The sequence below is a fragment of the Streptomyces sp. NRRL F-5630 genome, assembly GCF_000719475.1.
GTDB lineage: Bacteria > Actinomycetota > Actinomycetes > Streptomycetales > Streptomycetaceae > Streptomyces.
Window position 1 is genome coordinate 57672 of sequence record NZ_JOGO01000010.1, and the last position, 57671, is coordinate 115342.

Annotated in this window: 45 protein-coding genes and 5 tRNA genes (2 of these 50 cut by a window edge); 10 read left to right on the forward strand and 40 right to left on the reverse strand. The window is 72.8% G+C overall.

What is annotated here, in order from left to right; translation table 11 throughout:
* From rimM to IF99_RS0107315, 4 genes are all read right to left on the reverse strand, one after another.
* A protein-coding gene (gene rimM, locus IF99_RS0107300; protein WP_030995530.1) for a ribosome maturation factor RimM crosses the window boundary here: on the reverse strand, window positions 1-530 show its 5' portion. 193 nt of this gene lie to the left of the window's left edge; only the first 530 of its 723 coding nucleotides appear in the window; it begins with the start codon at window positions 528-530; its stop codon lies off the left edge, out of view.
* 142 nt (window positions 531-672) lie between these two features.
* The gene (locus tag IF99_RS0107305; protein WP_009068901.1) at window positions 673-912 is read right to left on the reverse strand and encodes an RNA-binding protein; all 240 of its coding nucleotides are present in this window, start codon (window positions 910-912) and stop codon (window positions 673-675) included.
* Window position 913: 1 nt separating this feature from the next.
* Window positions 914-1342 carry a 30S ribosomal protein S16 gene (gene rpsP, locus IF99_RS0107310; RefSeq protein ID WP_030995531.1) on the reverse strand — a complete coding sequence of 143 codons (429 nt, stop codon included), beginning with the start codon at window positions 1340-1342 and terminating at the stop codon, window positions 914-916.
* A gap of 542 nt (window positions 1343-1884) precedes the next feature.
* A complete protein-coding gene (locus IF99_RS0107315) occupies window positions 1885-2529 on the reverse strand; it encodes a hypothetical protein (protein WP_078655015.1) in 645 nt (214 codons plus the stop codon).
* Between the two features lie 683 nt (window positions 2530-3212).
* Between IF99_RS0107315 and IF99_RS0107320 the strand changes: the two genes are divergently transcribed.
* Window positions 3213-4178 carry a hypothetical protein gene (locus IF99_RS0107320; RefSeq protein ID WP_030995533.1) on the forward strand — a complete coding sequence of 322 codons (966 nt, stop codon included), beginning with the start codon at window positions 3213-3215 and terminating at the stop codon, window positions 4176-4178.
* 407 nt (window positions 4179-4585) lie between these two features.
* Here IF99_RS0107320 and ftsH read toward each other — a convergent pair whose 3' ends face one another.
* The 6 genes from ftsH to IF99_RS0107350 form a co-directional block, all read right to left on the reverse strand.
* Window positions 4586-6508 (reverse strand): ATP-dependent zinc metalloprotease FtsH, encoded by a 1923-nt coding sequence (gene ftsH, locus IF99_RS0107325; RefSeq protein ID WP_030995534.1) that lies wholly within the window; start codon window positions 6506-6508, stop codon window positions 4586-4588.
* A 530-nt stretch (window positions 6509-7038) separates the two neighbouring features.
* Entirely contained in the window at window positions 7039-8580 is a 1542-nt protein-coding gene (gene ffh / locus IF99_RS0107330) for a signal recognition particle protein (protein ID WP_030995535.1), read from the reverse strand.
* Window positions 8581-8950: 370 nt separating this feature from the next.
* Window positions 8951-11452, reverse strand: coding sequence for a [protein-PII] uridylyltransferase (locus IF99_RS0107335; protein WP_030995536.1), 2502 nt, complete (start codon window positions 11450-11452; stop codon window positions 8951-8953).
* A gap of 402 nt (window positions 11453-11854) precedes the next feature.
* Window positions 11855-12193 carry a P-II family nitrogen regulator gene (locus tag IF99_RS0107340; protein ID WP_030995537.1) on the reverse strand — a complete coding sequence of 113 codons (339 nt, stop codon included), beginning with the start codon at window positions 12191-12193 and terminating at the stop codon, window positions 11855-11857.
* Window positions 12190-13548, reverse strand: a complete 1359-nt coding sequence (locus tag IF99_RS0107345) for an ammonium transporter (protein ID WP_030995538.1) — start codon at window positions 13546-13548, stop codon at window positions 12190-12192. The genes IF99_RS0107340 and IF99_RS0107345 overlap by 4 nt, the downstream gene beginning before the upstream one ends.
* A 783-nt stretch (window positions 13549-14331) precedes the next feature.
* Window positions 14332-15846, reverse strand: coding sequence for a hypothetical protein (locus tag IF99_RS0107350; protein WP_030995539.1), 1515 nt, complete (start codon window positions 15844-15846; stop codon window positions 14332-14334).
* A gap of 501 nt (window positions 15847-16347) precedes the next feature.
* On the opposite strand from IF99_RS0107350, the gene IF99_RS0107355 reads away from it, so the two are divergent.
* Window positions 16348-17001, forward strand: a complete 654-nt coding sequence (locus IF99_RS0107355; RefSeq protein WP_030995540.1) for a bifunctional DNA primase/polymerase — start codon at window positions 16348-16350, stop codon at window positions 16999-17001.
* Between the two features lie 278 nt (window positions 17002-17279).
* Here IF99_RS0107355 and ftsY read toward each other — a convergent pair whose 3' ends face one another.
* The 4 genes from ftsY to IF99_RS0107375 form a co-directional block, all read right to left on the reverse strand.
* Entirely contained in the window at window positions 17280-18503 is a 1224-nt protein-coding gene (gene ftsY / locus IF99_RS0107360; protein WP_030995541.1) for a signal recognition particle-docking protein FtsY, read from the reverse strand.
* Window positions 18504-18805: 302 nt separating this feature from the next.
* Complete coding sequence (locus IF99_RS0107365) at window positions 18806-22732, reverse strand: AAA family ATPase (protein ID WP_234340616.1); 3927 nt, start codon at window positions 22730-22732, stop codon at window positions 18806-18808.
* Between the two features lie 700 nt (window positions 22733-23432).
* Window positions 23433-23642 (reverse strand): hypothetical protein, encoded by a 210-nt coding sequence (locus IF99_RS0107370; RefSeq protein WP_030995543.1) that lies wholly within the window; start codon window positions 23640-23642, stop codon window positions 23433-23435.
* Between the two features lie 381 nt (window positions 23643-24023).
* Window positions 24024-24305 (reverse strand): acylphosphatase, encoded by a 282-nt coding sequence (locus tag IF99_RS0107375; protein ID WP_030995544.1) that lies wholly within the window; start codon window positions 24303-24305, stop codon window positions 24024-24026.
* Window positions 24306-24448: 143 nt separating this feature from the next.
* On the opposite strand from IF99_RS0107375, the gene IF99_RS0107380 reads away from it, so the two are divergent.
* Window positions 24449-25819, forward strand: a complete 1371-nt coding sequence (locus IF99_RS0107380) for a CAP domain-containing protein (RefSeq protein ID WP_030995545.1) — start codon at window positions 24449-24451, stop codon at window positions 25817-25819.
* Between the two features lie 265 nt (window positions 25820-26084).
* Here IF99_RS0107380 and mutM read toward each other — a convergent pair whose 3' ends face one another.
* The 9 genes from mutM to IF99_RS0107425 form a co-directional block, all read right to left on the reverse strand.
* Window positions 26085-26939: a bifunctional DNA-formamidopyrimidine glycosylase/DNA-(apurinic or apyrimidinic site) lyase gene (mutM, locus tag IF99_RS0107385; RefSeq protein WP_030995546.1), complete on the reverse strand. Its 855-nt coding sequence runs from the start codon at window positions 26937-26939 to the stop codon at window positions 26085-26087.
* Between the two features lie 250 nt (window positions 26940-27189).
* Window positions 27190-28017 carry a ribonuclease III gene (gene rnc, locus IF99_RS0107390; protein WP_051703402.1) on the reverse strand — a complete coding sequence of 276 codons (828 nt, stop codon included), beginning with the start codon at window positions 28015-28017 and terminating at the stop codon, window positions 27190-27192.
* A gap of 29 nt (window positions 28018-28046) precedes the next feature.
* Window positions 28047-28220 (reverse strand): 50S ribosomal protein L32, encoded by a 174-nt coding sequence (gene rpmF / locus IF99_RS0107395; protein ID WP_007493396.1) that lies wholly within the window; start codon window positions 28218-28220, stop codon window positions 28047-28049.
* A gap of 2 nt (window positions 28221-28222) precedes the next feature.
* Window positions 28223-28870 (reverse strand): YceD family protein, encoded by a 648-nt coding sequence (locus tag IF99_RS0107400; protein ID WP_030995548.1) that lies wholly within the window; start codon window positions 28868-28870, stop codon window positions 28223-28225.
* A gap of 209 nt (window positions 28871-29079) precedes the next feature.
* Entirely contained in the window at window positions 29080-30306 is a 1227-nt protein-coding gene (locus IF99_RS0107405; protein ID WP_030995549.1) for a hypothetical protein, read from the reverse strand.
* Window positions 30307-30705: 399 nt separating this feature from the next.
* On the reverse strand, window positions 30706-31185 hold the full coding sequence (gene coaD, locus IF99_RS0107410) for a pantetheine-phosphate adenylyltransferase (protein ID WP_199806467.1): 480 nt from the start codon (window positions 31183-31185) through the stop codon (window positions 30706-30708).
* 26 nt (window positions 31186-31211) lie between these two features.
* Window positions 31212-31799 carry a 16S rRNA (guanine(966)-N(2))-methyltransferase RsmD gene (gene rsmD, locus IF99_RS0107415; protein WP_030995551.1) on the reverse strand — a complete coding sequence of 196 codons (588 nt, stop codon included), beginning with the start codon at window positions 31797-31799 and terminating at the stop codon, window positions 31212-31214.
* Between the two features lie 199 nt (window positions 31800-31998).
* A complete protein-coding gene (gene recG / locus IF99_RS0107420; protein WP_234340618.1) occupies window positions 31999-34239 on the reverse strand; it encodes an ATP-dependent DNA helicase RecG in 2241 nt (746 codons plus the stop codon).
* Window positions 34240-34680: 441 nt separating this feature from the next.
* Window positions 34681-36468 (reverse strand): DAK2 domain-containing protein, encoded by a 1788-nt coding sequence (locus tag IF99_RS0107425; RefSeq protein ID WP_030995553.1) that lies wholly within the window; start codon window positions 36466-36468, stop codon window positions 34681-34683.
* A 268-nt stretch (window positions 36469-36736) separates the two neighbouring features.
* Here IF99_RS0107425 and rpmB point away from each other — a divergent pair, with 268 nt between their 5' ends.
* Window positions 36737-36922, forward strand: a complete 186-nt coding sequence (gene rpmB / locus IF99_RS0107430) for a 50S ribosomal protein L28 (RefSeq protein ID WP_008745436.1) — start codon at window positions 36737-36739, stop codon at window positions 36920-36922.
* A 676-nt stretch (window positions 36923-37598) separates the two neighbouring features.
* Here the strand turns inward: rpmB and thiD are convergent.
* Together thiD and IF99_RS0107440 are read right to left on the reverse strand one after the other, a co-directional pair.
* Window positions 37599-38444, reverse strand: a complete 846-nt coding sequence (thiD, locus tag IF99_RS0107435) for a bifunctional hydroxymethylpyrimidine kinase/phosphomethylpyrimidine kinase (RefSeq protein ID WP_107048944.1) — start codon at window positions 38442-38444, stop codon at window positions 37599-37601.
* 141 nt (window positions 38445-38585) lie between these two features.
* Window positions 38586-39581: a thiamine-phosphate kinase gene (locus IF99_RS0107440; protein WP_030995555.1), complete on the reverse strand. Its 996-nt coding sequence runs from the start codon at window positions 39579-39581 to the stop codon at window positions 38586-38588.
* Between the two features lie 221 nt (window positions 39582-39802).
* Here IF99_RS0107440 and IF99_RS0107445 point away from each other — a divergent pair, with 221 nt between their 5' ends.
* Complete coding sequence (locus IF99_RS0107445; protein WP_009068869.1) at window positions 39803-40036, forward strand: Lrp/AsnC family transcriptional regulator; 234 nt, start codon at window positions 39803-39805, stop codon at window positions 40034-40036.
* A 21-nt stretch (window positions 40037-40057) separates the two neighbouring features.
* Window positions 40058-40558, forward strand: coding sequence for a DUF3515 domain-containing protein (locus tag IF99_RS0107450; protein ID WP_030995556.1), 501 nt, complete (start codon window positions 40058-40060; stop codon window positions 40556-40558).
* Window positions 40559-40896: 338 nt separating this feature from the next.
* On the opposite strand, the gene IF99_RS0107455 is transcribed toward IF99_RS0107450, so the two are convergent.
* From IF99_RS0107455 to IF99_RS0107465, 3 genes are all read right to left on the reverse strand, one after another.
* On the reverse strand, window positions 40897-42066 hold the full coding sequence (locus IF99_RS0107455; RefSeq protein WP_030995557.1) for a D-alanine--D-alanine ligase family protein: 1170 nt from the start codon (window positions 42064-42066) through the stop codon (window positions 40897-40899).
* 325 nt (window positions 42067-42391) lie between these two features.
* A complete protein-coding gene (locus IF99_RS0107460) occupies window positions 42392-43423 on the reverse strand; it encodes an NAD(P)H-dependent glycerol-3-phosphate dehydrogenase (RefSeq protein WP_030995558.1) in 1032 nt (343 codons plus the stop codon).
* Window positions 43420-44310 carry a lysophospholipid acyltransferase family protein gene (locus IF99_RS0107465; RefSeq protein WP_030995559.1) on the reverse strand — a complete coding sequence of 297 codons (891 nt, stop codon included), beginning with the start codon at window positions 44308-44310 and terminating at the stop codon, window positions 43420-43422. The genes IF99_RS0107460 and IF99_RS0107465 overlap by 4 nt, the downstream gene beginning before the upstream one ends.
* Before the next feature lie 202 nt (window positions 44311-44512).
* On the opposite strand from IF99_RS0107465, the gene cofC reads away from it, so the two are divergent.
* Window positions 44513-45211, forward strand: a complete 699-nt coding sequence (cofC, locus tag IF99_RS0107470) for a 2-phospho-L-lactate guanylyltransferase (protein WP_420705647.1) — start codon at window positions 44513-44515, stop codon at window positions 45209-45211.
* 67 nt (window positions 45212-45278) lie between these two features.
* A complete protein-coding gene (locus IF99_RS0107475; RefSeq protein WP_030995561.1) occupies window positions 45279-45482 on the forward strand; it encodes a hypothetical protein in 204 nt (67 codons plus the stop codon).
* A 312-nt stretch (window positions 45483-45794) separates the two neighbouring features.
* On the opposite strand, the gene IF99_RS0107480 is transcribed toward IF99_RS0107475, so the two are convergent.
* The 4 genes from IF99_RS0107480 to leuC form a co-directional block, all read right to left on the reverse strand.
* A complete protein-coding gene (locus tag IF99_RS0107480) occupies window positions 45795-46424 on the reverse strand; it encodes an HU family DNA-binding protein (protein ID WP_030995562.1) in 630 nt (209 codons plus the stop codon).
* A 153-nt stretch (window positions 46425-46577) separates the two neighbouring features.
* Window positions 46578-46805, reverse strand: a complete 228-nt coding sequence (locus tag IF99_RS0107485; RefSeq protein WP_030995563.1) for a hypothetical protein — start codon at window positions 46803-46805, stop codon at window positions 46578-46580.
* A gap of 484 nt (window positions 46806-47289) precedes the next feature.
* A complete protein-coding gene (gene leuD, locus IF99_RS0107490) occupies window positions 47290-47883 on the reverse strand; it encodes a 3-isopropylmalate dehydratase small subunit (RefSeq protein WP_030995564.1) in 594 nt (197 codons plus the stop codon).
* Window positions 47884-47889: 6 nt separating this feature from the next.
* Window positions 47890-49311, reverse strand: coding sequence for a 3-isopropylmalate dehydratase large subunit (gene leuC, locus IF99_RS0107495; RefSeq protein ID WP_030995565.1), 1422 nt, complete (start codon window positions 49309-49311; stop codon window positions 47890-47892).
* A 177-nt stretch (window positions 49312-49488) separates the two neighbouring features.
* On the opposite strand from leuC, the gene ndgR reads away from it, so the two are divergent.
* Window positions 49489-50208, forward strand: coding sequence for an IclR family transcriptional regulator NdgR (gene ndgR / locus IF99_RS0107500; protein ID WP_007821702.1), 720 nt, complete (start codon window positions 49489-49491; stop codon window positions 50206-50208).
* Between the two features lie 172 nt (window positions 50209-50380).
* On the opposite strand, the gene IF99_RS0107505 is transcribed toward ndgR, so the two are convergent.
* The 8 genes from IF99_RS0107505 to IF99_RS0107540 all read right to left on the reverse strand — a co-directional run bounded on the left by IF99_RS0107505 (window position 50381) and on the right by IF99_RS0107540 (window position 54040).
* Window positions 50381-50453, reverse strand: a tRNA-Glu gene (locus tag IF99_RS0107505).
* Between the two features lie 21 nt (window positions 50454-50474).
* Window positions 50475-50546, reverse strand: a tRNA-Gln gene (locus tag IF99_RS0107510).
* 11 nt (window positions 50547-50557) lie between these two features.
* Window positions 50558-50630, reverse strand: a tRNA-Glu gene (locus IF99_RS0107515).
* A 64-nt stretch (window positions 50631-50694) separates the two neighbouring features.
* A tRNA-Glu gene (locus IF99_RS0107520) sits at window positions 50695-50767 on the reverse strand.
* Between the two features lie 20 nt (window positions 50768-50787).
* Window positions 50788-50859: transfer RNA gene (locus IF99_RS0107525), tRNA-Gln, on the reverse strand.
* 82 nt (window positions 50860-50941) lie between these two features.
* Entirely contained in the window at window positions 50942-51682 is a 741-nt protein-coding gene (locus tag IF99_RS0107530; protein WP_030995566.1) for an HAD family hydrolase, read from the reverse strand.
* A 113-nt stretch (window positions 51683-51795) separates the two neighbouring features.
* Entirely contained in the window at window positions 51796-53271 is a 1476-nt protein-coding gene (gltX, locus tag IF99_RS0107535) for a glutamate--tRNA ligase (protein WP_030995567.1), read from the reverse strand.
* Window positions 53264-54040: a fumarylacetoacetate hydrolase family protein gene (locus IF99_RS0107540; protein ID WP_030995568.1), complete on the reverse strand. Its 777-nt coding sequence runs from the start codon at window positions 54038-54040 to the stop codon at window positions 53264-53266. Before IF99_RS0107540 ends, gltX begins: the two co-directional genes overlap by 8 nt.
* A 618-nt stretch (window positions 54041-54658) precedes the next feature.
* On the opposite strand from IF99_RS0107540, the gene IF99_RS0107545 reads away from it, so the two are divergent.
* Window positions 54659-57671: the 5' portion of a nitrate- and nitrite sensing domain-containing protein gene (locus IF99_RS0107545; RefSeq protein WP_030995569.1), read on the forward strand. 1277 nt of this gene lie beyond the right edge of the window; the window shows 3013 of its 4290 coding nt (coding positions 1-3013); its start codon is at window positions 54659-54661; its stop codon lies beyond the right edge, outside the window.

The window sequence follows — 57671 nt, forward strand, 5'->3', positions numbered from 1 at the left end:
TCCGACGCGACGTCGGCCTCGTCCGGATCGAGCAGCCCTCGCGGCGGATTGATCACGGCGCGCTGTTCGTGCAGGTCGATCTCGGTGACGATCTCCTCGACGAAGGGGATCATCACCTCGCTGCCGTCGGGACGCTCGACGATGAAGAGATCCTGCGAGGGGAGGTGCGAGATCTCCGTGATCCGCCCGATCTCCTCGCCGTCCTCGGTGACCACGTCGAGGTCCATGAGCTGATAGTCATAGAACTCTTCGGGGTCCTCGGGTACCTCCTCCGGATCGACCTCGGCGATCAGCAGCGTGTTGCGCAGCGCCTCTGCGGCGGTGCGGTCCTTCACCCCAGCGAAGCGCAGCAGCAGCCGGCCGCTGTGCACCCGCCCCTGCTCGATCGTCAGCGGCCCGGCACCGGGCGGATCGGTCGCGAGTACGGCGCCGGGCGGGAGCCGCAGCTCCGGCTCGTCCGTACGCACCTCGACGGTGACCTCGCCCTTGATGCCGTGGGCACGGCCGATCCGTGCGACTACCAGCTGCACTCTGGGGATCTCCTGTCCTGCTACGACGCCTGCTGCGACGTGGGTCCTGGTAACGACGACGGGCCGGGGCCGGCCCGAGGGCCCGCCCCGGCCCGCGCCGGTGCTGTGCTGTGTCCGGTGGGACCTCAGCGCGTGTACGAGTTCAGCGCACGTGGTCCACGTCGACGAGATCGACGCGGACACCACGGCCACCGATGGCACCCACGACGGTGCGCAGGGCGCGCGCGGTGCGGCCACTGCGGCCGATCACCTTGCCGAGGTCGTCGGGATGCACCCGTACCTCGAGAACGCGCCCGCGGCGCAGGGTGCGCTCGGCAACCTGCACGTCGTCGGGGTTGTCGACAATGCCCTTCACGAGGTGTTCGAGAGCCTCGTCGAGCATGTCAGCCCTCGGTCGACTCGGACGAGTCGGACTCGTCCTTCTTGTCGGCCTTCTTAGCCTTCTGGGTGATGGCCTCACCCTTGGGCTCGTCGCCGGCCTTCGCCGAGACGGCCTCGAAGAGACCGCTGTGGTCGGGCTTCGGCTCCGGCTGGAGCAGCGGCGCCGGGGCGGGCTCGCCCTTGAACTTCTGCCAATCGCCGGTCTTCTTCAGGATGGCGAGGACAGGCTCGGTCGGCTGCGCGCCGACACCCAGCCAGTACGCCACGCGGTCGGCGTCGACCTCGATGCGCGAGGGGTTCTGCACCGGGTGGTACAGGCCGATCTCCTCGATCGCACGGCCGTCACGGCGCGTGCGGGAGTCGGCGATGATGATGCGGTAGTGAGGCGCGCGGATCTTGCCCAGACGCTTCAGCTTGATCTTGACTGCCACGGAAGTGGTGTCTCCTGGTCTTGACGGGGTGGGGCACCGGATGATGCCGCGTGGGGTTGCGGAATCCGACCGGGCCCGCAGGACACGTCAGCCGGAGGAGAGAGGGGTCCTGTGCGGCTGTCGAGTACAGCTGTCCATTCTGCCACAGCCGACGACGCGCCCGAACCCGTGGGTGGAGAGCCCGGGATCGACCTCGTCACGGGGACGGCGCGACGGTGTGAGTACGACGCGACGCGATGTCGCGGGGGGCACGCGACGTCGCGTGGCATACGCCTCTGAGAGGGTGCGACGTCGCGTCGAGGGCGGCGCGCGGCGTACGAGCCACCGTGCGGCGACGTACGGGACGCGGCGCGGGACGCACGCTCGGCGGCACGAGAGGCGACGTACGAGGCGCTGCGACGCGGCGGGGGCCGACGACGCGACGCCGCGTCGCGCGCGACGGAGTACCGGTACGCGTCAGTGCACCCGGCGGTGTGGCACGTCCGGGGCGGGAGCCGGACGTGCCACGCCGTCGGCTCGCGAGGCGGCGCGCGGCCCGGCGCTCAGGACAGGGCGGGCACGGCGGGCTCGGGAATGCGGAAGGGCTTTCCGCAGCCGCCGCACATGATCGGCGCCTGGGCCAGGACAGAGGGCACGACGCGTACGTTGCGGCCGCAGTCGCACACCGCCTTGACGCGTACGCCGCCGCCGGACGAACCGTGCCGGGCCGCGGGGCCGCGGAAGCTGCTCGACGAGTCGGTGGAGGTCGCGGCGGTGTGCGCCTTCAACGCGTGGTGCAGCCGGTCGATGGTGGCCCGGTAGCGCTTCCTCGCCTCGGTGTTGAGGGTGACGAGGGAGAAGCCGCTGCTCGGATGCGGCTCCTCGGGGTGGTCCAGGCCCAGTTCCTCGGCGATCGCGAGGAATCTGCGGTTGTGGTAGCGGCCGGCGCGGGAGGTGTCGCGAACACCCCGGGCGGCGGCGAGACCGTGAACCGCCTCGTGCAGCAGTCGTTCGAAGGAGAGTTCATGTCCGCAGGCGGACGAGGACTCCCCGATCAGGGACTCGGGCGCGGCAAGATCCGGCAGGTCGGGGTGGTACCGCTGAATATCGGCCCACGCCTGCGCCAGCTCTGCGGCGAGAACAGGTGGTGTCGTGCTCACGTCGTGACCAACGAGCCGCGCCTGCGGCGTGTTCCTATTCCGGGCCATCCCAAATAATTTGCTCGTACCCGCCAGTTGGCCGTGATGCGTCCCGAGGAGGGCGGGTGCGTCGATGTGCGGAGAAGCCGTCACAGCTCCCCGCAAGACGGTACGTAGCGCGCCGCCGCTCCGCCGCACGCAGTGCCCTGCGACGCGGCGCCTCGGGGGCGACGCCGGGGACCGCGCGGCAGGGAGAGGCGGCGGCCCTGCCGGGTCGCGCGCCGGGGCCGGTGGTGTCCGGCGTCGCGCGACGGGGGCGACGTTACCGCGCGGCGCGGGGCGTGTTCGCGTCGGGGTACGAGGCCCCTACGGCGCGAGTCACATGCGCCACCGGCGCGACGCTGGCGCGAGGCTCCCCGCGACGTCGGCGCGCGCGGGCGACGTCGCGCAGCCCGCGTGACGTCACGCGGCGGGCCCCGTCCGAGGGCGCGCAGAGGGGGCGCTGCCCGGGGCGAATCGGAACGCGGACGGCGCAGGGGAGCGCGAAAGGTGGCACACAAGCATTGGCCGACAAACCCCGGGTCTGCCCTGGACGGCACGACCCGGGCGCAGTTTCCTGGCATACGGGAGAGGGAGCACGCGCGGACGGGTACGACTCACGCCGCGCACGAGAGCGGCACGGGCCGCACGGGGGGCGGATTGCACAGGCATCACACATCTCTGAGCCGATGGGGGCGCCATCCATGACATCCATGCTCGTGCGGGAATCACGCCGCGAGGCCACGGGCTCCCGGCGTACACGCGACGGGGAACGGTCGGCCCTGGACTGGGCGGAGATCCAGGAACCCATGCTCGTCCCGCTCTACACGGCGGTGTACGAGCGTCTTCAGGTCGGACCGGGTGCGCGCCTGCTCGGGCTGGGCTGCGGGGCGGGGCTCGCGTTGGTGCTCGCGCGGGCGCGCGGCGCGGCGGTGACCGGCGTTGACGAGGGGTCGCGGGCGCGGCTGGCGCTCGCCGCGGAGCGGCTCGGCTGCTCCGTGGCCGAGGCGGGGCGACCGCGGGGCCCTGTTCCTCCGCCCGGCGCGGCAGTGCCGCGCCGCGACGTCGCCGCGGGTAACGCGGCTGCTGCCCCGGAAGACGTCGCGACGCCGCGTCTCCTGCACGGGGCACCGACGGTCCTGCGCGACATGGACGCGCCGTCCTTCACGGTCGTCACCGCCTTTCAGCCCGCCGGCGCGACTGCGGGAGACTACGCCACCCTCACGGCGCGACTGCGCGCGGCTTTGCCCTTCGCGGCACGCGGCGCGACGGTCGTGGTGGCCAGCTGGGGGCCGCCCGAGCGGTGCGCCGCGTCAACGGTGCTGCGTGTCGCGACACGGCTCGCGGACACCGACGCCTCGTTGTCCTTCGGCCCCGGCGAGCTGGGCGCGGGCGGGGGCTGGCGGCCGGAACGCAGGGACGACTTGGAGGCGGTCGCCGCGCGGGCGGGACTGCGACTGCTGGGCTCCGGGCGCGTGGCCTGCCCCTTCGGGTACAGCGGAACGGCGGGCGCGGTGCGTGGTCTGCTGTCGACGGGGCTCTTCGACGCGGCGGTCGAGGCGACGGACGCCGCGCAGGTGGACAAGGAGGTGCGCGAGGCCCTGCATCCGTTCACGCGGCAGGACGGCACCGTCTGGATGCCGAACGTCTTCCGCTACGTCGTCGCGCGGCGGGACTGAGGGGGAGGCACCGGGACGGGGCGCGCCAGGGCGGCTTGCGGGGACGGGGGACGGGCGAGGCGTCGCGACACGTCGCGCAGGCCCATACCGCGCCCGCGCCTCGCGACGTGGCGACTGCGCATCATCGGCCCCGCGCCACGCCCTCGCGCACGCCGCCCTACCGCGCACATCGCCTCCGCGTCGCACCGCGTCGTCACCGCCACTGCACGCGTCATCGCATATGCGACGTCGCGTCATCCGTCAGTCTTGACGCCGCGCTGTCCCGGACAGGGACGGCGCAGCGTCGTCGCGACGTGTCGTACCGCCGTCGGCCGCGGCGTCTGCGCGCCGCGTCCCCCACGCGGCGTATCCCTGCATCGCGGCAGGGCCGGTTTCGGCCATACGAGAGACCTCGCCCGCCTCCCGGTTCAGCCGTTCTTGGAGAGACGGGGGATGCCCGCGGCGTGGTAGGCGTCGGCCTCGTCGAGGGTCTCGCTCTCCAGGAGGGCGCCGGCAAGGGCGTCGAGCTGGGGGCGGTGCTCCTGGAGGGTGCGCAGGGCGTGGGCGTAGCACTCGTCGACGATGCGGCGCATCTCCTCGTCGATGGTGTCGAGTGTCGCGGGCGCGGCGGCGAGACCGTAGGGCTGCTGGCCGTCGTTGGGGAGGGCGGAGAGTCTTCCGACGCGTTCGCTCATGCCCCAGCGTCCGACCATCGCGCGCGCGAGGTTGGTGACCTGTTCGAGGTCGCTCTCGGCGCCGGTCGTGATGACGCCGAAGACGAGTCGTTCGGCCGCCATGCCGCCGAGCGCGCCGATGATGCGGCCGCGCAGGTACTCCTCCGTGTAGGCGTACTTGTCGGCGTCCGGGGTCGAGAGGGTGACGCCGAGGGCACGGCCCCGCGGCACGATCGTGATCTTGCGGACCGGGTCGGCGCCGGGTTGCAGCATGCCGAGGAGGGCGTGGCCGCTCTCGTGGTACGCGGTCCTGCGCCGCTCCTCGCCGGGCATGACGAGGCTCCGTTCAGCACCGAGCTGGACCTTCTCCAGGGCGCCGGTGAAGTCGGGCATGGTGACGTCCTGCTTGCGGCGTTTGACGGCGAGGAGAGCGGCCTCGTTGGCGAGGTTGGCGAGGTCGGCGCCGGTCATGCCGGGGGTGATGCGGGCGACCTGGGCGAGGTCGACGTCGGGGGCGAGCGGGATCCCGCGGGTGTGGATGCGCAGGATCGCCTCGCGGCCCTCGCGGTCCGGGGGGCTGACGACGACGGTGCGGTCGAAGCGGCCCGGGCGGGTGAGGGCGGGGTCGAGGACATCGGCGCGGTTCGTCGCGGCGATGACGACGACGCCTTCGGAGCCGGAGAAGCCGTCCATCTCGGTGAGGATCTGGTTGAGGGTCTGCTCGCGCTCGTCGTGGCCGCCGAGCCCGGAGCCGCCGCCTCGTGCGCGGCCGATCGTGTCGATCTCGTCGATGAAGATGATCGACGGCGCGACCTTGCGCGCCTCGGCGAACAGCTCCCGCACGCGGCTCGCGCCGACGCCGACGATCATCTCGATGAACTCGGAGGCCGACGCGGAGAAGAAGGGCACGTTCGCCTCGCCGGCCACGGCGCGTGCGAGCAGCGTCTTTCCCGTACCGGGCGGGCCGGTGAGCAGGACGCCGCGCGGCATCTTCGCGCCCATGGCGCGGTAGGCGTCGGGATGCTTGAGGAAGTCGACGACATCGTTCAGCTCCCCCTCGACCTCGTCGATGCCCGCGACGTCGGCGAAGGTGGTGCGTTTGCCACCCTCCATCTCGATCGGTTTGGGCGGCTGCTTGCGGCCGAGCATCCCGCCGGCGCCACCGAGGCCGGAGCTGATCCGGCGCGCGATGAACAGCCACAGCACGATGATCAGGATCATCGGTGCCAGTGAGATGAGCAGATTGGTCAGCAGGCTGCGTTCCTGCACGACGGGTCGCGCGGTGACGGTGACGTGGTGGCGTTCGAGGTCGGCCCAGAGCTTGTCGTCGGCGAAGGATGGACGCTGCGTCGTGAACTTCTTGTAGTCCCCGTCGCCGTCGGCGTCCTTCGGTGTCGGCTTGGCCTTGCGCAGTTCGCCCTGGATCGAGTCGCCCTTGGAGTAAATCTTCTCGACGTTGTTGTCGGCGACCTGCTTGCTGAACTCGGTGTACGAGATCGTGGTGTTGTCGCCACGGTTGACCAGCGTGAGGATCAGGTTGGTCAGGAGGTAGACGACGAGCGCGGCGATGATGATCCGCCCCCACGGCGGCTTCCGCTTCGGCGGCGGCGGGGGCGGTGCCCCCTCCGAGCGCCATGGCTGGTCCGTCCGGTCGCGCGGGGGTACGGGATTGCTCACGCGTGCTCCTTCGCCGCCGGAACGGGTCCTCCCCCGCATACCTTGATCCGGACATTAACGGAGGTATGCCACGGCAGCCCCCCGGCTTCGGCCGGACAGGGGGCGGGCGGGGAGAGCGGCCCCGGGGCCGGGGGAAGGCAGGGGGCGTCGCGTACGTGCGGAGCGAGGGGAACGTCGCGTGGGTGCCGCGTACGTCGCATGGACGTCGCGCCCGTAGCGAATGACGCGACGTCGCGCACGCAGGGGGGCGCCGAGACGTCGCGTACGGGCCGGGCGCCGCGCCGCCGTGTGAGGTCGCGGCGGGACGCGTGGTCCGTGCGGTCCGCGACGTCGCGCAGTCACCCGCTGACGTACGGCACGCGTACGCGCCGTACGTCGCGGTTCTGCCGCGTACTGCCGCGACGTCACACAGCACCCGTGGTACCGGGAGCGGCGGCAGGCCGCGCCGCCGAGACGAGACGTACGTGAGGGCGCGACGCCCCTTCTCCAGGAACGCCCCGCCCTCACCTACGCGACGGTCCGAGGACAGGTCAGCCCATGAACTTCTTGAACTCGTCCGGCAGCTCGAAGGCGCCGCCACCCTGCTGCGCGCCGTCCTGGCCGCCGGCCACGGCCTGGGCGCGGCGTTCGGCGGCGGCCTGCTCCTCGGCCTTGCGCTTCATCGGGTTGCCGCTGCGGCGCTTGCCCTTGGCCTGCTTCTGCTGCTTCTTCTGGCGTCCTGGGCCACCGCCCATACCCGGCATCCCGGGAAGGCCGGGCATACCGCCGCCCTGCGCCATGCGCGACATCATCTTGCGCGCCTCGAAGAAGCGCTCCACGAGGTTCTTCACCGCGCTGACCTCGACACCGGAGCCCTTGGCGATACGGGCACGGCGCGAGCCATTGATGATGGTCGCGTCGGCGCGTTCGGCCGGCGTCATCGACTTGATGATGGCGGCGGTGCGGTCGACGTCGCGCTCGTCGAGGTTGTTGATCTGGTCCTTGATCTGGCCCATGCCGGGCAGCATGCCGAGCAGCTTGGAGATGGAGCCCATCTTGCGGACCTGCTCCATCTGGGCGAGGAAGTCGTCGAGCGTGAACTCCTTCGGCCCCTTCTGCAGCTTGCGGGCCATCTCTTCGGCCTCTTGCTGGCTGAAGGTCCGCTCGGCCTGCTCGATGAGCGTGAGCACGTCACCCATGTCGAGGATGCGCGACGCCATGCGGTCCGGGTGGAACGCGTCGAAGTCCTCGAGCTTCTCGCCGTTGGAGGCGAACATGACCTGCTTGCCGGTGACGTGCGCGATGGAGAGCGCCGCACCGCCTCGCGCGTCGCCGTCGAGCTTCGACAGCACGACGCCGTCGAATCCGACTCCGTCGCGGAACGCCTCCGCGGTGTTCACCGCGTCCTGGCCGATCATCGCATCGACGACGAAGAGAATCTCGTCCGGGCTGACGGCGTCGCGGATGTCCGCGGCCTGCTGCATCAGCTCCTGGTCGATGCCGAGTCGCCCGGCGGTGTCCACGATCACGACGTCGTACTGCTTGGTGCGCGCGTACTCGACGGAGTCCTTCGCCACCTGGACGGGGTCGCCGACGCCGTTGCCGGGCTGCGGCGCGTAGATGCCGACCCCGGCGCGCTCGGCGACGACGCTCAGCTGGTTGACCGCGTTCGGGCGCTGGAGGTCGCAGGCGACGAGCAGCGGCGAGTGGCCCTGCCCCTGGAGCCAGCGGCCGAGCTTGCCCGCGAGGGTCGTCTTACCGGCACCCTGGAGACCCGCGAGCATGATCACGGTCGGGGGCTGCTTCGCGAAGCGGAGGCGACGCGTCTCGCCGCCGAGGATGCCGACAAGCTCCTCGTTGACGATCTTGATGACCTGCTGCGCGGGGTTGAGTGCCTTGGAGACCTCTTCGCCGAGGGCGCGCTCCTTGACCTTCTTGATGAAGGCGCGCACGACGGGAAGCGCGACATCGGCTTCGAGGAGCGCGATGCGGATTTCCCGCGCGGTGGCATCGATGTCCGCCTCGGACAGCCGCCCCTTGCCACGGAGGCTCTTGAAAGTCGCTGAGAGGCGATCGGAGAGGGTATCGAACACGGCGCTCGTCGGTCCTCGGGGTCGGGGGCAGGGGTAATCGCTGTCTAGGGTATCCGCCCTGCCGCGAACGAAAGCCGTCGCGGGTGAACGGGGGCTCTGTTCCGGTACGGGCGCGGGATCGTCTGGGCGGGGCGCGCGACGCCGGGTGCGGCGCGGGACGCGACGTCGGGCGCGAGACATCGCGACGTCACAAGGAGCGATATCGCGGGCGCGGGGCGCGGCGACGTCGCGTGCACCCGATGTCCCGCGCACCGCGGGGACGTGGCGGCGTCGCCACGTACGCGTGGTCCGGTGCTCCGCGACGTCGCGGGGCATTCGCGCGCGGCGTCGCGGCGCCATGGCATCGATGCGCCACGGCGCCGTCCGCGCCTCAGCCCAGTGTGCGTTCCAGTTCGGCCGCGAGGGCGGAGGCGGCGTCGGGGGCGAGGGGGCCGCCGTCGGGGCCTGTGACGTAGAAGGCGTCGACGGCGTTGGCACCGAGGGTGCTGGCGTGGGCGCTGCGCACCCGGACCCCGGCGCTCTCGAGCGCCAGGCCGAGACGGTGCAGCAGACCGGGGGCGTCCTGGGCGCGGACCTCGATGACCGTCGCACTGCGGGACGCGGCGGGCGCGACGCGCACCCGGGGTGGCGGTACGGAGAGCCCCTTGCGTCGCGGGTACGCCGCGTCGCGTTCGGCGAGGCGGCCACGGATGTCCAGGCTGCCGTCCAGCGCGCGGACGAGGTCGGCGCGCAGCCGGGCCGCCTGGGGCAGTGAGCCGTACGCGGCGGACACGCGCCAGTCCAGGACGAGTACGGCCGTGACGTCGCCCGCGCGTGCTCCGCCGGACGCGGCGTCGCGCGGAGCGTCGGGCGCCGTGCGCAGCTCCCCGGGGATCTCCGTGCTGCGGAATTCGGCGGTGCGGACCGTCAGCCGGTGCATCGCGAGGACACCGGCGAGGGCGGGCAGGACGCCGGGCTGGTCCGGCACCGCGACGAGCAACTCGACGCCCACGGGAGCCTGCGCGTCGGCCTCCGCGTCCCCCGGCTGCCCCTCGTGACGGGTGCGGAGGGTCAGGACGGGGCCGGCTGTGCGGTACGCCTCGACGGCGAGGCGTTCCTGCTCGGCGGTGAGCGCCGCGGGTTCTGGCTCGGGCGGCTCGGCGCCGGAGAGCGCGGCGGCGACGCGGCGGGCGAGGTCGTCGACGAGCGAGGCCCGCCATGTGGACCACGCGGCGGGACCCGTGGCGAGGGCGTCGGCCTCCGTGAGGGCGTGCAGCAGTTCCAGCGTCGCTACGTCGCGCACGGCGTCGGCGACGCCGCGCACCGTCGCGGGATCGTCCAGGTCACGTCGCGTCGCCGTCTCGACGAGCAGCAGGTGATGACGCACGACCGTCGCGAGCGTCGCGACGTCCGCCGCGTCGAAGCCGATACGCGCCGCGACGTCGCGCACGATGATCTCGCCCGCAACCGAGTGGTCGCCCGGCCACCCCTTGCCGAGGTCGTGGAGCAGAGCCGCGACGAGCAGCAGGTCGGGGCGGGAGACACGCCGGGTGAGCGCGGCGGCGCGCACCGCCGTCTCGACGAGGTGGCGGTCGACGGTCCAGGTGTGGACGGCGTTGCGCTGCGGGCGGCACCGTACGCGTTCCCAATCCGGCAGCAGGGCGGTGACGAGCCCGCCCGCCTCCAGTGCTTCCCAGACCTCGACGGTGGGGCGTCCGGCACCGAGCAGGGTGACCAGTTCCTCGCGGGCTTCGGCCGGCCAGGGCGTCGGGAGCGGGGGGCAGGCGGTGGCGAGGCGGCGTACGGCGTGGGGGGACAGCGGAAGCCCGCCCTGCGCGGCGGCCGCGGCGGCGCGCAGGGGGAGGACGGCGTCGCGTTCGGGGCGCACAGTCCGGGCGAGCACTGCCTCACCCTCCTGCTCGACGACACCGTCGGCGAGCGGAGTGCGCTCCGGGGCGCCGCGCCCGGCGCCGAAGACGGCGCGCAACCGGGGCCGCAGCGAGCGGGCGCGCAGGACGCGCTGCACCTCGCGCCAGGTGACGTCGCCCGCGTACGCGAGGGTGCGCGCCGCTTCGTAGACCTGACGGAGCAGCGCGTCGGCGTCGAGGAGGCCGAGGTGGGCGGCGACCTGGTCCTGCTCCTGGAGGGCGAGTCGGTCGGTGGCGCGCCCCGTCGCGAGGTGGAGGGCGTCGCGTACGTCGAGGAGGGTGCGGCGCGCTTCGTCGAGCCCCGCGCGTGGCGCGTCGGCGAGCCATGACGCGGCGACGGCGCGCAGGGCTGTCGCGTCGCGCAGGCCGCCGCGTGCCTCCTTGAGGTCGGGTTCGAGGAGGAATTGGAGCTCCCCGTGGCGCTCCGCGCGCTCGGCGCACAGTTCGTGGAGGGCGGGCAGGCGTTTGGGGGCCTGGTTGCGCCAATCGGCGAAGACGGTGGAGCGCAGCGCGGTCGTCAGCCCGAGGTCGCCCGCGACGTGGCGGGCGTCGAGGAGGCCGAGGTGGACCTTCAGGTCCTCGCCTGCGGTCTTGCGCGCCTCGTCGGGGGTGCGCACGGAGTGGTCGAGATCGAGGCCGAGATCCCACACCGGGTACCAGAGGCGGTCGGCGACGGCGGCTACGGCGCGTGGTTCGGCGCGGCCGTCGTGGAGGAGCAGGAGGTCGAGGTCGCTGCGTGGGGAGAGTTCGCCTCGTCCGTAGCCGCCGACCGCCACGAGGGCGACGCCGCGTGGCGCCGAGGCGGCGTCGAAGAGTTCGGCGAGCCAGGTGTCGGTGAGGGTGGCGAGGGCCTGCCTGCGGGCGCGGCCGTCCTCCGCGTTCTCGTGCAGCAGACGCAGTCGCGCCGCCGCGTAGCCCCCCGGCTCGGTGTCTTCGGTTTCCTGGCGTTGGTCGAGGCTCGTCACCCGGCAGCTCCTGGCCCCCGCCGGAGCGGGGTTCGTGGTCGGTCAGCGGTGTCAACGGCGAAGGTGCGTGGCTCCCTGCGGAGTCTTTCGTGCTTCCTGCGGTTCTCTACGGTCTACGGGAGACGACGCGACGTCGCGGCAAAAGCCCAGGTCGCACGCGACGTCGCATATGCCACGTCGCGCGGCCCACGCGTCGCGCGCCCCGTCCCGCGTCGCCCCCATCCCCGCCGCGTCAACTCCGTCCCCTACCCCTCCCCCACAGCCGACGCCCCCGCCAGCTCCCCTCCCGTCGCGCCCCACCCACTCCCTTCCCCCGATACGCCCGTCCCCCGCCCCGTACGTCGCGTGGGCGGCGTGCGGGGCGGGGGACGACGGGGCGGCGCCACGCATGGGCGGAGGAGGTCAGAGGGCGTCGGGGCCGCGCTCGCCGGTGCGGACGCGGACCGCGGTCTCGACGGGGAGGCTCCAGACCTTGCCGTCACCGATCTTGCCGGTGCGGGCGGCCTTGACCACGACCTCGATCAGCTGCTCCGCGTCCTCGTCCTCGACGAGGACCTCGACGCGGATCTTGGGCACGAGGTCGACGGTGTACTCCGCGCCCCGGTAGACCTCCGTGTGGCCGCGCTGCCGACCGTAGCCGCTCGCCTCGCTCACCGTCAGGCCGTGGACGCCGAAGGCCTGGAGGGCTTCCTTGATCTCGTCGAGCCGGTGCGGCTTGACGACCGCGGTGATGAGCTTCATGCGTCCACCTTCTTGTTCGTCGCCGGGGCCGCCGTGGTCTCGGTCGGGAGCGGGGCCGACGTGCTGCGGGGCAGGGAGCCGCCGCCGGCTCCGCTGTAGTCGTACGCGGTCTCGGCGTGCTCGACCTGGTCGATGCCGGAGACCTCGTCGTCCTCACTGACCCGCATGCCCATGGTCTTGTCGATGAGGAAGGCGAGGAGCGCGGAGACGACGAGAGAGTACGCGAGGACGCCGAAGACGCCCGCGGCCTGCTTGCCGAGCTGGTCGAGCCCGCCGCCGTAGAAGAGACCCTTGGCGTCGGACTGGACGCCGCCGGTGGCGAAGAAGCCGACGAGCAAGGAGCCGACGATGCCGCCGACGAGGTGGACGCCGACGACGTCGAGGGAGTCGTCGTACCCGAACTTGAACTTGAGCCCGACGGCCATGGCGCACAGCAGGCCGGCGATCGCGCCGACGGCGATGGCACCGAGGGGGCTGACCGCGCCGCCGGAGGGCGTGATCGCGACGAGGCCCGCGACGGCGCCGGACGCCGCGCCGAGGGTCGTGAAGGCGCCGTGGCGGATCTTCTCGTAGATGAGCCAGGCGAGCATGGCGGCGCCGGTGGCGACCTGGGTGTTGAGGAACATCACGGCGCCCACGCCGTCGTCGTTGCCGAGCCACGAGCCGGCGTTGAAGCCGAACCAGCCGAACCACAGCAGCCCGGCACCGAGCATCACGAGCGGCAGGTTGTGCGGCCGCATAGGGTCCTTCTTGAAGCCGACGCGCTTGCCGATGACGAGGATGACGCCGAGCGCCGCGGCACCCGCGTTGATGTGGACGGCCGTACCACCGGCGAAGTCGATGACGCCGAGGTCGTAGGCCCAGCCGCCGGCGCCCCAGACCCAGTGCGCGACGGGGAAGTACACGATCGTGGCCCAGAGCGCGATGAAGAGCGCCCAGGCGGTGAACTTGACGCGGTCGGCGAGCGCCCCGCTGATGAGCGCGGGCGTCAGGATCGCGAACATCAGCTGGAAGACGGCGAAGACGTAGATCGGGATAGTGTACCCGTCCCAGAGTTCCACGACGCCGATTCCGCTGAGCCCGACGAAGTCGCCGTTCCAGCCGATCAGGCTCCCCTTGTCCGTCCCGAAGGCGAGACTGAAGCCGTAGAGCACCCACAGGATCGTGACGATCCCGAGGCTGATGAAACTCATCATCAGCATGTTGAGGGTGCTCTTGACGCGGACCATGCCTCCGTAGAAGAAGGCCAGCGCCGGGGTCATCAACATGACCAGGGCGGAACAGATGAGCATGAATCCCGTGTTCGCGGCAGACAGCTGGGGAGCGTCTGCGGCGAGCGCAATGCCTGGGGGCATCTGCGTCTCCTCGTCGTCGGTGCGGCCCGTGCGGGCTCAACCAGTGCGGTCGTGAGGGGTGGGCCGTTATGCGCCATGAGGTTGTCGCAGCGCGGTTTCGGCCGATGCCCCTCGGTGTTTCACCGCCGTGACGAAGGCGCGGTGCGTGTTACGCGTTCATGAACCGCGACGCGGCCTCACGCCGCGTCGTTATCGTCGCGCAACCTGCGGGACGGCCCGCGGCGCCCCGCGCGCTCCCGCCGTCCGTATACCTGCGCGGGCCACCCGCTTGCCACGACGGAAACTCGACACGGCGCCGGGGGAGGGCGACATACGGGCGGATGTGGCCGGAATCAGGCGGTTGAGGCGCGGCGGAGGCGGAGGCACGTCGCGTGGCGACGGGAATACGTCGCGTACTCGGCGCGGTACGCCGCGCGGCCACGGGGATACATCGCGTACGCAGCGCGGTACGTCGCGTACGCGGTGGGGGCGGCGTGGCGGCGACACGTCGCCTAGCAGGAGGCGTGACAGTGACGTCGCGGAGGGGGCTACGTCGCGTCGCTCACCGCCTACGTCGCGTCGCACGCGGCCCGTCGCCCCGTGTGGGCCCACGTCGCGTCGCAGACTGCCTACGCCGCGCCGTACGGGTCCACGTCGCGTCGCTAGGCGCCGCATCACGCACCGCGCCGCGCCGTACGCCCCGACGCCCCACCCACGCCGCGCGGACCGACGCGACACACCCCGCCCGCGACGCGATGTACCCGCCCCCGACGCGACGTACCCCGCCCGTCGCCCACCCGCCGCCTACACCTCCGCGTCCCCGTCCTCCGGAAGCTGGCGCGCCATCTCGTCGCGCAGGTGGAGAACCTCGGGGACGGCGCCGTAGGCGCGGATGACCTGGTCGACCGTCGTGCGCAAGCGGTTGTTGAGGCGTTCGGAACGGACCTTGCGGGCGATACCGATGGCCGCGCCGGCCCGTTCCGCGCTCAGTTCGGGTTCCTTCTTGATCAGGTGGACGGTCGAGAGGCCGATGAGATTGAGCGCGTACGAACGATGGTGCTGGAGGTCGCTGCCGAAGAGTTCGACGGCGCGCTCGATGCGCGGCTCCGCGAGAGCGGCGTACTCCTTGGGGCGACCGGCCGTGTAGACGAGGTCGCGGAAGGAGTGGCCGTTCTCGGCGTGGAGTTCGGCCTCGGTGAAGAAGCCGATCCAGTCGGGGTCGCGCTCCTCGCCCGCGGACTCGATCGCTTCGGCGTACGTGTCCTCGGCGATGCGCACGGCGCGCTTGCATTTGCCGGGCTGGGCGAGGTTGGCGTAGGCGCGCGCCTCCATCGCGTAGAGCATCGCCTGCGTGCGCCCCGTCGCCTCGTGGCGGCTGCCGTACTGCGCGAGGTGGATGAGTTCGAGCGCGTCGTCGGGGCGGCCGAGGTGGATCATCTGGCGCGCCATGTTGGAGAGGATGTACGAGCCGAGGGGCTGGTCCTCGGCCTCCTTCGCGGCGTGCAGGGCGAGGACGAAGTATTTCTGCGCCGCGGGCTGGAGGCCGATGTCGTAGCTCATCCAGCCGGCGAGTTCGCCGAGTTCGGCCGCGACCCGGAAGAGGCGGCGCCCGGTCTCGGCGGTCTGCGGCTCCTGGAGCAGGTCGGTGACCTCGTGGAGTTGCCCGACGACCGCTTTGCGGCGCAGTCCGCCCCCACTCTGCGCGTCCCACTTGCGGAACATGATCGTCGTTGATTCGAGGAGGGCGAGTTCGGGTTCGGAGAGGCGGCGCGCGGTGCGGTTGGGGGTGGCGATGTCGGCGAGGGTCGGGAGACGTTCGCCGTGCGCGGGCTGGAGCCAGCGTTGCATCGGTTCGATGAGCGCGGCGCCCGCCGTCAGCGCGAGCGAGCCGCCGAGGAAGCCCCGGCGGGCGAGCATGAGGTCGCTGCGCGAGAACTCGCTTATCAGGGCGACAGTCTGGGGCGCCGTCCAGGGCAGGTCGATGCCCGCTGTCGACGGCGTCTGGTGGACGGGGCGCAGGCCGAGGTCCTCGACGCTGACGGCGCAGCCGAAGCGTTCCGAGAAGAGCGCCGAGAGCAGCCGCGGGATCGGGTCGCGCGGCTGCTCCCCGTCGAGCCAGCGCCGCACCCGCGAGGTGTCGGTCGAGACGTGTACGGCGCCGAGCTGGCGTGCCCTGCGGTTGACCTGCCGGGCGAGTTCGCCCTTGGACCAGCCGCTGCGGACGAACCAGGATTCGAGGAGCGCGTTGGGCTTCTTGTCGGCACCTTCGCCGGCGCCGTAGTCGGCCTCGTGGTTCGCCCCACCGAATCCCCGGCTCATGTCCATGAGCACGCCCCCATCCGTCACCCATCGCACCGCGCCTCTGCCGTACGCGGCCCCGACCCCTTCAGCATGCGCGACGTCGCGTGCGCCGAGCGCCACGGGGGGCGACGGCGCGCACGAGCGCGCCGTCACCGTCACCCGGCGGCGTCGTCGCCGCTGCCGCACGCGGCGTACGGCGCCTCCGCCGCACCGCACGACGCGAGCCACCTTGCCGGAGTCTGTCCCGTGAAGGTAGGGCGTCCCTCGCGCGCGCACGAGCCCGCCCCGGGAAACGCCACCTTTCGCCACCCCCGCGCCAATAACTCGCCCTGGACTTCACACGATTGACTGATGAAAGACGAGCGGGGACCAGCGCACAGAAGCGTGCCGGGGCGCACGTACGGTCGCACACGCCCCCTCCGTACGCCACACGCTACACACGGAGTGTCACTCCGACGGTTCACCGCGTAACCGGTGGACCGTCAACGCGTTGGACGCTCCAGACACGTTGGAGGGGGCATGGGCTTCACGATCGGCGGCATCCGGGAGAAGCGCGAGGGCGTGCGGCGCCGCGGACGCTCCCCCGAGTGCACCACGGTGGCCGAGTTCACGGGGCTGTGGGGCTGGGACGTCGCGCCGGGGGCGCGGATCGAGGCGGGCGGCTGCTCCTGCGGCGACGCGGCGTGCGGGGCGCCCGGCGCGCACCCGCTGCGCCGGGCACGTCCGGTACGCGCCGGCGCCACGCTCGCCGACGCGACCGCGGCGTGGTCCCGCTGGCCGGGCGCCGCGCTCATGCTGCCCGTCGGTACGGCCTTCGACGTGCTCGACGTCGCGGAGCGCGCCGGCCGCCACGCTGTCGCACGCCTGGAGCGCATGGGCCTGCCCCTCGGCCCCGTCGCCCTCACCCCCCAGGGCCGCGCGCAGTTCTACGTCGCGCCGGGCTCCGCCGCCGCCCTCCCCCGCCTCCTCGCCCGCACGGGCTGGGACGACGCCCGCCTCGATCTGCGCGCCCTCGGCACCGGCGCGTACGTCACCGCGCCGCCTTCCGACCGCGGCGGGCGCGGCCCGGTGCGCTGGCTCCGCGCGCCCTCGCTCGACACGGCGCTGCGCCCGCCTGAACTCCGCCTGCTGCTCGGCACGCTCGCGTACGTGGCGCGCCGGGTGGAGGGATAGCGGGCCCGATACGGGGGGCCGGGGGGCCAGCCAGGTCGTAACGGAGGGCGTCGCAGCTCCTGCGCGCGGAAGATGCGCAACGTCGCCAGGTCCCTCGCCCCCCGACCAGCCCGGCCCACGACCGCGCGCGGGAAGAACGCCTTCCGCAACCGGAAGGGGCCGGCACTCCGACGACTGAGGTGGACGCTCTCCGCGGCCGGACAGCGGAAAGACCCCGTGGAGATGCCACGGGGCCTTTCGTCGCGGGTCCGCGGCGCGCGTCGCGGCGGCGCGGGCGATCAGTCGCCGATGAGGGCGTCCACGAAGGCGCCGGGCTCGAACGGGGCCAGGTCGTCCGCGCCCTCTCCGAGTCCGATGAGCTTGACCGGGACGCCGAGTTCGCGCTGCACCGCGATGACGATGCCGCCCTTGGCCGTCCCGTCCAGCTTCGTGAGCACGATGCCCGTGATCGCCACGACCTCGGCGAAGACGCGGGCCTGGACGAGGCCGTTCTGGCCCGTCGTCGCGTCGAGTACGAGGAGCACCTCGTCGACCGGCGCCTGCTTCTCCACGACGCGCTTGACCTTGCCGAGCTCGTCCATGAGGCCGGTCTTGGTGTGCAGGCGGCCGGCGGTGTCGATGAGGACCGCGTCGGCCTTCTCGGCGATGCCCTCCTTGACCGCGTCGAAGGCGATCGACGCCGGGTCGCCGCCCTCGGGGCCGCGCACGGTGCGCGCGCCGACGCGCTGGCCCCAGGTCTGGAGCTGATCCGCCGCGGCGGCGCGGAAGGTGTCGGCGGCACCGAGCACGACGCTCTTGCCGTCCGCGACGAGGACGCGCGCGAGCTTGCCCGTGGTCGTGGTCTTGCCGGTGCCGTTGACGCCGACGACCATCACGATGCCCGGCTTGTCGGGCGCCGCCTCGGTGTGCACGGTGCGGTCCGTGTCGGCGCCGACGAGCGTGAGCAGTTCCTCACGAAGCAAGGCGCGCAGCTCGTCGGGGGTACGGGTGCCGAGCACGCGGACGCGCTCGCGCAGCCGCTCGACCAGTTCCTGCGTCGGCGCGACGCCGACGTCGGCGGTGAGGAGTGTGTCCTCGATCTCCTCCCACGTGTCCTCGTCGAGGTGCTCGCGCGAGAGCAGGGTCAGCAGACCCTTGCCGAGCGCGTTCTGGGAGCGCGAGAGACGGGCCCGCAGGCGCACCAGGCGCCCGGCAGTGGGCTCGGGCACCTCGATCTCGGGCTGCGGGGGCAGCGCGACGACCGGGTCCTCGACGGCCTCGGGCGCCGACGTCGCGGCCTCCGCGTCGGGAAGCGGTACCTCCTCGATCGTGCGGCGCTGCTCGTCGCGCGGTTTCTCGGCCTCGTCCCCGACGTGCGGTTCGGCCTCCGGGGCGGTGACGCTCGGCGTGCGCTCCGGCGGCGTGGGGGGGAGCCGCTTCTTGCGGCGTCCGCTCACCACCAGACCGCTGATCGCACCGATCACGACGACCGCGATGATGATTGCAAGGATGACGATGTCCATAACGCCCCCCAGTATCGGCCATGGCCGGGAGGTGGTCGGGGATTGCGTCTGGCGGCAGCCGAGGGGACGGGGTGGCACGACGCGGGCGGGCAACGTGTGGCGGGGCGGGGCCGCGACGTCGCGGGCGGCGGTGCGCAGCGGCGCGACGTCGGGTGCGTGGATGCGCGATGTCGCGCCGCGGGGATGCGTACGACGGCGCGACGTCGCGTTCTCGCGCCGCCGTACGACGGCACGACGCCGCGCAGCTCACGGTGCGGCGACGTCGCGCACGCGACGTCGCGACGCCCCTTGCGTCGCGTGCCTCACTTCAGCCGCTGGCTGATCACCTTCGAGACGCCGTCGCCCTGCATCGAGACCCCGTAGAGCGCGTCGGCGACCTCCATCGTGCGCTTCTGGTGCGTGATCACGATGAGCTGCGAGCTCTCCTGCAACTCCTGCATGATGCGGATGAGGCGCTGGAGGTTGGTGTCGTCGAGCGCCGCCTCGACCTCGTCCATCACGTAGAACGGGCTCGGTCGCGCCTTGAAGATCGCGACGAGCAGCGCGACGGCCGTCAGGGAGCGCTCACCGCCCGAGAGCAGTGAGAGCCGCTTCACCTTCTTGCCGGGCGGGCGGGCCTCGACCTCGACGCCGGTGCTGAGCATGTTCTCGGGATCGGTGAGCAGGAGCCTGCCCTCGCCACCGGGGAAGAGCCGCGAGAAGACGCCCTCGAACTCCCGCGCCGTGTCGTGGTACGCCTCCGTGAAGACCTGCTCGACGCGCTCGTCGACCTCCTTGATCACCTGGAGCAGGTCGGCACGGGTCTTCTTGAGGTCTTCGAGCTGCTCGGAGAGGAACTGGTGGCGTTCCTCGAGTGCCGCGAACTCCTCCAGGGCGAGCGGGTTGATCTTGCCGAGCCGCTGGTAGGCGCGTTCGGCCTCTTTGAGGCGCTTCTCCTGCTCGGCGCGGACGAAGGGGCGTGGCTGGTTGCGGGGGTGCTCGGGGTCCTCGGGCAGCTCCTCGCCCTCGGCCGGCGGCGAGGGCGGTACGAGCGTGCCAGGGCCGTACTCGGCGAGCAGGACGCTCGGCTCGACGCCGAGTTCCTCCAGCGCCCTGCCCTCCAGCTGCTCGATGCGCAGGCGTTTCTCCGCGCCGAGCACCTCGCCGCGATGGACGGAGTCGGTGAGCTTGTCGAGTTCGGCCTTCAGCCTGCGACCGCTCTCGCGCTCGGCGGTGAGCTCGCGTTCGGCCTCCTCGCGGTACCGCTCCGCCTCGGCGCGCTCGGTCTCGGCGCGGCCGAGCGAGACCTCGACGTGCGCGAGGAGCTGTCGCGCCCCCGAGGCGACGGCGCGCGCGACGGCCGCCTCGTGGCGCAGCCGCGCGCGACGTCGCTCCGCGCGCTCCCGCGCCTCGCGCTCGGCGCGCGCGGCGCGGTCGAGTCCGTCGGCGCGGCCCGCGAGTGCCTTGACGCGTTCCTCGTGCGTGCGGAGCTGGAGCCGGGCCTCCATCTCGGTCTGGCGGGCGTTGGCACCGTCAGCGGCGAGCCGGTCGCGCACCGAGGTGTCGGGTTCCTCGTCGCCGTCCCACTCCCCCGCGTCGCCGAAGGGCGAGGTCTCCTCGGCGACGGCGAGGCGCTCCTCCAGTTCGGCTGCCTCCGCCTCGGCGCGGTCGAGCGCCTCCTGCGCGCGCGCCGCCGCGGCGGCGGAGCGCTCCGCCTCGCCCGCGGCGCCCTTCGCCTGCCCGGCGAGCGCGCCGAGACGTTGCGCGACGGCGGACTTCTCGCGCTCCGCGGTGCGTCGCTCGCGCTCCAGCTCCTCCAGGACCGCCGCTGCGTCAGCGCGACGTGTCACGGCCTCCTCCTGCGCTTCGGCGAGCGCGGCGCACGGTACGGACAGCTCCTCCAGCTCGGCGGACGCCTCGTCCACGGACGCCTGCACCTCGATCAGACTCGGCGCACCGGCGGAACCGCCCTGTGCCAGGTGCGCGCCGAGGACGTCGCCCTCGGCAGTGACCGCGATGAGCGCGGGGTGCGTACGGACGAGGGCGAGCGCCTCGTCGAGCGTGCCGACGGCGACCATGCCGCGCAACAGGCGGCGTACGGCGCGAAGGAGGTCCTCCGGGCCGCGCACGAGATCGGCGAGGGGACGGCCGGGCGCCGCGGCGACCTCGTTCGTCGCGACGTCGAGGGGGGACGCGTGGGCGGCGGTCTCGTTCGTCGCGACGTCGTGGGGCGCGGCGTGGAGGGCATCGTCGTGGGGCGCCGCGTGGGGCGCGGCCTCGCGGGACGTGTCACGAGGCGTGGAGGACGGCGTGGCGTGATGGGCGGAGCCGGACGCCGGGGCGTCGCGGGGCGCGGCGGGCGGCGCCACGTCGCGTGCGGCCGACGTCTCGACGGCGGCGTGTGCGTCCGGGACGTCGCGTGGCGTCGGCACGTCGCCCACGTCGGCGCGCGACGTCGCATCGTTTCCCGCACCCGACGTCGCGTCGTGGCCGGTGCCTGGAGGCGACGTCGCGTTGTCGTCCTGCCGCGCGGCGTCCTTCCCCGCCGCGTCCGCGAGGAGCAGCACGGCGCGGCCCGCTTCTTGCTCGCGCAGGAGGCGGAGCGCCTGGGCGGCGGCTTCGGGGCCGCTGACGGCGAGGGCGTCGGCGGCGGTGCCGAGCCCGGCCGCGACGTGGGCCTCGTGGCCGGGAACGACGGCGAGGAGTTCGGCCGCGGGCCCGAGCAGTCCGGTGAGCCGGTCGCCCGCCGCGAGGAGCGCCCCGGTGCCGTCCTTCCGGCGCAGGCCGAGCGCGAGGGCGTCGCGGCGGGCCTCGGTCGCGGCGCGGGAACGCTCCGCCGCCGCGGCGGCGTCGCGGGCGTCGTGGTGCGCGGCGTCGGCCTCGGCGCGGGCCCGGCGCGCCGCCTCGTACCGCTCCTCGCGCGCGACGTCGCCCGCGTCGAGCCCTTCAACCTCGGCGCGCAGTCGCTCGTATTCCTCGTGCGCGACGTCGGCGCGTTCCCGCGCCTCGTCGCGCGACGTCGCGAGGCGTTCGATCTCCGCGCGCGCCGACGCGGCCCGGCCGCGCGCCGCGGTCACCTGGCCGTGGAGGCGGGCGAGGCCCTCGCGGCGGTCGGCCAGGGCGCGACCGACATCGCGCAGGCGACGCTCCTCGACGGCGAGCTGACGCTCCAGTTCGCCCCGGTGCGCGACGGTGTCCTCCAGGGCGCGTGCGGCGGCTTCCAGCGCAGCGGAGAGTTCCGCCTCCTGCTCGCGGATACGCGCCGCCTCGCGCTCCAGGTCCTCCGGGTCACGTCCGCGCCGTTCCTCGGCCGGTGCGGACGTCGCGCTCGTGACCCGTGCCTCGGCGAGGCTGACGGTGCCGCGTACACGCTCGGCGAGGCGCGACAGCTCGTACCACGTGTGCTGCGCGCTCTGGAGGCGCGGCGCGAGGGCCCGTACCGCCTCCTCCAGGCGGGCCTCGCGGGCGAGCGCGGTCTTGAGGGCGCTTTCCGCCGCTTCCTTGCGCTCCTTGAGCGCGGCCTCGTCGGCGATTTCGGCGTCGAGCGCGCGACGCAGCGTGACGAGATCATCGGCGAGCAGTCGCAGGCGCGCGTCGCGCAGATCGGCCTGGATGACGGCGGCGCGGCGCGCGACGGCGGCCTGGCGGCCGAGGGGTTTGAGCTGGCGACGCAGTTCGTCGGTGAGGTCCTGGACGCGGGCGAGGTTGGCGCGCATCGCGTCGAGTTTCCGCAGCGCTTTCTCCTTGCGCTTGCGGTGCTTGAGGACGCCGGAGGCTTCCTCGATGAAGGCGCGGCGCCCCATGGGGTCGGCGTGCAGGACGGAGTCGAGCTGGCCCTGGCCGACGATGACGTGCATCTCGCGGCCGATGCCGGAGTCGGAGAGGAGTTCCTGGATGTCGAGGAGGCGGCAAGTGTCGCCGTTGATCTGGTACTCGCTGCCGCCGTTGCGGAACATCGTCCGCGCGATCGTGACCTCGGCGTACTCGATGGGCAGGGCACCGTCACTGTTGTCGATCGTGAGCGAGACCTCGGCGCGGCCCAGCGGCGGCCGGCCGGTCGTGCCGGCGAAGATGACGTCCTCCATCTTGCCGCCGCGCAGCGATTTGGCGCCCTGCTCGCCCATCACCCACGTCAGCGCGTCCACGACGTTGGACTTGCCGGAGCCGTTCGGCCCGACGACGCACGTGATCCCCGGCTCGAACCGCAGCGTCGTCGCGGAGGCGAAGGATTTGAACCCACGCAGAGTCATGGCCTTGAGGTGCACGCCGTCGGACTCTACCGCCCCGGCTCCGCACGGCAGCGGCCCACGACGCGCGCGGCGCGACGGGAGGTGCGAGGACGCGAGCCGGGGGAGGTCACGGTGCGGGACCGGGCAACGTCGCGTGCGGCGCGACATGGCGCGACATGACGCCGCTACGTCGCGCCGCCTGGAGCTACGCCCCGCCGCCCCGCGTCGCGCACGACGCCGCGCACCACGCGGCGTCACCACGCACCGTCAGCCTCACGCCGAAGCGTGCACACGACGTAGTCGCCCCCGCGGGTGACGCGACGTCCCGCGCACCGTCACGGTTTCACCACGGAGCGCACAGGGCAGATCTGACGTAGACACGGCCGGGAGGGGCGGGAAACAGCGGGGAACGGGGGGATGCGGGCGGCACGAAGCCGCGGGGGTGGGCGTACGGGCCCGGGCCCCGCGTCCCGCAGCGACCGCGCAAGGCGACGACACCGCGCGGAACGGCCGCGCAAGGTGAGCCGACGCCGCGAACAGGTGGCAGAGGAGCGGCGCAGAGGACCACCAGCGCCCGCGAAACGGACGAGGGGGACGACGGAAAAAGAAAGGGACGCCGAAGCGTCCCTGGGGTACCGGCGTTACCGCACGGCCCACATGTCGCGCATCCCTGCCCCTGCCCGCCGCGAGGAACGCGGCGGTGTGCAGTAGCAGGCGTGCGTCAGGTGAGCGCGGGCTCCGCCTGCGGTACGTCGATGCTCTTCAGGAGAGCGTCGCCATGCTGAGAAGCGGCAGCCGCGAGCGCGTCGTTCTCCCTCTGAATCCGAACCAGCTCGGATTCGAGGTCCTGCACGCGCTGCTGGAGCCGTCGCATCTCGGCGAGGAGTCGCGGGTCGGAACCGCCGACGTAACCGAGAAGCGCCTTTGCCATGATGAGTGGTCCTCCACACTGAGTGACCGACCAGTACGGTGGTGGGTCGAGAGGGATTCGGTCCGCACCCGCGGTGTCCGGCAGCACTCCGTCTGTGACGTCGCCTGTCAAACCGTTGAGGTGCGCGGGGATTCCAGAGTCTCACCAAAAAGTTTGACGGTCAACACGATCAAGCCCCGGTGGGGCACGGCTGCGGGGCGCGCGGCGCTTCGAACGACGGCGCGTGCACTCCCGCGAGCCATGGGGGCGTGCGGGTCATCCTGTCGAGCGCCCCGGGGGCGGCGCAAGAGGCTCACGGCAGTCACCAGCGGCTTTTCCCGGCGCCGCCGAAGCACGCGGGGGGAGCATCGGCGGCGCACGACAAGGGCGCGTGCGGTGTGATCAACGGATCGCGAACCCTTCGTAGCCCCCACGAGGCGTGTCCCAGATCTCAGTCACGCCCTGGACGCTGCCGGGTGTGTCGCTCCCCCGCAGCCACTCCAGCAACTCCTCGCACGCCGCGCGCGGCCCTTCCGCGACGACCTGGACACGCCCGTCACGCACATTGAGAGCAAAGCCACTCAGTCCGCCGATCTCCAGCGCCCTCGCCCGCGTGAACCAGCGGAAACCCACACCCTGAACCGTTCCTCTGACCCACGCGGTCAGCCGTGCCTCCTCTTCCATTTCTTCCATGAGGGCACGCTAACCGGCCAATCCCCTCAGGCACACGTCGTCCCCCGGGGCCATGGCGTAGGGTCCGCACCGCACAGGGCTCACTCGAACGGGTGAACCGACCGGGACTCTGGTGACGACGGAAGGCCAGGACCATGGGACGCCACCGACGCTCAGCCGCCGACCGCGCCGAACCAGCGGCGAGCGCTCAGGCCGGAGCCCCAGCGGGCACCGCGCACACCGCGGGCCCCGGGCACACCGCGCACGACCACGACACCGACGCGTACGACGCGTACGACGCGTACGACGCGTACGACGCGTACGACGCGTACGAGCGTGCCGCGAACGACCGGGACGCCGCGTACGAGCGCGCCGTCTACGGCCGCGACGCCGCGTACGGCGACCACGCGACGTACGGGGGCCAGGCGGCGTACCGCGCCCACGCGACGTACGGATCGCGCCCCGGCCCGGGCTCCCACGCGTCGGCGCCCTACGCAACGTCCGCTCCGTACGCCGCGACCGCTCCGCCAGCGCCGCCCGCCCCGTACGCGACGTCCGCGTCCTACGGCCCCTACGCGACATCCGAAGCCGCTGCCGTCCCCTCCGCCGTTCCCCGCCCCGCTGACCACGCCGTCGGTGCCGACGGTGACGATCACGGCGGCGGGAACGGTCATCGCCGGAAGCGGCGCGGCGTTCCCATGCGCACCGGTCTGCTCGGGGTGTCGGCGGCGGTGGCGCTGGGCGCCGTAGCGGTCGGTACGGGGCTGGTGCCCGGGGAGGACTCCTTCTTCGGCGGGGGCCACGACACGAAGGTCCGCGCGGCCGACGCGCCGTCGGACGAGCGGCAGGGAGACGAGTCGTCCGCGGCTGACCGTACGACGCCTGCCGCGAGCCGGGGCGCCACCCGCTCCGACGCGCCCTCCCACGCGACGTCGTCCTCGCCCCGTACCAAGGCGAAGAGCAAGGGCGGCGCCGCGCCGAGCCCTTCCCGCTCCGCCACGGCGCAGCGCGGTACGGGCGCCGCGACGTCGCCCGGCGCGGGGACCACCCGGACGGCAACGCCTCCAAAGAGCGCGACGCCCGCCAGGACGAAGCCCGCCTCGCAGGCACCCGCCCAGCCGCCCGTCGTGGCGGCGCCCAGCGGCGAAGAGAGCGCGGCGGCGGCTGCCGTCCTCGTGCTCGTCAACCAGGAGCGCGCCAAGGTGGGGTGCAGCGCGGTCCGCGCGGACGACGCGCTCGCGTCGCTCGCCACCGCCTTCAGCGACGACATGGCGGCACGCGGCTTCTTCGACCACACCGACCCCGACGGCGACACACCCTGGGATCGCGCGAAGCAGGCCGGGATCAGCAACCTCGGCGGCGAGAACATAGCGCGCGGCCAGGCCGACGCCGCCGCCGTCATGGAGTCCTGGATGAACAGCCCGGGCCACCGCGCGAACATACTCAACTGCGACTACAAGACCCTGGGCGTCGGCGTGCACTTCGGCTCCGGCGGCCCGTGGTGGACGCAGGACTTCGGCTTCTGAGCCACGGCACCCGGCGCGGCGGGCATCTCGCGAGGCCCTGCGACGAGGCGCGGCCCCGGCCCGCGTCGCATACGTGGCGGCCACATCGCGGCGTCACGCGTGCCACCACACCGGAACGTCGCGACGCCGGCCCACGTCGCGTACGGTGCCTCGTCCCGTCCCCCGACGTCGCGCGCCCCGCAACGTCGCGCAGCCCGACACGTCGCGCACGTCGCCTCGTCCCGCACCCCCGACATCACGCACCGCGCAACGCCCCGCGCCCCCGTCACCCCCGCGCCCTGCGCTGACACTTCGGGCAGTAGTAGCTGGACCGGTTCATCCACGCGTCGCGCCGGATCGGCGTCCCGCAGCGCCGGCACGGCTCGCCCTCGCGCCCGTACGCGTCGAGGGAGCGGTCGAAGTAGCCCGACTCGCCGTTGACGTTCACGTACAGGCTGTCGAAACTCGTGCCGCCGACGGCGAGCGCGGCGTTCATGACGTCGCGCACGTGGCCGAGGAGTTCGTCGGTGCGGCGGCGGGTCAGGCCCGCCGTGGGGCGGTCGTAGTGGAGGCGTGCGCGCCACAGCGCCTCGTCGGCGTAGATGTTGCCGACGCCGCTGATGAGCGACTGGTCGAGCAGCGCGCGCTTGATCGTGGTGCGCTTGCGGCGCAGCGCCTCGTGGAAGGCCGCGTCGTCGAACAGCGGGTCGAGCGGGTCGCGGGCGATGTGGGCGATGACGTCGGGGACGCCGCCCTCGCCGGTCTCGTGGAGCGAGAGGCCGCCGAAGGTGCGCTGGTCGACGAAGCGGAGTTCGGTGCCGAGCGCGTCGTCGAAGCCGATACGGACGCGCAGGTGCTTCTCGGCGGGCGCGGCGTGCGGCTGGACGAGGAGCTGGCCACTCATGCCGAGGTGCGCGAGGACCGCCTCGGAGCCGCCGTCGAGCGGCAACCACAGGTACTTGCCGCGGCGGCGCGGCGTCGCGAACGTCCGCCCCTTCAGCCGCGCGGCGAAGTCCTCGCCGCCCGCGACGTGCCGCCGCACGGAGCGCGGGTGCAGCACCTCCGTCGCGGCGACGGTGCGCCCGTCGATCCAGCGGGCGAGCCCTCTGCGGACGACCTCGACCTCGGGCAGTTCGGGCACGGTGCGGCTCTCCTGGGGCTGGGAACGAAGTGGAAGGGAGGCGCGGCGCCGCCCGTACGCACAAGCGCGTGGCCGCCGGTGCGGACGGGCGCGGCACCGCCCCCCAACGACACCCACCCGGCACCCGCCACCCCGGTCCGTCATGCGTGATGGACCGGAGCACAGCGGGTACCGGGTGGAGCGACGAGCGGTGTCGCCGCGGGTCACGACGGTGGTGCCGTCATGGCGCGACGACAAACGCCGTTCTGTGTCAGGCAGTGGAAGCGGAGCCGCCCTCGGGGACGACGTCCCCGGGCGGGAGGAGTTCGCCCGCGGCGGCCTGCTCGGCCGCGCGCGTGTCGGCGGCGGCGCGGATGGCGCGCCACGCCGACTCGGCGGCCTGCTGCTCCGCCTCCTTCTTGCTGCGGCCGGTGCCGGTGCCGTACGAGACGCCTCCGACGCGGGCGGCAGCAGTGAAGGTCTTCTCGTGATCGGGGCCTTCCTCGGTGACGAGGTACTCGGGAACCCCGAGCCCCTCCATCGCGGTCAGCTCCTGGAGGCTGGTCTTCCAGTCCAGGCCCGCGCCGAGTTCCGCGGACTTCGCGATCAGCGGGTCGAAGAGGCGGTGCACGAGCTCCGCCGCCTTGTCGAGTCCCTGATCGAGATAGACCGCGCCGATCACGGCTTCCAGTGTGTCGGCGAGGATCGATGCCTTGTCCCTGCCGCCCGTGCCCTCCTCGCCTCTACCGAGCCTGATGAAGGCTCCCAGGTCGAGGCCCCGGCTCACCTCGGCGAGCGCACGGGAGTTGACGACCGCCGCGCGCAGCTTCGCGAGCTGCCCCTCGGGGAGGTCGGGGTGGGTGCGGTACAGCGTGTCGGTGACCACCAGGCCGAGCACGGAGTCCCCGAGGAACTCCAGGCGCTCGTTGGTGGGCAGACCGCCGTTCTCGTACGCGTACGAGCGGTGCGTGAGCGCACGCACCAGAAGGGCGGACTCCAGGTGATACCCGAGCCGCCCTTCCAGGAGCGTGTGGGACGAGGCCGCGGTGTCCGCCGAGGCGCCCGAGCGGGGCGCCTTCTTCTTGGGGGCGTTAACCAATTCCCTCTCGGCCTTTCTCGCCTGTCTCGTCAGACCTCGAGGACCTGACGCTTGTTGTACGTGCCGCAGCTCGGGCACGCGATGTGCTGGAGCTTGGGCTCGTGGCAGCGCTCGCACGCCACCAGGGTGGGGACCGCAGCCTTCCACTGCGACCGGCGGTGGCGCGTGTTGCTGCGCGACATCTTCCGCTTCGGAACAGCCACGGCTACTTCTCCTGCTTCTCGTCGACGCCTGCTTCGGCGCCGTCCAGCTCGTCCTTCTCGCCGGCCGGCATGGTCCCGGCGAGTCCCTGCAAAGCCGCCCAACGTGCGTCGACGGCGTCATGGTGGTGCTCCGGGTCGTCCGCGAGCCGCGCACCGCAAACGGCGCACAGCCCGGGGCAGTCCTCCCGGCACACCGGCTGCATGGGCAGTGACAGCACCACCGCGTCACGCAGCACGGGCTCGAGGTCGAACATTCCGTCCTCAAGGGGGGTGATGCTCTCGTCCTCGTCCGAGTCCGCCTCGACGCCCGCCATGCGGCGGTGGCGCTCCTCGGCCTCGGGGTACGAGAACATCTCCTGGAAATCCGCGGTGAGCTCGCGCTCCAGCGGTTCCAGACACCTTACGCACTCCCCCTCGGCGTGCGCACGGGCGGTGCCCGTGACGAGCACTCCGTCCATCACCGATTCGAGGCGGAGATCGATCTCCACCGGGGAGTCTGCCGGGATGGCGATGACGTCGGCGATGCCGAAGACGTTGTCGCCGCCCGGGGCCTGGACCGTCCGGGAGAGCTTCTGCATCGCACCAGGACGGCGCCCCAGCTCGTGCGTGTCGAACACGAGGGGGTTGCGGTGGTCGAGGCGGGCGTTCAGAGCTGCTCCTGTGTTCGGGTCCTGAGGTCTGGGGTCGGTCGTGGCCCGCCCTCGGGGCGGATCCGCGTGCCTGTTGCCGTTCGCTGCGACATGGTCCCGTCCGTGGACGGGCAGGGCAGACGTCTGCGCAGAGACAAACCGAAACCCCAGGGTACTGGAGAGAGCGCCCCCGGCCCAATTCGGCCCCAGTCGCCTGACTGGGGCCCGTCTCAGCGCCCCTGTTCGTACGCCCGCAGCTGCTCAGCGCTGATCATCGTGGTGTCGAAGAAGCTCGTCTCGTCGAGCGCGCCGCCCTGCGCGTGCTGCTGCGCGTGCTGCTCTTGCTGCGACGGCCAGGTCTGCGCGGCCTGCTGCCCGTAGTCCTGCTGCGGGTCCTGCGGGTATCCGTACGCGGCCTGCGCGGCGTACGGGTCCTGCGGCTGCGGGTAGCCGTAGGGGTCGGCGGACGCGGCGTAGGGGTCGGCCTGCTGCGGGTAGCCGTACGCGTCGGTCTGCGGCCCGTAGCCGTACGGGTCGGCCTGCGCGGCGTAGGGCTGCTGCGCGGGCGGCGGCGGGGCCTGTTCGGGGAGCGCGGCGACGGCGGGCTCGGGGAGCGGCGGGAGGACGAGGCCGCCCGACGTGCCGCCACCGAGAGTGCCGCCGCCCGAGCCGCCGCCGAAGGTGCCGCCCGAGGAGGTGTCGCCCGGCGACGCGGCGTCCGGCGCGGGGTCGCGCGTCGCGGCGAGGTCGGCGAGGTAGTCGGCGTCGTTGCTGTACTGGCGCTCGCCGCCGTCCTCGGCGAGGGCGGCGAGGTCGTCGGTCGCGACGCGCCCGTGCAGCTTGTCCCGGCCGCGCCCCACCGCCTCCAGCGTCTTGGCGAGCACGGCCTCGAAGGCGCCGAGCTTGATGTCCACGTACTCGTCGGCGCGCCGGCGCAGCGTCTCGGGGTCGCCGCTGCGCTCGGGGGCCTCGGCGTAGTCGGGGTCCTCGTAGCCCTGCGCGTCGAGGCCGTCGCCGGTGCCGAGGAGCTTCTCGCGGCCTCGCCCGACGGAGCCGAGCGTCTTGGTGAGGACGACCTCGAAGTTGGCGAGCTTGCTGTCGACGTAATCGTCGGCGTCGGCCTTGACCTCGGCCGCCTCGCGCCGCGCCTCGTTGAGGATGCGGTCCGCCTCGCCCTGCGACTGGCGCGCGACGGCGGTGTCCGCGACGAGGCTGCCGCGCTCGTCGTGGGCGCTGCGGATGATCCGCTCGGCCTCGGCGCGCGCCTCGCCGACCATGCGCTCGCGCTCCCCGATCAGCTCCTGCGCCTGGGCGAGCGAACCCGGCAGGGCCTCCCGCACCTCCTCCAGCATCGCGAGCAGGTCGGCGCGGTTGATCACGCAAGAGGCCGACATGGGCATGGACCGGGCCGCGTTGACGACCTCGACGATCTCATCGAGCTTCTTCTGCACGTCCACCGTGTGCTCGCCACTCTCTCGACTGATGGGGAGACGGACCGCTCGGCTGCTGCGAGCCGGACGGGACGACTGTACGGCCACGACGCGGGCCGGCGACACCGGGTGACGCGACGTCATGGAGAGGTCGCACGGGGCGACGTGAGGCGACGTACCGCGCGGCGTGGGGCGGCGTACGGAGCGCTGCGTGGCGCCGCACGAGGCGCTGCGTCGCGACGTACGGTGCGCTGCGTCGCCGCGTACCAGGCCGCTACGTCGCGGCCCACGACGCGCTACGCGGCGTACCGCGCGACATCACCACGCCGCGTACCGCGCGACGTCACCTCCCGGGCGTCTCCCCCGCGTCGCCGCGCTCACCGTTCCGCGCCACCGCCCGCCGCGTCACTGCTCCGCGTCCCCGCGTCACTGCTCCGCGAGGCGTCGCGTGAGCGCGGTGTGGACGGTCGGCGGCAGGAGGTGGGAGACGTCGCCGCCCCACTGCGCGACCTCCTTGACGAGCGAAGAGGAGAGGAAGCTGTAGGTGGGGTTCGTGGGGACGAAGAGGGTCTCGACGCCGGAGAGCCCGTTGTTCATCTGGGCCATCTGCAACTCGTAATCGAAGTCGCTGACAGCGCGCAGGCCCTTGACGATGGCGGGGATGTCGCGCTCCTTGCAGAAGTCGACAAGGAGACCGTGGAACGCCTCGACCTGGACGTTGCCGAACTCGGCGGTCACCTCGCGGATCAGGTCCATGCGCTCGTCGATCGTGAAGAGCCCGCGCTTGGACTTGTTGATCATCACGGCGACGTGCACGACGTCGTAGAGCTTGGAGGCCCGGGCGATGATGTCGAGATGACCGTTGGTGATCGGGTCGAAGGACCCTGGACAGACGGCGCGGCGCAACGTGATCCCCTCGCTCTGCGGTCGATTCATGGTGCGTTTTCGCACGTGGAGGCGGCGCGACCGTACCAAAAGGTCCCTTCGCCGTAGCGCCGGGACCGCAGTGCGCCGAAGCCGTCCGGCCAGGCGAACGCCCCGCCCCTGGTGCTGCGCTCCACGGTGACCAGTGCTTCCCCCGCGAGCCAGCCACGAGTACGGAGTGTGATCAGGATCTCCCCGAGTTCGGCGTCGGAGACCGCGTAGGGAGGGTCGAGGAAGACGAGGTCGTACGGGGCCGACGGCGGCGCCCCCGCGACGACCTGCGCCGCTTTGCCGGGCCTGACCTCGGCGCCCGCGAGGCCGAGGTCGCGGACGTTGGCGCGGATGGTGCGCACGGCACGGGCGTCGCTCTCGACGAGCAGCGCGTGCGCCGCCCCGCGCGAGAGCGCCTCCAGGCCCACGGCGCCCGAGCCCCCGTACAGGTCGAGGACGCGTTCGCCGTCGAGCGGGCCGCCGAGGAGCGACTCCCAAGTGGAGAAGAGGCCCTCGCGTGCCCGTTCGGAGGTGGGGCGGGTGCCGGTGCCTGGCGGTACGGCGAGGCGGCGGCCCCCGGCCGTCCCGGCGATCACGCGGGTCATGGTGCTGGTCGGTCCTCGTCGCTCGGCCCTCGCCGGCACCCGCCCGGTGACCACGGCACGCGCACACGCCGCCGGGCCTCCCGGCCGGACCCGGTCGGTACGCCTCCAGCGTAGGCGGCGGGAGCGGACACGCGCGCGGGGGTCTGCGCGGCCGGGGACGGACAAGGAGAAGGCGGGGCGGTGCGGGACGTCGCCGGCCTCACCCCTTGTCCAGATAGCTCTCCCTCTCCTCGTCGAGCAGCGCGTCCAGCGCCGTGCGCAGTGCCGGGTGGGCTTCCAGGGCCGGGTCGGCGGCGACGACCGCCGTGGCCTCCTCTCGGGCCTCGGCGATGATCTGCTCGTCCTCGATGACGGCGAGCATCCGCAGCGAGGAGCGGACGCCGGACTGCGCCTGCCCGAGCACGTCGCCCTCGCGGCGTTGCTCCAGGTCGACGCGCGACAGCTCGAAACCGTCCAACGTCGCGGCGACGGCGCCGAGGCGGGCGCGCGCCGGGCTGGCCTCCGGCATGTCCGTGACGAGAAGGCAGAGTCCGGGCGCGGAGCCGCGCCCCACACGGCCGCGCAACTGGTGAAGCTGCGACACCCCGAAGCGGTCGGCGTCCATGATCACCATGGCGGTCGCGTTGGGCACGTTGACGCCGACCTCGATGACCGTCGTCGCGACGAGCACGTCCAGCTCGCCCGCGGCGAAGCGGCGCATCACGGCGTCCTTGCCCTCCGGTCCGTCCGGCGCCATCCGCCCGTGGAGGATGCCGACGCGCAGCCCGGCGAGCGGGCCCTCGGCGAGGCCGCGGGCCACGTCGAGCACGGCGAGGGGCGGACGCTTGTCCCCGGCGGCGTCGGCACCCGGGTCCTCGTCCGCACCGAACCCCGCACCGGTTCTCCGCTCGTCAGCATCCTCCGCGGTCTTCGTGCGCGCGGACGCGCCCTTGCCCGCCTTGGTCCCCTTCTTGGATCCCTTGGCCCCGGCGGCCTCCTCCTCGTCGCCGATGCGTGGGCACACCACGTACGCCTGGTGGCCCCCCGCGACCTCCTCGCGGACGCGTTCCCAGGCGCGCGCCAGGAAGTGGGGCTTGTCCTGGGCGGGGACGACGTGCGTCGTGATCGGGGAACGCCCGGCGGGAAGCTGGTCGAGTACCGAGGTCTCCAGGTCGCCGAAGACTGTCATCGCGACGGTGCGCGGGATGGGGGTCGCGGTCATGACGAGGAGGTGCGGCGGCTGCGCGCCCTTGGAACGCAGCGCGTCGCGCTGCTCCACGCCGAAGCGGTGCTGCTCGTCGACGACCACGAGCCCGAGGTCGTGGAACTTCACCACGTCCTCGATGAGCGCGTGCGTACCGATCACGATGCCCGCCTCCCCGGTCACGAGGTCGAGGAGGACCTTGCGGCGCGCCGCGGCGCCCATCGAACCGGTGAGCAGCACGACGCCCGTCGCTTGCTCCGCCGCGCCGAGCGTGCCGCCCGAAGCGAGGTCGCCCATCATCTCGGTGATCGAGCGGTGGTGCTGCTGCGCGAGGACCTCCGTCGGGGCGAGCATCGCCGCCTGACCGCCCGCGTCGACGACGGCGAGCATGGCGCGCAGCGCGACCATCGTCTTGCCCGAGCCGACCTCGCCCTGGAGGAGGCGGTGCATGGGGTGGTCGGTCGCGAGGTCGTCGAAGATCTCGCGCGAGACCTTCCGCTGACCCTCGGTGAGCGTGAACGGGAGGCGCGCGTCGAAGGCCGTGAGCAACCCCTCGGGAGCGGGGCGGCGCGGCACGGCGGGCAGTTGCGCGTCGGCGTGGCGACGGCGGGCGAGCGCGGTCTGGAGGACGAACGCCTCGTCCCACTTGAGGCGGTCGCGCGCCGCCTCGACATCGGCCTTGCCGTGCGGCCGGTGGATCTTGAGCAGCGCCTCGGGAAGCGGCAGCAGCCCGCGTCCCTCGCGCAGGGAACCGGGCAACGGGTCCAGCGCCTCGTTCGCGCTCGGCAGCACGGCGTCGACCGCCTTGGCGATCTTCCACGACTCCAGCTTCGCCGTCGCCGGGTAGATCGGCAGCAGGCTCGACGCCCAGGTCCCGGCGGCCTCGCGCGCGTCGCTCTCCTCGGCGAGCAGTTCGTAGGCGGGGTGGGCGAGCTGGAGCTTGCGGTTGAAGACGGAGACCTTGCCGGCGAACATCGCGCGCGTGCCGGGGAGCAGGTCGTGCTGCGGCTTGTGCACGCCGCGCCCGAAGAACACCAGCTGCAACCGGCCGCTGCCGTCCGTGAGGGTCACTTCCAGCCGCTTGCCCCGGCCCGCGTTGAAGGTGTGCACCCGCGCGTCCGCGACGCGCGCCACGACCGTGACGTGCTCGTCGAGCGGCAACTCGGACAGCCGCGTCAGCTCCCCGCGCTCGGCGTAGCGGCGTGGGTAGTGGTGGAGGAGATCACCGACAGTGTGCAGGCCGAGGTGCTCGGCCATCACCTTCGCGGTGGGCGGTCCGAGCACCTTCTTCAGCGGTTCATCGAGCGTGGGCACCCTCCCATTGCACACCACGAGACCGACAACCGGCCGCGCACGCCTCGCGGGAGGGGGCCGGCGGGAGGGGCCGGGTGGAGGGGCCGGGTGGAGCGGGGCGGGGGATGAGGTTGCGGCAGGGAGGCGGCGCGACGTCGCGGGCGCTGCGCCGCGTCGCGGGCACGGGCGGCGCGTCGCCGCGTCGCTGCGTCGCTGCGTCGCTGCGTCGTTGAGGCACGGCGCCACGTCGCGTCCGTTGCGGGCGCGGTGTCACGTCGCTACGTCGCGCACGGCGCCACGTCGCCCCGCACGGCCCCCGCCGTCACGCGGCGTACCCGCTCCCACGCGCGCCGTCCCCCGCGACGTCGCGCCCCGCCTCCAGGCGCAGGGCGGGCCCGCCCTGCGCTATTCCACCCCGACGAGCAGCAGCGCCGCGTCGCGTCCGCCTGCGTAGACGACGGTGTCCACCGCGAGGTGGTGCGCGCGTACGTGGCGCTCCAGTTCGTCCGCGAGCGTGCTGGGGCACTCCTCTCCGAGGACGAGCGTGACCATCTCGCCGCCCGCCGCGAGCATCCGGTCGAGGACGGTGCGCGCGATCGCGGCGACGTCCTGCCCGATGACCACGACGTCGCCGTCGATGAGACCGAGCACGTCGCCGCCCTGGCAGATGCCGACCGAGGTCCACGAGCGGTGTTCGGCGACCGCGAGTTCCGCGTAGCGCGTCGCGCCAGCGGCGCTGGTCATGGCGACGACGTCCTCGTCGAAGCGCCGCTCCGCCTCGTGGACGGCGAGCGCGGCGACGCCCTGGACGGCGGAGCGGGTGGGGATCACGGCGACGCGTACGCCCAGGTGGCGCGCGTCCCGTGCGGCGGCGGCAGCGGTGTGGTGGAGATCGGCGTCGTTGGGCAGCAGGACGACTTCGTGGGCGTGCGCGCGGCGCACCGCGTCCACGAGTTCGCCGCTGCCGGGCAGTTCGCCCGGCCTCGCGGGCACCGTCGCGGCACCCGCCTTCGCGTAGAGCTCGGCGAGGCCTTCGCCCGGCACCACCGCGACGATGGCGCGCGGGACGCGCTCCCCGCTCGCGGGAGCGGGCCGCGCGGCGTCGGACGCGAAGTGCGTGATGCGGACGCGGTGCGGGCGCCCCGCCTCGATACCCGCCTCGACGGCGGCCCCCGCGTCGTCCACATGCACATGGACGTGCCACAGGCCGTCCCCGCCCACGACGACGAGGGATTCACCGAGCGCGTCGAGTCGTGCGCGCAGGCGCGCCACCGCGTCGTCCTCGGCGTCGAGGAGGTAGATCACCTCGTACCCGGGCCCCGAGCCGTCCCACTCCCCGGTGTCCTGGCACGCGACGTCACCGCTCCCCCGTCGCGCGACGTCGCCCCCTCGCGCGACGCCCTCCCCGGACGCCGCGTCGCCCCCGGCGTCGCCCGGCCGTGCCACGTCGCCGTCCCCGCTCCCCCCGCCGCGCGGCGGCTCCGGGTGCCGGGGCTGCCAGCGCTCCGGTCGCGCGGCGGGGCCACCGGCGAACGGCTCCCCGCCCAACGCCGCGACCAGCGCGGCGAGCACCGCGACAAAGCCCCTGCCCCCCGCGTCCACGACGCCCGCGCGACCGAGCGCTGCGAGCTGTGCCGGGGTGCGCTCCAGCGCGTCACGCGCGGCGTCGTACGCGGCGCGGGCGACCACCCGGCAGTCGGCCTCGGCGGCCGGGCAGGCACCCGCCGCGGCGGAGGCGACGGTGAGGACGGTGCCCTCGACGGGGTGTGCCACCGCCTCGTACGCGGCCTCGACAGCGCGGCGCAGCGCGGCGGCCAGGACGACGCCGTCGACCGCCTCGCCCGACGCCTCGACGAGGACCTGCGCGGCGCCGCGCAGCAACTGCGCCAGGATGGTGCCCGAGTTGCCGCGCGCACCGACGAGCGCCCCGTGTGCCATGGCGCGGGCGACCCCTTTGAGGGCGGGCGCGGACGCGGCGTCCGCGTCCTCCTGGTACGCCTCGAAGACGGCCTCGACGGCGCGGAAGGCGGCCTCGGTCGTGAGGTAGAGGTTGGTCCCGGTGTCGCCGTCGGCGACCGGGTAGACGTTGATCGAGTCGATCTCCTCGCGCGCCCGGCCCAGTGCGTCGAGGGCCGTCGCGCACCAGGCGCGCAGCGTGGTGGCGTCGAGGAGCCGTCCTTCGTTCCCGGACATCAGGGCCTTCCCGGGCCCCAGGGCCCCCTTGCGCAGCCGGACGAACGCAGCGTAGTCGCAGCTCGGACCGGGTACGGCCGGAGCCCGGGAACGGCCAGGGCCGCGGTCGTGGTAGTTTCGTGGAGCGGGAGTAGCCGCTGTATGCTGCTCCGGTTGCCCGATGAGAATCGGGCCATTCCCCCCGGCAACGCCAAATCAGGCACTTCCGTCTCTGATCCCGGCCTGCCGGGATTCACTGTAAGTGCATCTGAAGTCTTTGGAGTGACCCGTGGCTGCCAACTGCGACGTCTGCGGCAAGGGGCCGGGCTTCGGCAACAACATTTCGCACTCGCACCGCCGTACGCCGCGTCGCTGGAACCCCAACATCCAGCGCGTGCGTGCCGTGGTCGGTGGAACGCCGAAGCGGCTCAACGTCTGCACCTCGTGCATCAAGGCCGGCAAGGTCTCGCGCTAAGCGTGAGGCGGTCCCGTTTCACGACGGTGCCGATCCGGTCTCGCGCTGACGTAGTGCGGCGCGGCCACCTGGCTGGTTGCTGTGAGAGCCGGTCCGTCTCAGTACGGACCGGCTCTTACGTATGCCCGGACACCGGAGCGGGGCCCGTCAGCCCCGGCTGAGGTCTCCGCTCCCTCCGCTCCCGCTCGACAAGGGACGCATCGTACCGGCCGGGGGCCTGCCGCCCGGTATGACGGCGGCCGCGCCCTGTGCCCTGTGCCCTGAAAGCCTCGGCGCCGACACGTCACCCGAACTCGCGGAGTCCCCAGACCTCCCGCACGGCACGATGCCTTCCCCACCTCGCAGGTCGCCCTCGGACGACGCGACGTCGCGCTCGGGTAGCGCCGCAGCGTCGCGGATGCGTGCAGGGAGCGGCGCCACGGGGCGACGGGGCACAGACGTCGCGTAGAGACGCGGCGGGATGTCGCGTAGAGATCCAGCGCGACGTCGCATAGAGACGCGATGTGCGTCGGGCCCACCGCGCACCGATATCGCGGAGCGACGCGGCCAGCGCCACGTCGCGCGCACTACACCCCACGTCGCCCCGCGCGCCTACCTCACCGCAGGTCACACGCGACGTCGCATATGCCACGGCGCGCGCACGCCGCACCGCGTCACCCTGCGCGCCGTCCCCCCGTCACCCCGCGACGTCGGGGCTTTCGGCGGCGTCACCGCCACCCCCCTCGGTCGCCGCTCCCCGAAAACGCCACCCGTGATCGACCGGGCCGATGCCGGCACCGAGGGGGAAGCCCGCCGCGATGGCGCCCGTCACGTAGTCCTTCGCGGCGCGCACCGCGGCCGGGACGTCGTGGCCGAGGGCGAGGTGAGAGGCGACGGCGGAGGCGAGGGTGCAGCCGGTGCCGTGCGTGTGACGGTTGTCGAGGCGCGGGGCGCGCAGCCAGTGCTCCTCGGTGCCATCGGTGAGGAGGTCCACGGCCTCGCCCTCCAGGTGCCCGCCCTTGATCAAGGCCCAGCGCGGGCCGAGGGCGAGGACGGCCGCCGCCGCCTCGGGCAGGTCCTCGGGGCGCGTGACGTGGACGCCGGTGAGCTGGGCGACCTCGTCGAGGTTGGGGGTCGCGACGGTGGCGACGGGGAGCAGTCGCGTGCGTACCGAGTCGAGGGCGTCCGCGGCGAGCAGCGCGTCGCCGTGCTTGGAGACGCCCACCGGATCGACGACGGTCGGCGCGTCCGTCGCCGCGAGGAGTTCCGCGACCGTCTCGACGAGCGCGGCGGAGGAGAGCATCCCGGTCTTGACCGCCTGGACGCCGATGTCATCGACGACGCTGCGGTACTGGGCGCGTACGGCCTCGACGGGAAGGTCCCAGGCGCCCTGCACACCGAGCGAGTTCTGCGCCGTGACGGCGGTGAGCACACTCATCCCGTGCACGCCCAGGGCGAGCATCGTCTTGAGGTCCGCCTGGATACCGGCACCACCACCGGAGTCGGAACCGGCCACGGTCAGGACGCGCGGGGGTATGTGCATACGCCCGAATCTACCGCCCCACCCGCGCCACGGCGCACCCACATCGCGCACCACCCGCCCCGAGAGGCGTCCACGGCGCGGCGTTCACCGCCAGGCGTTCACGGCGCGGCGTTCACCCTCGCGACGTCCCACGCCCCCACGTCATCCCCGCCCCGGCGTCTCGATCCCGTCGTCCCCCTCGTCCCCGCCGAAGTGGTCCCAGCCCCCCGCGCGCGTCCAGGGGGCGCCGTCGACCGTCACCTCGGGCCGTGCCGAGGGGTGCAGGACCTCGCCGATGACCTTCCAGCGCGCCGGCAGCTTCACGTCCGGCGGGAACGTCGCGACGATCGCGTGGTCCTCGCCCCCCGTCAGCACCCACTGGAGCGGATCGACCCCGACCGCCTGCCCGATGTCGTACATCTGCGAGGGCACGTCGACCTTGCCGGAGACGAGGTTGATGCGGACGTTGCTCGCCTCGGCGATGTGCCCGAGGTCGGCGATGAGGCCGTCGCTCACGTCGGTCATGGACGTCGCGCCGAGCGCGGCGGCCGCGGGGCCCGCGTGGTAGGGCGGTTCGGGTCTGCGGTGCGCCTCGACGAAGGCGCGCGGCGAGCGGAAGCCGCGCGAGAGGACAGCGTGCCCGGCGGCGGACCAGCCGAGCCAGCCCGTGACGGCGACGACGTCGCCCGGACGCGCCCCGGAGCGGACGACCGGCTCCTGGCCGCGCATGTCGCCGAGGGCCGTGATCGCGACGGTGATCGTGTCGCCGCGTACGAGATCGCCGCCGACCACCGCCGCGCCCGCCACCTGGCACTCGTCGCGCAGCCCGTCCATGAGCTCGACCGCCCACGTAGCGGGCAGCGTCGCGGGCACGACGAGGCCGAGGACGAGGGCGGTGGGCACCGCGCCCATGGCGGCGATGTCGGCGAGGTTCTGCGCCGCGGCCTTGCGCCCGACGTCGTACGCCGTCGACCAGTCGCGCCGGAAGTGCCTGCCCTCCACGAGGACATCGGTGCTCACCACGACGCGTCGGTCGGGTGCGGCGATGACGGCGCCGTCGTCGCCGGGGCCGAGTCGCACCGCCGGTGTCGTGGTGAGTCGCGCCGTCATCTCCCTGATGAGCCCGAACTCGCCGAGTTCCCCCACAGTGCCCTTCATCCCAGTGCCCCTTCTGCGCCGTACCGTGCACGGCCGTGTGCCTTCGCCGCCGCGGGTACCGTCAAGTCTCGCCTGAACTTCCGTGCGCCGCGTCCACCGGAAGCGGCACCACCGTACGGAGCGGGGCTCAGCACGCGCGCGGGGCTCCCCGCGGCGCGCGACGACGCGATACCGTGGCGTCCCCTTTCCCCCATGATCCTCATGGCCGCCCTGGAGGTTCCGTGGTACAGGCGTACATTCTGATCCAGACGGAGGTCGGCAAGTCCTCCGCGGTAGCCGAACTCATCGGCTCGTTCGACGGTGTGATACAAGCCCAGGACGTCACGGGCCCGTACGACGTGATCGTGCGTGCCGAGGCGACGACGATGGACGACCTCGGTCGCATGGTCGTCGCGAAGGTGCAGCAGGTGGAGGGCATCACCAGGACCTTGACCTGCCCCGTCGTCCATCTGTAACCCCCGTCTACGCTGGGCGGCGTGAACATCTCCGTGCTGCGGCGCCTGCTGGTTCCCGCCGTCCTGCTCCCGCTGCTGACCGCCGTCGGCTGTTCCTCGTCGGACTCGGCGGCGGACTCCACGGCGAAGGCCGCGGTTCCCGCACCGGACGCCGCCGCCGCGAAGGCGTGCCGGAAGCTGCACGCGAAGCTTCCCGGGCGCGTGGACGGACTCGGCAGGAACAACCCGACGGAGAAGTCCGAACTGACGGCCGGATGGGGCGACCCGGCGATCATACTGCGCTGCGGAGTGCCCCGTCCGGCCGCGCTCGACGACCCCAAGACGGACGGCGTGGAGGTCGACGGCGTGGACTGGGCCATCGTCCACGAGGACGGTGGCCCCTACCGCCTCTACACGACGCTGCGCATCGCCTACGTCGAGGTGACGATCCCGGCCGCGCGCGCCGGCAACGGACTCTCGCCGCTCACCGACCTGGCGAAGCCGGTCGCGGACACCATCCCGAAGGGCATCGCGGAGGGCTGAGCACCACGCGTGGCCCGGCGTCCGCCGCCCCGCGACGCGGCCCCACGCCCCCTGGTCACGTCGCGTACGTCGCGCGCGTCATCGCAGGTCACACGCGACGTCGCATATGCCACGACGCGTCACCGCCGCCGCACGCCCGTCACCCCGCGCCCGCCACGACGCGCGACGCGCACCACAGCAGCGCCGCACCGCAGCGCGGCCCCCGCGTCACACCGTAGCGCCCCGGGTCTCAGCCCCCTGCGGCACCGCTCCTCAGCGCCCCCGCACCACACCGAACCCGCCGCCGCCCCACGGCGCCCCGCTCCCCGGAGCCCCAGGCCCCGCGCCCGCGCAACGTCCTACCGCAGCCCCGTCGACCGCCGCAGTGCCGCCTGGATGAGGCGGTCCACGAGTTCGGCGTAGCCGACGCCGCTCTTCTCCCACATCTGCGGGTACATCGAGATGGGCGTGAAGCCCGGCATGGTGTTGATCTCGTTGATGACGAAGCCGTCGTCGGTGAGGAAGAAGTCGGCGCGCACGAGACCCTCGCAGGAGGTCGCCTCGAAGGCCGCGACGGCGAGGCGCTGGACCTCGGCCGTCTCCTCGGGCGTGAGCGGCGCGGGCACGAGCCCCGAGGCGGAGTCGATGTACTTGGCCTCGAAGTCGTAGTAGGCGTGGTCGGTGACCGGCGGGATCTCCGCGGGCACGCTCGCGCGCGGCCCGTCCTCGAACTCCAGCACCCCGCACTCGATCTCGCGCCCCTGGACGAGCGCCTCGATCAGGAACTTCGGGTCGTGGCGCCGCGCTTCCTCGATCGCCTCGTCCAGCTCGTCGAAGCCGTCGACCTTGCTGATGCCGACGGAGGAGCCGCCGCGCGCGGGCTTCACGAAGAGCGGCCAGCCGTGGTCGCCGGCGAAGTCGGCGATGCGGCGGCGCGCGGCGGTCGGGTCCTGCTCCCACTCGCGCGGGCGGATCACGAGGTACGGGCCGACCGCCAGCCCGAACGAGGTGAAGATCCGCTTCATGTACTCCTTGTCCTGGCCTACCGCGGAGGCCAGCACCCCGGCGCCGACGTAGGGCGTCCCGGAGAGTTCCAGGAGCCCCTGGAGGGTCCCGTCCTCGCCGTAGGGCCCGTGGAGCATGGGGAAGACGACGTCGACCTCGCCGAGCGCCTTGGGGACCGAGCCGGGCTCGGCGTAGACGACCTCGCGCACCGAGGGGTCGAAGGGCAGCACGACGCTGCCTTCCAGGGACTCCGCGAGGCTCTCGACGGTGGGCATCGCGCGGTCGGCGATGGCCATCCGGGCCGGTTCGTCGACGGCGAGGGCCCAGCGGCCCTCACCGGTGATGCCGATCGGCAGCACGTCGTACTTTTCCCGGTCGATGGCGCCGAGCACAGCGCCGGCGGTGACGACGGAGACTCCGTGCTCGGAGCTTCGCCCGCCGAAGACGACGGCGACCCGCGGCTTGCGCGACTCTCCCCCTTCGGCGGGGGGAACAGGGCTCTGGGGGAGGTTCTGGCTGCTCATATCGCGATGAGGGTACCTGCTGCCTCCCACCCCGTCAGCGCCCGGAGCCCGGCTTGTCGCCCGTCCCCACCACCCGGCCGAACGCCGCGGACCCCCGTACCGGCCGCGAAACGGGAGCCCCTCCCCGCAGACCACCACACCGGCCGCGACACGGGAGCCCCTCCCCGCGGACCACCGCACCCGGCCTCGACACCGGAGCCCCTCCCGCCGGGGACCGGGGCGTAGGGCGGAGCCCCGCACCTCCCGGCCCATCCCGTGGCGACCTCCCAGCCCCTCCCATGGCGCGCCCACCGGACGCACCGGGCCGCCCCGCCTGCCCCAGCCCCTACCCCCGCTCGGACTTCGCGCTCCGCGACATGAGTTCCTCCAGCGCCACCAGCGGCGACTTCCCCTCGTGGACGATGCTCACCACCGTCTCGGTGAGCGGCATGTCGATGCCGTGCGCGCGGCCGAGCGCGAGGACCGATTCGCAGGACTTGACGCCCTCGGCGGTCTGGTTGGTGACGGCGATGGTCTCGGCGAGGCTCATACCGCGGCCCAGGTTGGTACCGAAGGTGTGGTTGCGCGAGAGCGGCGAGGAGCACGTCGCGACGAGGTCGCCGAGCCCGGCCAGCCCCGAGAACGTCATCGGGTCCGCGCCCATCGCGAGGCCGAGCCGCGTCGTCTCGGCGAGTCCGCGCGTGATGAGCGAGCCCTTGGTGTTGTCGCCGAGCCCCATGCCGTCCGCGATGCCGACCGCGAGCCCGATGACGTTCTTGACCGCGCCGCCCAGTTCGCAGCCGACGACGTCGGTGTTGGTGTAGGGGCGGAAGTAGGGCGTGAGACAGGCGTGCTGGATGCGCCGGGCGACGCTCTCGTCGCGGCAGGCGACCACGGCGGCGGCCGGCTGCCGCGCGGCGATCTCGCCCGCGAGGTTCGGTCCGGTGACGACGGCGACCCGTTCCCGCGGCGCCTTCGTGACGTCCTCGATGACCTCGCTCATCCGCATCGTGGAGCCGAGTTCGACGCCCTTCATGAGCGAGACGAGCACGCTCTCGCGCCCGAACAACGGCGCCCAGGCGGCGAGGTTCTCGCGCAGTGTCTGCGAGGGGACCACGAAGAAGACGTGGTCGGCACCGTCCGCGGCCTCGGCGGGGTCGCTCGTGGCACGTACCCGCTCGGGCAGGACCGTGCCCGGCAGGTAGCCGGGGTTGGTGCGCGTCGTGTTGATCGCCTCCGCGACGTCGGGGCGCCTGGCCCACATGGTCACGTCGTTCCCGGCGTCGCCGAGGATCATGGCGAAGGCGGTGCCCCAGGAACCGCTGCCGAAGACGGCGGCTTTGGCGGGACGGTCGTTCCGGCCGGGCTGGCCTGTCACGTGGTGTGCTCCCCTGTCGCGTGCGTCGTGCTCTCGTCGTGCGGACGGCTTCCGCCCGCGTCGCGCGGACCGCTTCCATCCGCGTCGTGCGGACCGCTTGCGTCCGCGTCGTGTGCCTGGGCCGCGCCGTCCGGACCGCCGGCACGCTTGGCCGCGGCCCGACGACGCTGTTCTATCCGTACCCTGCGCGGATCGTAGATCTCCGCGGGCGCCTTCTCGCCCCGCAGCTCTTCCAGCAGCTCGGTGACGGCGCGCATCAGCACCTCCGTGACCTCGCGCAGGAGTTCGGGCGTCGGCTCCTTGCCGTAGTACGCGGAGAGGTCGACGGGCGCCCCGGCGAGGACCTGGAGCGTCTTGCGCGGCAGCAGCCGCAGCTTCTTCTCCTTCGCGTACGGCGGCATCGCGAGGTTGGCGCCCCACTGCGCGACGGGGATCACGGGGCAGCGCGTCGCCAACGCGACGCGCGCCGCACCGGTCTTGCCGCTCATCGGCCACTGCGCCGGATCACGCGTGAGGGTGCCCTCGGGATAGAAGGCGACGCACTCGCCCTTCTCGATGGCCAGCACGGCGCCCCGGAAGGCGTCCATCGCGTCGGTGGTCTCGCGGTAGACGGGGATCTGCTGGGTGCCGCGCATCATGGCACCGACAATGCCGTGCTTGAAAAGGCCGTCCTTCGCGAGAAATCGCGGCAGCCGCCCGGTGTTGTACTGGAAGTGCGCGTACGACAACGGGTCGATGTACGAATTGTGGTTGACGACGGTGATGAATCCGCCGTCCTCGGGCATGTGCTCCGCTCCGCGCCATTCCCGCTTGAAGAAGACCAGCAACAGCGGCTTGAGCACCGCTGCGGCAAAGCGATACCAGAAGCCGATTTTACGGCGGGACACGCGTGCACCTTCCTGTTTCGGCCCTGCCCGGGCCAAAGATCACGTACTGCGCCTGGCAGGCCGCACAAGTGTGGACCCGCCTCCCCCGTCTGTCGAGAACACGGTACGCCCGCGCTCTCCCCCGCAGCCGGTTCGCGCGCCCCCTTGCGCGCCCTCCGGGCCGCCCCACCGCCCCCTCCCCGCGCGGCGTCCACGGGCGACAATGGCGCCGATGAACACTCCCGCCGGGCCCGCCGCGCCCCCACCATGGACCCTGGTCGTCCCGGTGAAGCCCCTCCCCCTGGCCAAGTCCCGGCTCGCCGGGCCGCTCTCGGCGCCGAGCCGCCGCCGCCTCGCGCTCGCCTTCGCGCAGGACACCGTCGCGGCCGCGCTCGCCTGTCCCGAGGTGCGGGATGTGGTGGTCGTCACGGACGACGCGCGGGGCGGCGCCGCCCTCGCCGCGCTCGGAGCGCGTGTGGTCCCCGACACTCCGGGCGCCGGGCTCAACGCCGCTCTGGCGCACGGGGCGCGCGTCGCGCGACGCGGCACGCCGCGCGGCGCCGTCGCCGCCCTCAACGCGGATCTGCCCGCCCTGCGCCCGGCGGAGCTGTCCACCGTCCTGCGCGCCGCCGCGCATTTCCCGCGCTCTTTCCTCCCCGATGCCGCGGAAATCGGCACGACATTTCTCGCCGCGCTTTCCGGTACGGAATTGGCCCCTCTTTTCGGCGGGCACTCCCGCGAACGCCACCGGGCCTCGGGCGCGGTGGAACTCGGCCCGCCCGCCGTGGCCTCGGTGCGGCAGGACGTGGACACGGTCGCCGATCTGCGCGCGGCGCTCGCCCTGGGCGTGGGCCCGCACACCCGCCACGTAGCGGCCGCGCTCCCGGCGAGGGAACGCGTCGCGGGCCCCGCCGGTACGTGACTCCCGGGATCTCCGCGCGGCATCCCCCCGCCCCGCCCGGGGCGGCGGTCCCCGTTAAGGTCCCCCCATGCAGGCAACGGCGTACACCTACGATCCCTCGGACCACAGCGGCAGCGTGCTGCTCGACGACGGCACCCCCGTGCCCTTCGACGGCGCCGCGTTCCTCGCGGGCGGGCTGCGACTCCTGCGCCCCGGGCAGCGCGTACGCGTCGAGATTGAGGGCCAAGCGGCGGAACGACGCGTCACGTTGGTGACCTTGCAGACTTTCTGAGCCGCCGTCCGCGGCACCGCCCCGCTCGCGCCCCCGCACGGGTACACCGGCCCGCCACGCTCCGCACAAGCGACGCCCCAGCGCCCAGCGCCCGTCCCCGGTGCAACCAAACGCCACCCCCACACCGCCGCCCGCGCACGCCGCGCCCCCGCCCCCGGACACGCCGCGGGCCGGGCTCCCCGAGGAGCCCGGCCCGACGCGTGAGTGCCGCGTCCCTCCGGAGGGCCGGAGGTCCGGCCGCGGCCGTGACGTCACCGCGCCCTGTGCGGGAGAAGGAACGTCACCGCTGAAGGTGCGCGAGGTGTGGGAAGGTCACTTCTTGCGCGCCGTCGCCTTCTTGGCGGTCGTCGTGCGCGCCGTGCTCTTCTTGGCCGGGGCCTTCTTGGCGGTCGCCTTCTTCGCCGGCGCCGTCTTGGCCGTGGTCTTCTTCGCGGTCGCGGTGCTGCCCGTCGCCTTCTTCGCCGCCGGGGTGGCCTTCTTGGTGGTGGCCTTCTTCGCCGTCGCGGTGGTCTTCTTCGCCGGAGCGGTGGCCGTGGTGGCCTTCTTGGCGGCCGTCGCCTTCTTCGCCGTGGCCTTCTTCGCCGCCGCCTTGGCGGTGGTCTTGGTGCCACCGGTGAGGCTGCCCTTGGGGGCCTTCTTCACCGCGACGTCGTTCTTCGGAAGCTTCTTGGTCCCCGCGACGAGGTCCTTGAAGCCCTGTCCCGCGCGGAAGCGCGGCACCGAGGTCTTCTTCACGCGGACCCGCTCCCCGGTCTGGGGGTTGCGGGCGTACCGGGCCGGACGGTCGACCTTCTCGAACGAGCCGAACCCGGTGACGGAGACCCGGTCACCGGCGACGGTGGCCCGGACGATGGCGTCCAGGACCACGTCCACGGCGTCGGCGGCGTTCTGCCGCCCGCCGAGCTTGTCGGCAATCGCTTCCACGAGCTGCGCCTTGTTCACGTCTTCCCCTTCGGAGACATTGCCAGAACGAATCTGTTCAAGCTTTTTCGCACGCTAGGCGGATATATACCGCAAATCAAACACGAAACGGGCTAATCACCCTTGTGCCGCAACACCCACCGGACCCGAAAGAGTCCCGCTCCACGGCTGGATTCAGCCGTCACCGGGCCGGCGTCCCTCGTCGAGGTCCTTCAACAACCGGTCCAGGCGTGCCGCCGCACCTGCGAGATCGTGTTTGGCCGCGGCCGTAATGACCAGCAGCTTCCGGGTCAGCGCCATCCGTACGCTCTCCGGGACTTGCAGTGTGCGCACCCTTGTATGTGCTTCTTTGAGTTGGTCGGCGACCACGCCGTAAAGCTTGAGTTGGCCGTCGCTTTCCATGCCTCGATTGTGCCATCTGGCCTGAGTTGTCGCCTGCGCAGGGGGTAACTACCGTCTGGGGCGGCCTCGTCGGCGGACCGGGACAGTGCAGGCAGGGCCCATAATCGCAGGTCTTCTGCCTTGTGGGGCAAGGGAGTTGAGACCACCCGTTCGGCGGCGCCCCGGGCGCGTCGCCGGCCTGCGCAACACTGCGCCGAGCGAGGGTTTTTGGCCAAGGCTCCGCGACACGTCCACCCGAGGCCCCGTGCGACGCACACCCGCGTCGCGCGCGACCGCACCCCGACCGACCCCCTCCGCGCCCGCCCCGCGGCCCACCCCCGTACGCGACCACCCTCGGCACACGGCCGGCCCCGCCTCCCCCAGCCGCGTCGCCCCACTCCGCACACGACCGTGCCCCCGGTCGTCGTACGACCAGGGGCACAGGGGGCTTTCCGCGGGCGGGCGCGAACGGGCGGTTCACACCGCCCGGTGGTCCCGCGTCACGTCACACCGGGAGCGTGCGCGGCTTGAAGGCCGGCCGGCGCGCCTCGTACGCCGCGATCGACTCGTCCTCGCGGAGCGTGATGCTGATGTCGTCGAGCCCGTTGAGCAGCCGCCAGCGGGAGTTCTCGTCCAGCTCGAAGGCCGCGGCGACGCCCTCGGCGCGCACCTGGCGCTCCTGGAGGTCGACCGTGATCTCGGCCTGGGGGTCCTTCTCGACGAGCTCCTGGAGCGCTTCGACGACCGGCTGGTCGAGGACGACGGTCAGGAGGCCGTTCTTCAGCGAGTTGCCGCGGAAGATGTCGGCGAAGCGCGAGGAGATGACGGCCTTGAAGCCGTAGTTCTGGAGCGCCCAGACGGCGTGCTCGCGCGAGGACCCCGTACCGAAGTCCGGGCCGGCGACGAGCACGCTGGCCCCGGCGCGCTCCGGTTTGTTCAGGACGAACTCCGGGTCCTTGCGCCACGCCTCGAAGAGGCCGTCCTCGAAGCCGTCGCGCGTGACCTTCTTGAGCCAGTGCGCGGGGATGATCTGGTCCGTGTCGACGTTGGAGCGCCGCAGCGGGACGGCGCGGCCGGTGTGGACGGTGAAGGCTTCCATGGTGGTTCAGACTCCCGAGGGCGCGGTGGCGGACAGGTCGGCGGGCGAGCCGAGGCGGCCCAGGACCGCCGTGGCGGCGGCCACCTTGGGCGAGACGAGGTGCGTGCGGCCCCCCTTGCCCTGCCGGCCCTCGAAGTTGCGGTTGGAGGTGGACGCGGAGCGCTCGCCGGGGGCGAGCTGGTCCGGGTTCATGCCCAGGCACATCGAGCAGCCGGCGTGCCGCCACTCGGCCCCGGCCTCGGTGAAGACCTTGTCGAGGCCCTCCTCGACGGCCTGGAGCGCGACCCGTACGGAGCCCGGGACGACCAGCATCCGGACGTCGTCGGCGACCGCGCGACCCCGCAGCACGTCGGCGGCGGCGCGCAGGTCCTCGATCCGGCCGTTGGTGCACGAGCCGACGAAGACGGTGTCCACGGAGATCTCGCGCAGCGGCTGCCCGGCGGCGAGGCCCATGTACTCCAGGGCCTTCTCGGCGGCGAAGCGCGCGGAGGGGTCGTCGAAGCTCGCCGGGTCGGGGACGTCCGCCGAGAGCGGCGCGCCCTGGCCGGGGTTGGTGCCCCAGGTGACGAAGGGGGCGAGCGCGGAGCCGTCGATGACGACCTCGGCGTCGAAGACCGCGTCGTCGTCGGTGCGCAGCGTCTTCCAGTAGGCGACCGCTTCCTCCCACTCGGGGCCCTGCGGCGCGTGCGGGCGGTCCTTGAGGTAGGCGAAGGTCGTCTCGTCGGGGGCGATCATGCCCGCGCGGGCACCGGCCTCGATCGACATGTTGCAGATGGTCATCCGGGACTCCATCGACAGCTTCTCGATGGCGCTGCCCCGGTACTCCAGGATGTAGCCCTGGCCGCCGCCGGTGCCGATCTTCGCGATCACGGCGAGGATCAGGTCCTTCGCGGTGACGTCGGCGGGCAGTTCGCCCTCGACGGTGATCGCCATGGTCCTCGGGCGCGCGAGCGGCAGCGTCTGCGTGGCGAGCACGTGCTCGACCTGCGAGGTGCCGATGCCGAAGGCGAGGGCGCCGAAGGCGCCGTGCGTGGAGGTGTGGGAGTCGCCGCAGACGACGGTGGTGCCGGGCTGGGTGAGGCCGAGCTGCGGTCCCACGACGTGGACGACGCCCTGCTCCACGTCGCCGAGCGGGTGCAGCCGTACGCCGAAGTCCGCGCAGTTCTTGCGCAGTGTCTCCAGCTGGGCGCGCGAGACCGGGTCCGCGATGGGCTTGTCGATGTCGAGGGTCGGGGTGTTGTGGTCCTCGGTCGCGATGGTGAGGTCGAGACGCCTCACCCGCCGGCCGTTCTGGCGGAGGCCGTCGAACGCCTGCGGGCTGGTGACCTCGTGCAGCAGGTGCAAGTCGATGTAGAGGAGGTCGGGCTCGCCCTCGGCGCGCCGGACGACGTGGTCGTCCCAGACCTTCTCCGCGAGTGTCCTACCCATCGCTTTCCCTTCGGCCGGCGGCGATGCCAGGCCCAACTAGGAGGTGAGTACCCGGCCGTCCCCTCGTGGGTGGCGGCGGTCCTGGGCCCGGTGGTCCTCGGGCCCGCTCCTACAGAGTGGCAACTTCCCGTGGAAATTGAACTTGCGTTTCACAGAGTGAGACGCGAATATCGTTGCATGGACAACTCTAGCGGCGTCGGCGTACTCGACAAGGCTGCTCTCGTTCTGAGCGCCCTTGAGTCCGGTCCGGCCACTCTCGCCTCCCTGGTCGGCGCGACAGGGCTCGCCCGGCCCACGGCACACCGCCTCGCCGTGGCACTGGAGCACCACCGCATGGTGGCGCGGGACATGCAGGGCCGGTTCATCCTCGGCCCCCGCCTCTCGGAACTCGCCGCAGCGGCGGGCGAGGACCGGCTGCTCGCCACGGCGGGCCCGGTGCTCACGCACCTGCGCGACGTGACGGGCGAGAGCGCGCAGCTCTACCGCAGGCAGGGCGACACCCGTATCTGCGTCGCGGCGGCGGAACGGCTGTCCGGCCTGCGGGACACGGTCCCGGTCGGTTCGACGCTGACGATGAAGGCGGGCTCCTCGGCGCAGATCCTGCTCGCCTGGGAGGAGCCGGAGCGCCTGCACCGCGGCCTCCAGGGCGCGCGGTTCACCGCGACCGCGCTCTCGGGGGTGCGGCGCAGGGGCTGGGCGCAGTCGATCGGCGAGCGCGAGCCGGGCGTGGCCTCGGTCTCGGCACCGGTGCGCGGTCCCTCGAACCGCGTCGTCGCCGCCGTCTCGGTCTCGGGGCCGATCGAGCGCCTCACGCGCCACCCGGGGCGGATGCACGCCCAGGCCATCATCGACGCCGCGGCCCGCCTGAGCGAGGCTCTGCGCCGCAACGGTGGCTGAACGCCCCGCACCCGCACGCACGAGCCCCGTACCGCACGCACCATCCCCCGTACCGCCGGTACGGGCGGGACGCCGACGAAGCCGCCCCGCCCGTCCGGACGAGCGCCCACCGCCGCGCACGCGCACAGCGAAAAGCCCCCCGTCCGCGAAGGAGGGAGGGCTTTTCGAGAGGTACCCCCGACCGGATTCGAACCGGCGCTACTGCCGTGAGAGGGCAGCGTGCTAGGCCGCTACACAACGGGGGCGAGACCACTGGAAGTGATCAGCTGGGCTACCAGGACTCGAACCTAAACTAACGGAACCAGAAACCGTCGTGCTGCCAATTACACCATAGCCCAAGGAACTTCCGTACCCCCGACCGGATTCGAACCGGCGCTACTGCCGTGAGAGGGCAGCGTGCTAGGCCGCTACACAACGGGGGCTTTTGGCGATCCTGCGTCTCAGGGACATCGGGTGCGACCCGGTTGTCCCCGCGGGAAGGATCTGTACCCCCGACCGGATTCGAACCGGCGCTACTGCCGTGAGAGGGCAGCGTGCTAGGCCGCTACACAACGGGGGCGAGATCACTGAAGTGATCAGCTGGGCTACCAGGACTCGAACCTAGACTAACGGAACCAGAAACCGTCGTGCTGCCAATTACACCATAGCCCATTGATACGCAAGCCCTGGGGGCTGGTATCTATTTCGCGCTTTCTTTCGGGTGTTCCTCCCGTCCGGCGGCGCAGGAAGAACATTACCCGAAGGTCGACGGCGCTCCAAAACGGGTATCCGCGAGCAGCCCCGGCAGCTCGGCGAGCCCTCCGATGCGGTGCACACCCTCGGGGACCTCCTCGCGCGCGTGCCTCCCCGCGCGGTCGAGCCAGACCCCGACGAGGCCGGCCTCGACCGCGCCACGTGCGTCGATCCAGGGTTCGTCGCCCACGTACGCGATCTCGGCCGGGGCGAGACCGAGACTGCGGGCGGCGGCGCGGAAGGCGCCGGGGTCGGGCTTGGAGACGCCCAGTTCGGCGGCGCACAGCAGGGTCTCGAAGCGGTCGCCCAGGCCCAGGGTGCTGAGCTTGGGGCCCTGCACGGTGACGGAGGAGTTGGAGAGGACGCCGTGGCGGTGGCTCGCCGCGAGGGCGTCGAGGGCGGGCAGGACGTCCGCGAAGAGGGTCCAGGCGGCCTCGTAGTGCCCGAAGTACGCCTCGAACCAGGCGTCGGCCTCCGCGTCGCCGAGCGGAGCAGCGAGGAAGTCCCGTACGCGGTCCCTGCGCTGCTCCAGGAAGCCGACGCCGCCCTCGGCGAAGCGCCCCCAGTGGCGCCGGGTCAGCGTCCGCCAGCGCGCGAGCGCCGCCTCCGGGCCGCCGAAGCGCTCCAGGAGGCCCTCGGCGCGCAGGTGCGCCGCGAGACCTGCGGTGTCGGCGCCCGTGTAGTCGAAGAGGGTGTCGTCCACGTCCCACAGGACGGCCCTGACCGCTGTATTCGCTGCCACGCCGCCGAGGATAGGCGCGGAGGGGCGGATACGCCCGAGGGGCGGGCGCCGGGGGTACCGGTGCCCGCCCCTCGGGACGTGCGTCTCAGGCGGTGGCGTCGCGCCCTCGCCGATCAGGCGGCCAGCCTGGCCAGCGCCGCGTCGATGCGCGCGAGCGTCTTCTCGCGGCCCAGGATCTCCAGGGACTCGAAGAGCGGGAGGCCGATGGTCCGCCCGGTGACCGCGACGCGGACCGGGGCCTGCGCCTTGCCGAGCTTGAGGCCGTGCGCGGTGCCGGCCTCCAGGACCGCCTCCTTGAGCGCCTCGGCCTTCCAGTCGGCGGCGGCGATCTTGGCGCGGGCCGTGGTCAGGAGGGCGTCCGAGCCCTCCTTCATCGCCTTGTTCCACGAGGTCTCGTCGATCGCGGGCTCGTCGAGGAAGAGGAAGTCGACGTTGGCCGTGATGTCCGAGAGGACCGTGAGGCGGGTCTGCGCGAGCGGCGCGAGGGCGGCGAAGGCGGCCGGGTCGAAGGCCTCCGGGGCCCAGGGCGCGAACGGCGCCCGGAGCCAGGGCGCGCAGCGCGCGGTGAAGTCCTCGACCGAGAGCATCCGGATGTGATCGCCGTTGATCGACTCGGCCTTCTTCAGGTCGAAGCGGGCCGGGTTGGCGTTCACCTCGGAGATGTCGAACTTCGCGACCATCTGGTCGAGCGTGAAGATGTCCTCGTCGGCCGAGAAGGACCAGCCGAGCAGCGAGAGGTAGTTGAGCAGGCCCTCGGGGAGGAAGCCGCGCTCGCGGTAGAGGTTGAGGCTCGCCTGCGGGTCGCGCTTGGAGAGCTTCTTGTTGCCCTCGCCCATGACGTAGGGCAGGTGCCCGAAGGCGGGGATCTCCTTGGCGAGGTCCAGCTCGATGAGCGCCTCGTAGAGGGCGATCTGCCGGGGCGTGGAGGAGAGCAGGTCCTCGCCGCGCAGGACGTGGGTGATCTCCATCAGGGCATCGTCGACCGGGTTGACGAGCGTGTAGAGCGGGGCGCCGTTGGCCCGGACGATGCCGTAGTCGGGGACGTTCTCGGGCGCGAAGGTCAGCTCGCCGCGCACGAGGTCGGTGAAGGTGATCGTCCGGTCCGGCATCCGGAAGCGGACGATCGGCTTGCGTCCCTCTGCCTCGTAGGCGGCGATCTGCTCGGCGCTCAGCTCGCGGCAGTGGCCGTCGTAGCCGGAGGGACGGCCCGCGGCGCGCGCGGCCTCGCGGCGCGCGTCCAGCTCCTCGGTCGTGCAGTAGCAGCGGTAGGCGCGGCCGGCCTCCTCCAGGCGGCGCGCGACGTCGCGGTAGACGTCCATGCGCTGCGACTGGCGGTAGGGGGCGTGCGGGCCGCCGGTCTCGGGGCCCTCGTCCCAGTCGAGGCCGAGCCAGCGCAGGGAGTCGAGGAGCGCCTCATAGGACTCCTCGGAGTCGCGGGCCGCGTCGGTGTCCTCGACGCGGAAGACGAGGGTGCCCTGGTGGTGCCGCGCGAAGGCCCAGTTGAACAGGGCGGTGCGGACGAGACCGACGTGGGGGTTGCCGGTCGGGGAGGGACAGAAACGTACGCGGACGGTGCCGTCGTTAGCCACGCTTGATCACCTTGTTGGTGAGAGTGCCGATGCCTTCGATGTGGACGGCGACCTCGTCGCCGACGCTGAGCGGGCCGACCCCTGCCGGGGTGCCCGTGAGGATGACGTCGCCCGGGAGCAGGGTCATGGCCTCGGTGACGTGGACGACGAGGTCCTCGACCGAGCGCAGCATGTCGCTCGTGCGCCCGAGCTGGCGTTGCTCGCCGTTGACGGTGCACTGGAGCGTGAGGTCGGCCGGGTCGAGGTCCGTCTCGATCCAGGGGCCCAGCGGGCAGGCGCCGTCGAAGCCCTTGGCGCGGGCCCACTGCTGCTCGCGGCGCTGGGCGTCGCGGGCGGTGACGTCGTTGGCGCAGGTGTAGCCGAGGATCACGTCCTTGGCCCGGGCGCGGGGCACCTCGCGGCACATGCGGCCGATCACGACGGCGAGTTCCGCCTCGTACGACAGCTCCTCGGTGAAGGAGGGGTACGGGATGGGGTCGCCGGGGCCGCTCACGGAGGTGGAGGGCTTGAAGAAGGTGACCGGGTACTCGGGGACCTCGTTGCCCAGTTCCTTGGCGTGCTCCGCGTAGTTGCGGCCCACGGCCACGACCTTGCTGGGCAGCGTGGGCGGCAGGAGGCGGACCTTGTCGAGGGGGACCTTGGTGCCGGACAGCTCGAACTCGGCGAACGGAATGCCCTTGATGATGTCGAGGACGAGCCCGTCCGGGCCCTCGCCCTCGACGGCTCCGAAGGCCACATTGCCGTCGATGGAGAATCTGGCGATGCGCACGGCTGGCGGGTGCCCCTCTGTTGTTCCGGATCGCGGGTACCGGCTCGCCGTCCCGCGGGGATGACCGCCGGTGAAGGGGGCAGACGCGACACGGAAAACCGCTTCCCCAGGCTAACGCGTACGGGCCCCCTCCCCCTCCACCACAACCGGCACACGACCTCCCCATGTGAGTTTGCTCACGAGCGGCGCGCGAAACCGGGGCATACCGTCCGGCCACCGAGGGGCGAGGAATCGGTCATCGAGTACGGACTCCGGCATTCCGCCCATCACTCCGCGCCCGAGGGTGCGAGCCGGGCGTGGGCGGCGAATGCGGGATCGGACACGTATGCCCGTAATGTTCAAGATCCTTTCCCACTCCACGTGATGCGCCCGGCACAGCCCGTCACAGCCTCCGGCGGGGCCTGTTCGGACCTTGTTGGAGATCCCCGGCTGTGCTGGAATTCGCGGGACCGCCGCGGGTTTCGGCCGGCACGCGAGGGCGCAACGCAGCGCCGAGCGGTGGTCGAGGGGAGACGCGCCGGTCACGACGACCACCCGGGGGTTCACGGACCTCCACGACTCGACACCGTCCCGAGCGCCACGGCGTGAGGGGCGCCTGGTCCAGAGGTTGCGACGCTAGTGCAGGGACGTTTCAAGAGGGATGGCAGTGCTCCGGCCGAGCCGGAGCCGAACGGCGCGACCGATCGCGGCGCCGCTGCCCCGCACGCACCGCAGCAGGGGCTGAGCACCGGGGGCCACGAGGAGCAGGGCGCCGAGGGCGAGGCCGCGCGCGACAAGGGCGACAAGCCGGGGAAGACCGGCAAGGCCGAGAAGAAGCCCAAGGGGAAGACGAAGGCGGGCCCGAGCGGCCCCGGCTCGCGAATAGCCCTGCGCAACTGGCGCATCTCGACCCGTCTGGTCTCGCTCCTGGTCCTGCCGGTGGCGGCCGCCACCACCCTCGGTGGCATCCGCATCAGCGACTCCCTCGACGACATCCAGCAGCTCGACAACATGAAGCTGCTCACCGACATGACGAAGCAGGCCACCGAGCTGGCCGCCGCCCTCCAGGACGAGCGGGACCAGTCGGCGGGGCCGCTGTCGCACAAGGTGAAGGCGACCGACTACTCGGTCGCGAGCTGGCGCCAGAAGACGGACCGCCAGGTCGCCACGTTCCTGAAGAACACCAAGGACATCACCGGCAACAACGAGCTCAACGGTGTCCGCAGCAACCTCGACGCCATCACCAAGCGCGTCGCCCAGCTCAAGGCGATCCGCCGCGACGCCTACGCCGACGACACCTCGATCACGCAGACCGTCGACGCCTACAGCCAGCTGATCGACCAGTTGCTCGGCCTCTCCCAGGAGATGGCGCAGGCGACCTCGAACCCCGACATGGTCCAGCGCACCCGCGCGCTCGCCGCGTTCTCCTCCGCCAAGGAGTACGCGTCCATCCAGCGCGCCGTGCTCGCCGCCGCGCTGCCGCCGAACAAGACGCAGTTCGGCAAGCTCTCCGAGACCGATCGCCGCTACGCCCTCAACGCGCTGAGCAACGAGGACGACGAGATCAACCAGTTCAAGGAGATCTACGGCTCCTACGCGGGCGACCCGGAGGACCTGCTCAAGCCGATCGACCCGGACGAGCAGCCCACCATCAAGAGCGCGCGCGACTTCGCCCAGGGCTCCCTGAGCACCCAGGGCGGCATGAAGCTGCGCGCCAAGCGGTCCTACCGGGACTGGACGGACGCGGCGTCCGAAGAGATCAACCAGATGAAGACCATCGAGCTGACGCTGCTCGGCCAGATGGAACAGAAGGCCCGTGAGCTGCGGCAGAGCGCCGAGCGCGACGCCATCATCAACGGTGCGCTGATCGTCCTCGTCCTGGGTGTCTCGCTCGTCGGCGCCTTCGTCGTCTCGCGGTCCATGATCCGTTCGCTGCGGCGTCTGCAGGACACCGCGACGAAGGTCGCCCAGGAACGGCTGCCCGAACTCGTCGGCCAGCTCTCCGAGTCGGACCCGCAGGACGTGGACCTCTCGGTCGAGTCCGTCGGTGTCCACTCGCGCGACGAGATCGGGCGCGTGGCCACGGCCTTCGACGACGTGCACCGCGAGGCGGTCCGCCTCGCCGCCGAGCAGGCCATGCTGCGGGGCAACGTCAACGCGATGTTCACGAACCTCTCGCGCCGCAGCCAGGGCCTCATCCAGCGTCAGCTCTCGCTCATCTCCGAACTGGAGTCCCGCGAGGCCGACCCGGACCAGCTCTCCTCGCTCTTCAAGCTCGACCACCTCGCGACCCGTATGCGCCGCAACGGCGAGAACCTCCTCGTCCTCGCGGGCGAGGAGCCGGGCCGCCGCTGGACGCGCCCCGTGCCGCTCGTCGACGTGCTGCGCGCCGCGGCCTCCGAGGTGGAGCAGTACGAGCGCATCGAACTCTCCGCCGTGCCCTCGACCGAGGTCGCCGGACGCGTCGTCAACGACCTCGTCCACCTGCTCGCCGAACTCCTGGAGAACGCCACGTCGTTCTCCTCGCCGCAGACCAAGGTCAAGGTGACCGGGCACGCGCTGCCCGACGGACGCGTGCTCGTCGAGATCCACGACACCGGCATCGGCCTCTCGCCCGAGGACCTCGCGGCGATCAACGAGCGCCTCGCCGCGCCGCCCACCGTGGACGTCTCGGTCTCGCGCCGCATGGGTCTCTTCGTGGTCGGCCGCCTCTCGCAGCGCCACGGCATCCGCATCCAGCTCCGTCCCTCCGACTCCGGCGGCACGACGGCACTCGTCATGCTGCCCGTCGACGTCGCGCAGGGCGGGCGCAAGGTCCCGGGCAAGCCCGGCGGGCCCGGTGGCCAGGGCGGCCCCGCCGCCGCGCAGGCCGCCGCGGGCGCCGCGGCGGCACGCCGCGCTCCCGCCGGGTCGCTCGGCGGGGGCCAGGGCGGCCCGGGGCAAGGCGGCCCGGGGCAGGGCGGACCCGGCCAGGGCGCGCCCGGCGGCAACCGGCTCGGGGCGGGACCCGAGCGCGGCCAGGCCGGTCTGGGCGGCTCTTCGCGCGCCGCGCTGCCCGCGCGCGGCAACGCCCCGCAGTCCCCGGCAGGTCGCGACGCCTTCCCGCCGGTCGGCGGCGGGCAGCAGCAGGGCCCCGGCAACTTCTTCGGCGATACACGGCAGGGGCCGCCCCAGGGCGGCGCGCGCCCCGTGTCCCCGCAGGACAACGGGCAGGACGCCTTCGGCGGCGGCCGGACCGCGCCGATCCCGCCGCAGCGCCGCGCCCCGCAGGGCGAGGGCCAGGACGGCCGTCCGCAGCTCCCGCCGCGCGGCGGCCCGCGTGCCGAACTGCCCGGCGGCACCCCGCAGCCCCAGCGCCCGGCCCCCGCCGACCGGCAGCAGCCCCCGGCACCGTGGGAGCCGCAGGCCCCGGACGCCCCGCGCGGACACGACGAGCCGCGCGGCCCGCGCCAGGGCTTCGCCCCGCCCCGCGACGACAACGCCCTCGCCTCGACGGCGCAGTTCCCCGCCATCGCCCCGGACGCGCAGGCTCCCGAGGGCGCCGGGGGCTACGAGGCCCCGGGCGGCCCCGGCGCGACCGGCACCTTCCCGGCCGTGGGCCCCGCCGGCGCGCGCGGCCCGCAGGGCGGCTACGGGGCGGAGGACACCGGCG

What these genes read in the sequence shown, in the direction of transcription:
- leuD (WP_030995564.1), bottom strand. Translation starts at nt 47,883, where the DNA reads ATGGAAGCCTTCACCGTCCACACCGGCCGCGCCGTCCCGCTGCGGCGC.
- IF99_RS0107340 (WP_030995537.1), bottom strand. Translation starts at nt 12,193, where the DNA reads ATGAAGCTCATCACCGCGGTCGTCAAGCCGCACCGGCTCGACGAGATC.
- IF99_RS0107375 (WP_030995544.1), bottom strand. Translation starts at nt 24,305, where the DNA reads ATGGAAGAGGAGGCACGGCTGACCGCGTGGGTCAGAGGAACGGTTCAG.
- IF99_RS0107350 (WP_030995539.1), bottom strand. Translation starts at nt 15,846, where the DNA reads ATGAGCCGGGGATTCGGTGGGGCGAACCACGAGGCCGACTACGGCGCC.
- IF99_RS0107370 (WP_030995543.1), bottom strand. Translation starts at nt 23,642, where the DNA reads ATGGCAAAGGCGCTTCTCGGTTACGTCGGCGGTTCCGACCCGCGACTC.
- IF99_RS0107485 (WP_030995563.1), bottom strand. Translation starts at nt 46,805, where the DNA reads ATGGAAAGCGACGGCCAACTCAAGCTTTACGGCGTGGTCGCCGACCAA.
- IF99_RS0107440 (WP_030995555.1), bottom strand. Translation starts at nt 39,581, where the DNA reads ATGAAGGGCACTGTGGGGGAACTCGGCGAGTTCGGGCTCATCAGGGAG.
- IF99_RS0107425 (WP_030995553.1), bottom strand. Translation starts at nt 36,468, where the DNA reads ATGTCCGGGAACGAAGGACGGCTCCTCGACGCCACCACGCTGCGCGCC.
- recG (WP_234340618.1), bottom strand. Translation starts at nt 34,239, where the DNA reads ATGGCCGAGCACCTCGGCCTGCACACTGTCGGTGATCTCCTCCACCAC.
- cofC (WP_420705647.1), top strand. Translation starts at nt 44,513, where the DNA reads ATGGCGCCGATGAACACTCCCGCCGGGCCCGCCGCGCCCCCACCATGG.
- IF99_RS0107305 (WP_009068901.1), bottom strand. Translation starts at nt 912, where the DNA reads ATGCTCGACGAGGCTCTCGAACACCTCGTGAAGGGCATTGTCGACAAC.
- IF99_RS0107320 (WP_030995533.1), top strand. Translation starts at nt 3,213, where the DNA reads ATGCTCGTGCGGGAATCACGCCGCGAGGCCACGGGCTCCCGGCGTACA.
- ftsY (WP_030995541.1), bottom strand. Translation starts at nt 18,503, where the DNA reads ATGGACATCGTCATCCTTGCAATCATCATCGCGGTCGTCGTGATCGGT.
- thiD (WP_107048944.1), bottom strand. Translation starts at nt 38,444, where the DNA reads ATGCACATACCCCCGCGCGTCCTGACCGTGGCCGGTTCCGACTCCGGT.
- IF99_RS0107345 (WP_030995538.1), bottom strand. Translation starts at nt 13,548, where the DNA reads ATGCCCCCAGGCATTGCGCTCGCCGCAGACGCTCCCCAGCTGTCTGCC.
- IF99_RS0107475 (WP_030995561.1), top strand. Translation starts at nt 45,279, where the DNA reads ATGCAGGCAACGGCGTACACCTACGATCCCTCGGACCACAGCGGCAGC.
- rsmD (WP_030995551.1), bottom strand. Translation starts at nt 31,799, where the DNA reads ATGACCCGCGTGATCGCCGGGACGGCCGGGGGCCGCCGCCTCGCCGTA.
- ndgR (WP_007821702.1), top strand. Translation starts at nt 49,489, where the DNA reads ATGGACAACTCTAGCGGCGTCGGCGTACTCGACAAGGCTGCTCTCGTT.
- leuC (WP_030995565.1), bottom strand. Translation starts at nt 49,311, where the DNA reads ATGGGTAGGACACTCGCGGAGAAGGTCTGGGACGACCACGTCGTCCGG.
- IF99_RS0107315 (WP_078655015.1), bottom strand. Translation starts at nt 2,529, where the DNA reads ATGGCCCGGAATAGGAACACGCCGCAGGCGCGGCTCGTTGGTCACGAC.
- IF99_RS0107380 (WP_030995545.1), top strand. Translation starts at nt 24,449, where the DNA reads ATGGGACGCCACCGACGCTCAGCCGCCGACCGCGCCGAACCAGCGGCG.
- IF99_RS0107365 (WP_234340616.1), bottom strand. Translation starts at nt 22,732, where the DNA reads ATGACTCTGCGTGGGTTCAAATCCTTCGCCTCCGCGACGACGCTGCGG.
- IF99_RS0107355 (WP_030995540.1), top strand. Translation starts at nt 16,348, where the DNA reads ATGGGCTTCACGATCGGCGGCATCCGGGAGAAGCGCGAGGGCGTGCGG.
- IF99_RS0107455 (WP_030995557.1), bottom strand. Translation starts at nt 42,066, where the DNA reads ATGAGCAGCCAGAACCTCCCCCAGAGCCCTGTTCCCCCCGCCGAAGGG.